The following is a 43,373-nucleotide window of genomic DNA, read 5'->3' as shown; positions in this document are numbered from 1 at the left end:
ATCCACGTACATTAAACGCACACAGAAGGATTACAGTTTAAGTTTAAAACTTCAAATCGTGAAAGAAGTTGAATGTGGAGCATCCACTATTACTAGTTGTCGTAAGAAATATGGTATTCAATCTCATGGTACTATTTTAAATTGGCTGAGAAAATATGGTAACTTTGATTGGGAAAACCAAAGACCTTATGCCATGGAAAAAACACCTGAACAACGTATTATGGAATTAGAAGCCCAGGTAAGGCTTCTTGAAAAGCAAAAGGCTTTTTTAGAAAAGCAGGCTTATATTGCAGATAAGAAGTCCATATTTTTTGATATGATGATTGATCTGGCTGAGAAAGAATATCACATTGATATTCGAAAAAACTCACCACCCGAACAATCGATTACTTCCGCAGTAAAGAAAAAGAAACTTTGATTTTTACTTGTGGATTGTTAGGGTTAAATAGACAAATCTATTATAGAAGTATCAAGCGTACGAAAGTTTGTAAAGATAAAGCTTCAGAGGTAGTAAAGCTGGTAGAGAATCTTCGTGTTAAGATGCCCCGGTTAGGAGGCAGGAAATTATATTTTATTTTACAGAGATCCTTAAGCTCCATTAAGGTAGGGAGAGATAAATTCTTTGCCATCTTAAAAGCTAATCATTTATTGATTGAACCTCGCAAAAGCTATCACATTACAACCAACTCTCATCATCGTTTTAGAAAGCATAAGAACCTGCTCCTTGACTATCAGATAACAAAGCCCAACCAGGTATGGGTTGCAGATATTACTTATATAGGGAACCGAAAAAATCCAAGCTATTTAAGTTTAATAACTGATGCGTATTCTAAGAAAATAATGGGACACTTTGTTGCAGACAATTTAAATACACAGAGTAGTATTATAGCTTTAAAAAGAGCTCTAAAGAAGTATAAAGGTATGAGAGAATCTTTAATCCATCATTCCGATCGTGGTTTACAATACTGCTCGAATGAGTATCAAAGACTTTTACAGAAACATCAATTAAAATGTAGTATGACACAAAACTCTGATCCTTATCAAAATGCAGTAGCAGAGAGAATAAATGGTATTTTAAAGCATGAGTTTGATATTGATAAACATGATATAAACAACAATTTAAGGAAAAAGATAGTAAATGAATCTATCGAAATCTACAATAATTTACGCCCACATTTTTCAAATCATTATCTAACTCCAAACCAAATGCATAAACAGTCACAAATTAAAATGAAAACCTATAAAAACAAAAACCAAAGCAATAGTAAAATTACTCTGGTTTAATTATTTATTTTTGTACTATAATCTGTATCAGATTTTCAGGACTAGTCAAACAATCTGAGCGCTTTCCTTGATGCTGTTCATCACAAAAATACTTTTAGTCTGCCCAATGCCTTCTATTTCCGATAGTTTGTTGACAAAAAACTCATGAAATTCATCCATATTAGGGGCTAGGATCTTCAGCATAAAATCAAAATCCCCACTGATATTGTAAAATTCTACCACTTCTTTCAGCTTTCCGACTTCCTCAATAAATTTCCCCGCAGTTTTTTTATTGTGAACATTTAAAGCGATCATACAGATCACCATCATCCCTTTATTGACCTTTTTGCGGTCTACCACAGCCGTATATTCTTTAATGATTCCCTGTTTTTCCATACGTTTGATACGCTCATGCGTAGGCGTAGGACTCAAATTGATCCTTGCCGAAATATCACGCACACTCATCTTCGCGTCTTTCTGAAGCAGACGGAGAATGGATAAGTCTTTTTCATCCGGAATATAATTTTCAGTTGCCATTTTGTTCTGTTTTTATACATTTTTTCTGATAGATCAGATGCTTTGTTCTTTTAAATGTTTTCAATATTCAATATTGTTCCAAATTTAAGGTTAAATTTTCAAATACGTTCTGTTAATTTTAATTTTGCAGGAAATTTGAAACATGGATACAAGGAAGAATGTAATATTAATTTTAGCATCGGTAGGGACATTTGTAGAGGCGTTGGATATTGCCATTATTAATTTAACCATTCCTTCCATTCAGCAGCAGTTTCAGATTGGGGCAGAGACGGTTCAGTGGCTGCAGACGCTTTATGTATTGTTCTTTGGAGGATTTCTGATTATTGGAGGAAAGCTTTCAGATCAGATCGGAAGAAAGAAAATGTTTCTCCTTGGAGCGCTGATTTTTATGCTGACTTCGTTAGGAGCAGGATTGTCTCAAAACTTTGAAGTGCTGGCTATATTCCGTGCTTTGCAGGGATTGGGAGCTGCGTTAGTGATGCCTTCTGCGTTGTCCATTGTGACCAATACCTTCAGAGGAGAACAGGAACGAAACCGTGCAATCGGAATTTTCAGTTCATTTGCAGCCATTGGTTCAGGAAGTGGTCTTTCAGTAGGAGGAATTATCAGTACTTACCTGAGCTGGCACTGGGTTTTCCTGATCAATGTTCCTATTCTTTTGATCACATTGGTGTTGTCGCACTATTATCTGCCGGCAGATGAGAAAAATGAAACCGCTCAGAAAACAGATATGGTTTCAGGAATATTAATGGTGCTTGGGCTTTTAAGTCTGACTTACGGAACACACGAATTGATTCATATTAAAGAACAGCCTTTCCTGATAACCGGTTCTTTGGTTTTGGCATTAGTACTGCTTGTTATGGTATACTACCGTTTAAAATCTGTTGCAGAACCTTTGGTAGATTTAAAACTATTTAAACACAGATCTTTAGTCGTTTCCAATGCAGTATTTTTTACCCTGGGAGCATTTTTTATCGGGTTTTTATTCCTGATTTCACTGATGCTTCAGAAAGATATGGGATATAGTGCTGCTTCTGCAGGGTTAATGCTTGTCCCGTTCAGTGTTTTGTCTGCCTTGACGGCTAAATTTATTCTGCCGCACATATCAAAACGTCTGAGTTCTTCTCAAATGGGTGTTTTAGGATGGTCATTTATGCTGGCCGGAGGATTATTGCTGCTGATTTCTGTTTATGCAGGACATCTGCTAACAATTGTTTTATTGGGAGCTGCATGCATCTCCGGAGTTGGAATGACGTTTTGTTTTACCGCACTTTCAGTGATGGGAATTCAGGATGTGGAACCAGCACATTACGGATTGGCATCAAGTTTGAGCTCTACGAGTTACTTTTTGGGAGCAGGGATTGGATTGTCATTCATGACGTTGATGAGTCAGATCTTTCCGTCAGAATTATCAGTGGGAAGCTTAAATCTGATTATTTTGATCAGCTACGCTTTATTAGCACTCGGAATGTTATTCTATTTTATATTGAAAAGCGTAAAAGTGAAGCAGGCAGAAGTAGCCGTTTCATAACAAGCGGCCTTAAAAATACACAAACTATATGAGGAAAGAATCGGTGCTTAGGTGCCGGTTCTTTTTTTTGATTTTTGCTATTCTGTTTCCCTTCATTACCTTTGCTGTTTACTATATATCATGAAAATACAGGTCATCAGCGATCTTCATCGAGAATTTGGAAGTACGGAATTATGTTTTGATCACGCAGATGTGGTGGTGCTGGCAGGCGATATCAATCTGGGAAACAAAGGGATTGAATGGATTAAAGAAACAATACCCAATAAACCTGTAATCTATGTTTTGGGTAATCATGAATACTATAAAGGTTCATATCCTAAAACACTTCATAAGATCAGAGAGGCAGCGCTGGACTCCAATGTCCACGTGCTGGAAAATTCATTTATAGACATTGATGGTATTCGTTTTCATGGGGCAACGCTGTGGACAGATTTTTCAATCTTTGGAAATCCTGTTCAGTACGGAATGCTTTGTCAGTCTAAAATGAACGATTATAAAATGATCAGAAGAGATCCTTCTTATTCAAAAATGAGGACTTTAGATACTTTTAAAATTCATCAGCTTTCAAAACAATGGTTAAACGAAAGTCTTGAAGACTCAAAAGGACTTAAAAATATAATCGTTACCCATCATGCACCCAGTATACAATCCGTTCCTGAACATTACAAAGAAGATCCTTTAACAGCGGCGTATGCTTCAGATCTGGAAGATTTAATCACAAAGCATCAACCGTTATACTGGATTCATGGGCATATTCATACGCCGTGCAGATATAAAATAGGAGAAACAGAAGTGATTTGTAATCCTCATGGCTATATTGATGAAAAATATAACGGATATGATAAGGAATTGCTGATTGTTGTTTAGCAAGCAATAAAAAGTAAAATTTGATGATGGGGCTTCTTGGCGCTTTTTCCTTTTTCCACTACCTTCGTGTTTAATTTTCTTTTCAATGCCTAAAAAATCCCAACCAAAACCTGATTTTGTTTCCCAGCTGGCCTTTGATGAAGTACTTCAGCAAGTGGAGTTTGATCTTAGAATCAAGGAATTTGTAGTGATGGAAATTGATAAGGCAAACTACATTATACAACCGAATATGCCTTATCGTTCCGATTATTTCTGCATTTTTATGGTGCAGAAAGGAGGTGTTACATTCAGGTTGGATGATAAGAGCTATAGCGTGACCAAAGGTGATATTATTTTTTGTCCCATGCTGGAAACGTTTTGGCTGGATGAAATTACAGAAGATTACAATGCTAAATATATTTTCTTTTCGCTGAGCTTTATATCCGATGCAGGCTTTAATTATAAATCAAATAATGTCCTTAAGAGCTTATCTTCCGATCCGGCCAATATCATCAGGAATGAACCGGACGTCTACAGGAAAGTGAATTTCCATCTCGATGAGCTGAAGGTTTTGAATGATAAAGAAAAAGAGAATTATTATTTCAAAGAAATGATATGGCATCACTTTTCACTGGTGGTTTACGAAATTGATAATTATTTCAAGAAAACGGAAAGACCTCATCCGGTTACCCACAGAGAAGATGAGTTGACGACCAGTTTCTTTAAACTTGTTCAGGATCATTTCAAAGAAGAGCACAACGTTCAGTTCTATGCCGATAAACTTTTTATCAGCCGTAAATACCTTACGAAGGTGATCAATAAAACGGTCTTTAAATCCCCGAGAGATATTATCCATCAGGTATTGGCTGTAGAAGCCAGACTTCTGCTGAAAAATCCCAACCTGAATGTCAGTGAGGTCGCATCAAAGCTGAGTTTTTCAGATCAGGCGTCTTTTAGTAAATTTTTTAAAAAACACGCGGGAAGGTCTCCATTGGAATATAAAAAAGATGATTTGTATTGATAATCACTAACTTGTATTTTTAAGACGTCTTTTTACCAAATTTCAACTATTATTTTGATTAATAATAGTAAATAGTGTTATTTATATTGTCTATGAATGATATTTCTCATGTTTTTCAAAATTAGGAGTCTTTTTGACAAAACAAGGAGTTTTTCGAATAATCCTATTGAATTTTTTTCGTTCGATTTTTGTGCGGAAAATTTAAAAGGACTATTGTTATGCAAAGATTTTTTATTCAAAAATCGACTCTACTTTTCCTCTCACTGATCGTATTGGCAGGGTGCAGGAAAAATAATCAAAACCAGGGCTATCAGCAGCAGGCGCCGGAATTACCTGTGGCCAAAGTAACACAGGGAGACGCTTCTGTTTCCAGAGAATATGCAGCATCTATCGAGGGAGTTTCCAATGTGGAAATAAGACCTCAGGTAACAGGATATTTAAGCAGAATTTTTGTAGATGAAGGTGACTTTGTGAGGGCAGGTCAGCCGTTGTTCAAAATTGAAGATCAGGTCTTCCGTGAACAGCTGAAAAGTGCTCAGGCATCTTTGATTACCGCTCAGGCGAATCTTTCCACTTCTAAAATTGATCTGGACAGAAAAAAAGAACTGTTCAGAAACAAAATGGTTTCGGAAATTCAGGTAAAAGAAGCGGAAGCAGCTTATAATGCAGCACGTGGAGCGGTAAGTCAGTCTACCTCAACCATTGAATCTGCAAAAATTAATCTTAATTTCTCTACCATTAAAGCTCCGGTAAGCGGATTTATCGGAAGGTTCAATTATCGTCTGGGAAGTTTGATGACTCCTAGTAATCAGGATCCGATTACTTTATTGTCAGACATTCATCAGGTGTATACCTACTTCAGTCTGAGCGAAAATGATTTTAATAATTTCCAGAAACAGTACACAGGAAGCAGTATTGATGAGGTGATCAAAAATACTCCGGCAGTTTCATTATTGCTTTCAGGAGGTGAAAAATATGCTGAGACCGGAAAGATTGATGCTGTGGAAGGTCAGTTTAATAAAACAACAGGATCAATCACTTTAAGAGCAAAATTCAACAATCCCAACAATCTTTTGAGAAGCGGAAACACCGGAAAAATTGTACTGGATCAGTTCTACAGCAATGTTGTTTTACTTCCGATTGCTTCTACCAGAACCATTCAGGATAAAGTTTTTGTATTTACCATTCAGGGTGGGAAAGCAGCTATGCTGCCTGTAGAAGTGAATGGAAAGGCCGGGGACAATTTCATTGTCGCCAAAGGACTTAAGGCTGGAGATGAATATATCACCAGCGGTTTTGACCGATTACAGCCGGGAACTCCTGTCGTGGCACAAAAGAAAAATGCTCAACAGAAAAAATCCTAAGAAGAAATCATGTTAAAGAAAATTATAAAAAGACCCGTACTGGCAACGGTTATCTCCGTATTGCTTGTTATTTTGGGGATCGTCGGGATGGTAAGCCTTCCGATTACAAAATTTCCGGACATTGCGCCACCTACCGTTATGGTAACAGCGGCCTATCCGGGAGCCAATGCTGAAACCATTGCAAGGTCCGTAGCACCACCATTGGAAAATGCCATCAATGGAGTGGAAAATATGGATTATATTACTTCCACAGCGAGTAATGACGGTACGTTGAGTATTACGGTTATTTTCAAATTGGGAACAGATCCCGATCAGGCAGCCATTAACGTTCAGAACAGAGTAGCGCAGGTGACCAATCAGCTTCCTGCAGAGGTAATTCAGGCTGGAATCACTACGGTGAAAAGACAGAACAGTATGATTGCCATGGTCTCTCTGACCAGTAAAGATGGTACGATGAGTGATCTTTTCCTTGAAAACTATGCGAAAATCAATATCGTTCCGGAACTGAAAAGGGTAAAAGGGGTAGGAGATGCCATGGTATACGGAAATAAAGATTATTCCATGCGTATCTGGCTGGATCCGAATAAACTGACCTCATACAATCTTACCCCTTCCGATGTTTCACGTGCCATTCAAACTCAAAACCTGGAAGCAGCACCCGGAAGATTAGGGGAAAGAAGTAAAGAGGTGATGGAATATGTGCTTCGCTACAAAGGAAAATTTACAGAGCCTGAGCAATATGAAAATATTACCATCAAAGCGTTGAATGATGGTTCTGTTTTAAAATTAAAAGATATTGCCAAAGTAGAATTCGGAGCGTACAGCTATACGGTTTCTTCGAATTATAACAAAAAAGCATCTGTAACGATGGCGATTTTCCAGATGGCAGGATCCAATGCCAATGAAGTACAGATTGCGCTTCAGGAAAGAATGAAGGAACTGGAAAAATCCTTCCCTGCAGGAATGGATTATGAAATTCCTTATGCTACAAAAGATGCCCTGGATCAATCCATAGAACAGGTGATTCATACCCTGATAGAGGCGTTTATTCTCGTTTTCATTGTGGTGTATATTTTCCTTCAGGATTTCCGTTCTACTTTAATTCCGGCGATTGCAGTTCCTGTATCGATTGTAGGAACATTCTTCTTTATGAAGATTTTCGGATTCTCTATCAATATTCTGACCTTGTTCGCATTAGTGTTGGCGATTGGTATCGTGGTGGATGATGCGATTGTAGTGGTAGAGGCGGTTCATGCTAAAATGGAACATAAAAAGCTCAATCCAAGAGCGGCTACGATGTCTGCCATGAGTGAGATCACAGGAGCTATTGTTTCGATTACGTTGATTATGTCTGCCGTATTCGTTCCGGTAGCTTTTATGAGTGGTTCTACGGGACTGTTCTACCAGCAGTTTGCACTTACACTGGCGATTGCGATTGTAATCTCAGCAATTAACGCATTGACGTTGAGTCCTGCTTTATGTGCTTTATTCTTAAAACAACACCATCCGGGAACGCATGAGAAAATGAATTTCAAAGACCGCTTCTTTGCAGGTTTCAATGCAAGCTTCAATAAACTGACTTTCCGTTATGGAAAAGCGGTATTATTCCTTTTAAAAAGAAAATGGGTGGCTTTGGTTATTATTGTAGCCTTCGGAGGATTGTTTGCATGGATGTCGATGACAACACCTAAAGGATTTATTCCGGATGAAGACCAGAGTTTCATTATTGTAACTGCCAATCTTGCTCCCGGAGCTTCAAAGGACAGAACCTCTAAAGTTGTTTCCGATACGGAAGATCTTTTAATGAAAAATCCGGCAGTAGATAAAGTGATTTCGGTAGATGGGCTGAACTTATTCAGTGGTTCCATGTCTTCATCGGCAGCTTCTATTTTCGTTAAATTAAAAAAAGGAGGCGAGAGAGGTGCTGTTAATAATATCAATGACATCATCGGACAAACCCAGGGAATGCTTTCACAGGACAAAAGAGCCAATTTCCTTGTGATCAATACGCCAACGGTAGACGGTTTCGGTAATACCAGTGGAATGGAGCTTGTGCTTCAGGACCGTACCAACGGAGAACTTCAGAATTTAGGAAATATCTCCTATGGAATGATGGGTGCTTTAATGCAGAGACCGGAAGTAGCAGTGGCATTTACCACGTTTGATGTTACCTATCCACAGTTTGAAGTGCTTGTAGATGAAGTGAAATCTGCTCAGTTGGGAGTAAATGTTTCTGATGTTTTAGGCGTATTGCAGGGATATTATGGAAGTATTCAGGCTTCTGATTTCAACAGATTCGGGAAATATTACAGAGTATTGGTTCAGTCTACACCGGAAACAAGACAGGATAAAGAATCCCTGAACGGAATTTTCGTTAAAAATAATCTAGGCCAGATGGTTCCTGTCAATACATTGGTAAGCCTGAAACAGGTAACAGGAGCTGAGGTAGTAGATCGTTTTAACTTATTTAATTCTTCCAATTTAACCGTGATGGCAGCTCCGGGATACAGTACCGGACAGGCTATGGCAGCTATTGAAGAAGTAAGCAAGCAGGTACTTCCTCCGGGATATACTTACGATTATAAAGGAATGAGCCGTGAAGAAGCAGGTTCAAGCTCGCAATCTGTCATGATCTTCGGATTATGTATTGTATTTGTATTCTTCCTTTTATCTGCGCAGTATGAAAGTTATATTCTTCCGCTTGCAGTATTGATTGCGATTCCGGTAGGACTTTCAGGAGTATTTGTAGGAATTACGTTTGCGGAACTTTCCAATAATATTTATGTACAGATTGCTTTGGTAATGCTGATCGGATTGCTGGCGAAAAATGGTATCCTGATCGTAGAATTTGCGATTCAGAGACGTAGAGCCGGGAAAAGCCTTATCGCATCTGCAGTAGAAGGAGCAAAAGCCCGTTTACGACCTATTTTAATGACTTCCCTTGCATTTATCACCGGGTTGATTCCATTGTTGTTCGTGGTAGGTCCTTCAGCGATGGGGAACCATTCCATCGGGTATTCAGCCATTTCAGGGATGCTTTTCGGAACCATCTTAGGGATTTTTGTAGTTCCTGTTCTTTTTGTGGTATTCCAGGCATTGCATGAAAGAATCAACGGAAGGGTAGTAACCGATGCAGATTGGGAATATTAATTCAAATGATTTTAAAAATGAAAATTAAAAATATAGCATATATCGCATTTATTTCGGGAACGGCAATCTCCTGTAAAGTTCAGAAATATGAACAGCCTGAAATAAAAATGCCGGAAGCTTTCAGAGCAGACAGTATTGTGGTGGATTCTCAGGAGAATATTGCTAAAATAAGCTACAAAGACTTCTTCAAAGATCCTGTTCTGGTAGGGTTAATTGATAAAGCAATGGTGCAGAATAATGATCTTCAGGTGGCTTTAAAGCAGATAGAATTTGCATCACTGGCATATAATCAGAGCAAATGGGGCAATATCCCGACGGTAAGTGCTTCTGCCAATGCCAATATCAACCGTCCTTCAGACAACAGTATGAACGGAATGATGGCCGGACAGTTTATGGGGAAAAGGTATATGGAAGATTATACAACTTCTCTGAGCTTTTCATGGGAAGCCGATATCTGGGGTAAAATCAAAGGCAGAAAAGAACAGGCTTTGGTAGAATACCTTAAAACACAGGAAGCGGCAAAAGCGGTAAAAACACAGGTTGTATCTGCGGTTGTACAAGGATATTATAATTTATTAATGCTGGATACTCAGCTGGAAATTACAAAATCCAACCTGGCGTATGCGGATAATACTTTGAAGTTTCTGACCAAACAGCAGGAACTTGGTTTGACAACAGCCTTGGCGGTACAGCAGCAGGAAATTGTAAAAGATCAGATTCTGAAATCGATTCCAGCGATTGAAAGCTCTGTGACAACCCAGGAAAATGCTTTGAGCCTGTTAACGGGTTCTATGCCGGGAAAAATTGAAAGAAGTGCAAGCCTGAACAACGTACAGTCTCCGGATCATTTTGCTGCAGGAGTTCCTTCTGAATTATTAAGCTACAGACCGGATATTAAAACGGCAGAATTTGAAGTCAGAAAAAGTGCAGCAGCCATTCATGTGGCAAAAATGAGCATGTATCCTTCATTGAATATTACCGCGCAGGGCGGAGTGAATGCCTTCCAGATCAGCAAATGGTTCAGCGTTCCCGGATCACTTTTCGGAATGGTGGCAGGAGCTGTCGCGCAACCAATTTTGAATGGAAAACAGTTGAAAACCCAATATGAACAGTCTAAAGTGTTGGCTGATCAGGCGGAAATCAACTTTAAGCAGTCTGTTTTAAAAGCGGTAGGCGAAGTTTCTGATGCATTGGTACAGATTCAAAAGCTGGAAGAACAGCAGAAGATTGCAGAAGGGCTGGTCGTGAAATCTGGTGAAGCAGTGAAGAAAGCGGATTTATTATTTAAATATAATTCAGCAACGTATGTAGAAGTGATTATCGCCCAAACGAATAAACTTCAGGCAGAACTGGAACTGGCTTCTCTGAAAACCCAGCGCTTGAATGCTATTACAGCACTGTACCGCTCTGTAGGAGGCGGATGGCAATAAAGTAAAATTGAATCTGTTTCGTCTCTAATGACGAAGCAGGTTTTTAATCCATTATCATTATGAAGACAAATATACAAGAGGGGATCATTCTTATTCCGGATTTCAGCGGATTTACCGAATTTGTGTTCAATACAAAATTGTACACAGGGGAGTATATTGTGAGACAATTATTGTCTACACTGATTGATGTGAACGATCAGTATTTTGAAATTTCCGAGATTGAGGGCGATGCTATTTTATTTTACCGTTATGATGAAAATCCGTCTTACCACAGTATTTCAAAAATGCTCTGGAAAATGAGAAGTGCTTTCAACAGGAAGATAGAGGAGTTGAGTAAGAATTTGAGCACCCAAATTGATCTGGCTCTTAAATTTATTGTTCATTACGGATCTTTTTCACAATACAATATTGGAAACTTCAGAAAATTATATGGAAAAACGATTGTGGAAGCCCATCAGCTTTTGAAAAACGGAGTAGCAGAACAGCCTTCCTATGCGCTTTTCAGTAATTCTTTTCTGGAAAGCAGCAAAAATAAAGAGTCAGATTTTAATCAAGACCTGCTTCGTTTGCCGGAACTAGGTGTTATCCATTATTTTGAAAATGTAAACTAGCATATATTTTTTAATATCATTCCTTGTAAATTTGCTATTGCTAGCGGCCCGGGTGAGATCCGGGCTTTTTTTTGTGGGCTATCTTTATATAAAACCGATTTATATAAAGTGGAAGTTAAATATGCATTATGGATTTAAACTTTTTTAAGTTAAATTTAAATTGTGCGTAAAATGCTTTTTTAAGAATATTTAATATGAAAGTGATTTATATTGTGTGTTTTTATTGAATAATGTGTAGTGTTTTTAAATTTATGTTTAAGTTTAGTGCTTATATAGTGTTGGTAATTAAGTATTTATTTTAATTTTTTTTCTTTTTTGATGTAACGAAATTGTGAATATAGTGGTCTTATAGAAAAACTATAATTTCACATGAAAACAATTTTATTTCCCATAGCAATATTAACCGGCTCGCTAGCAATGGCTCAGCAGACTCCGGCTCCCGCAGCCAGCGATACTGTGAAAGGAAATGCAAAAGAAATAGAAGCGGTTACTCTGGTTGCCAGAAAGCCGACGGTAGAATCTAAAGTAGACAGAACTGTATTTAATGTAGCCAACAGTGCAATTCTGGCAGGAAATACAACATGGGATGTTCTGAGAATGACGCCTCTGGTAAGTATAGATAACAATGATGAGGTAAAAGCCGAAGGACAATTGGTTACCGTATACATCAATGACAGGAAATCTGTTTTTACAGGGAAAGAATTAAAGGAATATCTTAAAACAATTCCGGCTGATAACCTGATGAAAATTGAAGTGATTACCAGCCCTTCTTCCCGTTATGAAACTTCAGGATCTGTGATCAATATCGTCCTTAAAAAAAGAGATGATGAAGGATTAAAAGGAAGCATCTCTCTCAACAACAGACAGAGCACCAAAAACTCACAATACACGAATTTTAACCTGAATTACCATAAGAAAAAATTTACCCAGACCTTTATAGGAGGCTATAATAGCGGAAATTATGTTCAGAAAACCCAAACCTGGGATAACCGTTATGAAAAGAACAAGCTTACCCGGTTCAACCTGGAAAACTTAATGAGAAATGAAAGTCCTTCACTTTCTTCCACTTCAGAATTTGAAATCAATGATAAAAATAATTTCGGACTTGTCCTGGAATACTCACAGGACAGGAATCTGCTTTCTGCAACATCTGATGGGATGACTTCAAAAGATGGAGATCCGGGAGAATCTTTCCGTCAAACTCAAAACAACTGGGGATTTGGCCGTAATCTGGGGTCTAATGCTTTCTATAAATACTATGATAAGGAAAAGAACAGAATTTTAGATATTAATCTGGGAACCAATTACTCCGGTGATAACAATGATAATCTGATTGATAAATTAATTGATAAACAGGGGGTTGAGAGGACTCAGCAGCTTGGGGTTATCAGCTCCAACCAGATGCGTAATTATTACCTGAAAGTAGATTATACACAGCCTTTTGGTAAAACAGGCGGTACTATGGAAGTGGGTGGAAAAACAGAACTGAACAATCATGTCATTTCCAACAGCCTTTATGGATTCAGTATGAATAATCCTACCCCGGAATTTGCCAATCTATCCAAAAATGACAGGTTTCATTATGAAGATCATCTGAGCTCTTTATATGCCAATTACAGCAAAACATTTTTCGGAAAACTGGAAACCAGAATCGGAATTCGCTATGAATATATTGATTATAAAGTAAGACAAGAGGTAGCAGGCACGGAGAGAAAAGATTCTTATGGCACTTTCCTTCCCAATTTATTGCTGAAATATAACTTTTCAGAGAAATTTGACTTAAGTCTTACGTATAACCGAAGCATCTGGAGACCCTGGTATTCTGAGTTTAATCCTTTCTTGATGCCGGAAATTAACGGAACGTATTCCCGTGGGAACCTTTACCTGAATCCCAATCCTAATGACCGGCTTTATATGAAATTAGGAATTCTGAAAAAATACTTTATCTCTGCAAGGTATATGCACACCAATCAGGATTACTGGACAACGTATGTTACGGAAAACGGAAGAACAGTGTCATTGCCAGGAAACTTTGATGGAAAGGTTGAAAAATATTACCTTTTTGCCAATACCAATCAAAACTTCCTGAAAAATAAACTGAATGTGAATGCCGGATTTGGATGGTACTACATTAATAATAAAGATTTCAACGAGAAGAATAAATTGGGAGCGAAGGACTATATCAGCTACTGGGGAGCTTCAGCGAATATATCCTATACTAATCTGTTTAATAAAAACATTAATATAAGCGCGTGGATGGAATTGGCCAATCAGAATAACGGTAACTCATACGCCAACAATACCAATGTTTTTCATAATATTTCAGTGACTAAAATATTCCCGAAAACCCAGATGGAGCTGAGTATGCAGCTGATGAATATCTTTAAAAGACCTTATGGCGATAACACCACTTACAGTGCGGACGGAACTTTCAGAGAGTACTCAAAATGGGACTGGTATGGTGTTTCCCTTACTTTCGTAAAACGTTTCGGAAACCAGAAGGTAAAAGAAAATACAAAAACCGACGTAGAGAAAAACGGCGGCGGCGGAAAATAATTCAGGATTTGTTAGATAAAATGAAGGCAGGTTTCCAATTTGATGTATCTTTTTTGTATATTTCAATGCCAATTTAAATATATAATCTTTTTTAACCTAAATTATTATCCAGCTAAACCAATCTCTTTTGTTACCTAAAAGCAAAAAAGAATTATATTTGCAAGTACTAATTCATACATGAGTCTGCACAAATTTTGATTTTGCCAGTTGTTATAAATTATTTCTAATTTATAATTATATAATTGGTTAGTTTTGAGTTGAAAAATTCAAAACTGAATGGTAGTATAAGCTATTTTTTACAGATTACTTTTACTATATTTTTACTATTTTTATTTCTATTTTTATTTCTATTTTAATTTTTATAATATACAAAGAAAATAAAGCAGACTCATTTTTGAATATTTTAATTTATGGAATTAAATTCTAACGATAAAAGATATATCCAAGCTACTTTTTTTAAAATGAAAAATAAAGCTGACTTATTATATCTAATAAACTTTTGTAAAAAAAAGATTTATGGAGAAGATGCTTATGATATATCTATGGTACAATTTAATTATCATATAGTTCCTTCCTATAATAATTACCGTTATATTACTTTTAAGGTTAAAAAAAAATCTGGAGGTGATAGAACTATTTTCTCTCCTAATAATGGTTTGAAAGTTATACAAAAGTGTCTAAATTTGATTTTTCAAATAATTTATAATTTACCATCAAAATCTACTACTGGGTTTGTACCTGGTCGCAGTATTGTAGATAATGCTAAAGTACACATAAATAGGAATTATGTTTTTAATGTTGATTTAAAAGATTTTTTTAATTCTATTGATCAGGCTAGAATTTGGGGAAGGCTTCAAATTCAACCGTTTTATTTTTCAAAAAAAGAAAAGAGATTAGAATTAGCAAATATAATAGCTTCTTTATGTTGTCATCCCATTGAAGTAGAGAGATTTGTTGATGGTTGTTGGATTAAACAAATTAAAAATGTTCTTCCTCAAGGTGCTCCAACTTCTCCAATAATTAGCAATATAGTCTGTGAAAGGTTGGATTTTTATCTTAATGCTGTAGCAAGAAGATTTAATTTAAAATATACCAGATATGTTGATGATATTACTTTTAGTTCAGATCATAATGTGTATCAGTCAGATGGTGAATTTAGGAAAGAATTGGTGAGGATAATAACAAAGGAAGGATTTTATTTTAATACAAATAAAACCCGATTACAGAAACGATATTTTAGGCAAGAAGTTACAGGAGTAATTGTAAATGAAAAAGTAAATGCCAACAAGCGCTTTACAAAAAGATTGAAAAAATGGATATATCTATGGGAAAACTACGGTTATAGAAAAGCTAGTTTATTTTTTATATCTGAATATAAAGATGATAAGATTAATCTCACTTCGATTCCTGCATTAGAAGATGTTATAAGAGGTAAGATTAACTATTTAAAAATGCTAAAAGGAGATAAAGACTCATTATATTTAACTTTAAAGTCAAGATTTGATAAATTGTTAAACGGACCTATCAATCACGAAAGTCAAATTATAAAAATAATTAAACCACCTATTCCGATAATTCATACTCCTAAAGAATTAGTTTCAATCCTAAAAAAATTTTCATCAAATAATACTGCATTAAAATATTCGACCCATACTTGGGATGGAGGAAAAGATAATGAAGTATTTGATAGTATTGATGATTTTTTAATTAAAGCAGAAATGGAGTATAAATTGATAAGTTATGAATTGAGTATATTGAGCAAATGGTTGCATGCTAAGATTTGGACTTTTTTATTTTCAACTGACTTTTCTAAAAAGGGATGGGGAATGTTTAATGTTAGGTTTGGTTGGAGTTCAATAGAGTTAAGAGACTTTTTAAATGCGAATCCATACAATAGACCTGAAAACTACATATTACCAGAAAAGTATCAACAAGGTATCAAAAGATATGGTAGAAACTTTATTATTAATAATTTTAAAAATGTCATAGATTTATTTAAGAATGAAATTGAAATTAGAGATGAAAATTCTATATTAGAAGATATAATTATATCATTGCACAAAACACATTTGAATGGTTTTAATATTGATAAACTTGAAAACTTAAGTAATAAAAATTTTTATACTGATGTAGACTATTTATACAAGGCCTTAGAGCTTGTATTTCATAACATTCAAAAAAGGCCGCAGTACCCAAAGGTTGGATATTATGGTTATGATTTTGAAGATTATTTTTGTTTAGAGATAATTCATTATGAATCAAATGCTAAAGGAAAATCTTTTAAAGATTCAAAATTCAAACTTAAAGAAGGTGATTTTGGTACAATATCAGTTTATTTAAGAAATTTATGTGATTGGAGTATAGAATCAGGTTTTTTAGAAGGTGATTATAGAATTAATTTTTTGGCTTCAGAAAGTATCATGCCATATGAAAAAATAGATTTTTCAGAAGGTTTTAAATATATATTTAAGTTTTATAAATAATGGATAAAGATATATTATTAATAGAAGATAGAGTCAATAGAAAGGAGCTGTATATTAAATTTGATCTTACTGAATATAAAGTTGTTGATTTTGTTACAGGTGATAAACTTACTAATATATTAGAGGATATTAATAAAAAGAATTTTTCCAAATTAGAAGGATATAAATGTCTTATTTTTCATGCTTCTGCTCTTTCAATAGTTCAAAAATCAGAAGTGAAAGACTTCTGTAAAAGGAATAAAAAGAGTTTGGTTTTTTTTTCAGGAGGAATTAGTACCTCTTATTATAATGATAATTTTTATCCCTTTTTAAATATAAATTCTAAAGATTTCTATTCTAATAATTTAAAAACATTTCTAGATAATTATATTGTTGACTTTGAAATTAATCTATTAATCTTACAATATGGTGATAGATGGTTGATAAACTTATTACTTAATTTAAGAAATAACTTAGTTAAAATTCAAGAAGAAAATAACACCGTTTTAGTTAGCGAACTTAAAATTAATAAATATACTTTTAAGCAAATTGATATAACTTGGCTAAATAATAACGGCAAATTTATAAATGAATCAGAAATGAAAGAATTGAAAAACAAGATTGATTTGTTAATATTTGAATCTATATAATCAGATGAATAAACTTCTAATTCATAGTCAGAATACAGCACTAAGTGATGAAAATTATTTTAATGTTTCGGAACAAATTCTTTTGTTTGAAAGTAATAATGAAATAGACGATGTTGATAGATATATCCATCACACATTATTTAGAGAAGAGGTAGTAAAGAAAATACTAAATGCAGATATAATTTTTATAAAGCTAGGTCTTAGTGATAATTATTTAGAATATTATGGCTTAAGAATAGCTTATCATATCAGGTTAACAAAGGTTTTGAAAGATAAATCTTTACTTCCAATCATTTTTATTGGTGAAGAATCAATTCAATTTATAGGACTTACGGCTGAGATGCCAGAAATTCTTTTTACAGGAGGAGTATATTTAATGAATGATACTAAAAAAGATTTCGAAAGAATGATTAAACGATTTGAATCAAACCAAATTAAGCCACTTAACAGTATTGAATCATTTATTGAAAAGATAAAGGTATTACCTCCTGCAAATTATTTGTCAAATCACTCTATAGATAATGAATGGAGTATTTTAAATTGGGCAAAAATGTTAAACTTATCTAACGACACTGGAATTATTAAGATAGCAGATAATATAGAAGTCATGCTATATTATAAATACTTAATGAAAAAGAATAAACTTGTGGGAACTTATAGCAGTGAAGGTGTGCAAACATATAGAATTTCAAAATTAGATAGTAAAATTTTATACATAGACGATGACTGGAATAAAGGTTGGAAAGTAATATTAACTGAAATTCTAAGAGGAGGTAATAGTTCTAATTTTCAAACTTTAGAATTGGAGTATAAAACTTTAGATTATACTTCAATCGAAAATAATTTTAAAAAGAAATTAGAAATATTTGATCCAGATATAGTTATTTTAGACTTAAGATTACATGATAAAGATTTTATTGAAAATTTAAATATTGAAGAATTTTCGGGTTTGAAATTCTTGAAATTTATTAAGAATAAAAATCCTGGAATTCAAGTCGCTATTTTTAGTTCAACGAATAAAATAAAAAACTTAATAGGATTACAAAATAAAGGTGCTGACAGTTTTTTATTTAAATCATCCACTGATAATAATTATGATAAGGTAATTTTAAACTTCAAGAATTCTATTGAATTTTTACAAGAAAAAGTATTTATAAAAAAAATGATTGAAATTTGTTATCATATTGACGAATTATTAAAAAAGGCAAATGAGAATGATTTTGAACAGTATGATTATGATGAATTTATACTTGACCTTCAAGCAAAAAATAAAATAAATATTTTTAATCTGTCTAAGATTAATTTAGAAATAAAGAATACTATTAATATTACCTTTCTGTGCTTTTTTAATTTTTTAGAAAGTTTTAAAAATTATTTTTTTAAAAAGAATACTTCTTTGGTAGGATATGATGAGTTAGCATTTATTTGTTATTCGGAAGATAAGAAAGGGCAAATTTTTAAAAACTCAATAATAGAATATTCTTGGACATCCTGTACAGCTTTTCTATATATAGAATATTTTGAATTATTAAGTATGAATGATTCTTTTATCCAGTCCTTGTTTCATTTAAATAGGAGAAGAAATGATTTTATTCATAAGAAAATAACGAACTTTTCAAAAGATGAACTTATAAAAATTGTGGATTTATCTGAATTGATCTGCACTAATTTAAAGAATTAATAATTACAACAAATACCTGGATAGACAGGTATTTGTTGTAATTATTAAAAGTTATTTAAGGTTAAACTTCACTTTAGTTTTAATAGCATCGGAAGAATTCCCGATCAGTGCTTCAAAGTCTCCCGGTTCAGCTACCCAATCGTGTTTTTGAGTATCAAAATAACTTAGAGCTGTTTTATCAATCGTGAAAGTCACTTCTTTTTGTTCTCCCGGATTCAGATATACTTTTTCAAAACCTTTCAGCTCTTTTGCTGGGCGTGGAACTGATGATTTTAAATCACTGATATAAAGCTGGGCCACTTCAGCACCTGCCTTTTTACCTGTATTTTTAACGGTTACTGTAAATGTAATTTTACCATCCTGTGAAATAGTAGTCTGGTCTGCTTTTGCTTTTCCGAATTCAAAAGTGGTATAACTCAATCCATGTCCAAAACTGAAAAGAGGTTTTATATTCTTCGTGTCATGCCAACGATACCCTACAAAAATGCCTTCATTGTAAGTAATATTGATAGGATTTTTCTGATCTTTTCCTTTTCCTGCAGCCAACTCATCCTTTTGTCCTGGATATTCTCCCAGCTGATGGGCGGAATTGTCTTCAAGTTTTACAGGGAAAGTAAACGGAAGCTTTCCTGATGGGTTGGCGTCTCCGGCTAAAATAGCAGCAATAGAATTTCCGGCTTCAGAACCCAGATACCAGGCTTGTACAACCGTTGGAACTTCTTTGATCCAAGGCATTGCTACAGCATTTCCGGAAACTAAAACAACGGCAAGGTTTTTATTCGCTTTAGCAAGAGCAGAAATCACGTGATCCTGATTGTATGGGAGTCCGTAGCTTTTCCTATCATTTCCTTCGCTGTCCTGGAAGTCTGCTTTATTCAGTCCGCCTACAAAAATGACATAATCTGATTTTTTAGCTAATTCTACAGCTTCGTTCAGTAGTTCTGCTTCAGAACGGGTATCTTTTAAATCCTGTCCGGATTTTACGCCATTGTATTCACCTCCGATATCGCCTACATAACCTCTTGCATACTGTACATCAGCTTGTTTTCCAAATCTGGTTTTGATTCCGTCCAGGGGAAGTGTTTCATATTTTACTTTTAATGAAGAAGAACCACCGCCAACAGTCATTATTTTGATGGCATTTTCTCCGATAACCGCTATTTTTTTAGCCTTATTAACATCAATAGGAAGAACATTTCCCTGATTTTTTAATAGAACAATTCCTTCTTCTCCGATTTCTTTAGCAACCGCTTTATGCTCTTCAGAAGCAATATTTCCGAAAGGCTTGTTGCGGTTCATCGTGGTTTTATAAGCAAGACGAAGTAATCTTGTTACTTTGTCATCCAGTTCTTTGGTGCCTACTTTTCCTGCTTTAATCAAATCAAGATAAGGCTTTGCCAGATAGTAATTGTCATAGGCATTTTTAGTACCTGCGGAAAGTCCGTTGGTCCATGATCCGAATTCAAGATCAAGTCCGTTATGGATAGCCTGTTCAGTATTGTTGACAGCTCCCCAGTCGGATACCACTACGCCTTTATAATTCCATTCTTTCTTTAAAATATCATTTAAAAGATATTGATTCTGGCTGGCATACTGGCCTTTGTACATATCATAAGCACCCATGATCGTCCATGAATCACCTTCTGTCACAGCTGCTTTGAAAGGAGGCAGATAAATCTCATACAACGCTCTGTCATCTACATTGACATTGCTGGTATGACGGAACATTTCCTGGTTATTCAGGGCAAAATGTTTTACAGAAGTGGCTACTCCGTTAGATTGTACTCCTTTAATATAAGGAACTACCATCTTTGAAGTCAGATAAGGATCTTCGCCCATGTATTCAAAATTTCTTCCGTTCAGTGGAGTTCTGTAAATATTAACTCCAGGCCCCAGAAGAATATCTTTTTTTCTGTAGCGGGCTTCTTCACCCAACGCTTTCCCATAGTTCCATGACATTTTTTTGTTCCAGGTTGCGGATAAAGCAGTCAGGGCAGGGTAGGCGATAATAGAGTCGTTGGTCCATCCGGCCTGATCCCATTCGTCCCACATTACCTCAGGACGAACCCCGTGAGGGCCATCTGTCGTCCAGAATTCAGGAATTCCTAACCTCGGAACACCCGGAGAACTGAATTTGGACTGTGCATGAAGCATGGCCACTTTTTCTTCCAGTGTCATTCTTGATAATGCATCCTGAATACGTTGTTCTACAGGTTTTGATTCATCTAAATAAGCGGGGATAGTACTACTTGTCTGAGCCATATAAGAAGCAGAAATAAAGGTGAGTAAACTTATAATGACGGTTTTCTTTAACATAATGCCTTTCTGTTTGATTAAAAACAAAAATAGACAAAATTTTTATTATCTCAAATTGAGAAAATAAAAAAATGGCAAATAAAAAACCGTCTACCCATTTGCAGACAGTTTATTATTAAATATTTTTAATTATTACGAGAAAAAATGAAGAGAAGTTGATGGGGAAACATATAAGTGAAAAGGCTAAAAGCGAAATTGCAAAATGATAAAAGACGAATGGAGCTACTCTCGTATACTTTCATTCAACACCTCGAATCTTACGCTCCTAACACAGTGTCTGACAATGCGGACGTATAGATATAGCGTGTAGTTTGTCCATTCCGAAGGAATCTCACTCAAACCCTCTTACTCTCCAATCCTCCAACTAGCATCCCGAAACTCGTATCCCGAATCCACTCTCAAACCCTCAAACTCTCCCACACTAAAACCCTCTCACTCATCAATCCCATCCTTTCACAGCACCTCCTTTGAAAATTTCTTTGGCTTTCTTTTCCACTTCTGGAGACTGATAGGCTTTTACAAAGTTTTTTACTTTCTGGCTGTTTTTATTATCAGGTCTGGCAACGACTACATTCACATAAGGTGAGTCTTTATCTTCCACGAGAATACCTTGTTTTTCCTGATCCAACCCTGCCTGTGCTGCAAAGTTATTATTGATAATACCCACAACAACATCTCTGTCTTCCAAAACTCTTGGGATCTGAGCCCCTTCAATTTCCATGATTTTCAGCTGTTTCGGGTTTTCTGTAATATCCGTTACTTTGGGCAGAAGTCCGACACCGTCTTTCAATTTCAAAAGACCACTTTTTTGCAGAAGAAGTAAAGAACGTCCTCCGTTGGTAGGATCATTGGGTATAACAATCGTATTGCCTTCCTGTAATTGGTTGATATTCGTAATCTTTTTGGAGTAGGCAACAATAGGATAAACAAATGTATTTCCTACAGGCACAAGGTTATATCCTCTCTGTTTTGATTGCTCTGTTAAATAAGGGATATGCTGAAAGGCATTGGCATCAATATCTCCGTTGGTCAATGCTTCATTGGGAACTACGTAGTCATTGAAAGGGATCAATTCCACTTCCAGATTGTATTTGTCTTTAGCTACTTTTTTGGCCACTTCGGCAATTTCTTGTTCCGGACCATATGTAATTCCTACGCGGATAAAGTTCGGGTCATCTTTTCTTCCCGAGCAGGCACTGAATAATAATATTCCTGCAGCCAATACACCAAAAATCTTTATTTTTTTCATTCTATTTTTTATTTAATTACTATTGAAGCAAAAGAGTAAAAAATGATCTTATCCATTCCCATATCCCGAAACTCGCACCCCGAATCTCAAACTCTCAAACACTCCCACTCTCAAACCCTCCAACTCAAAACTATCTGTGATCAAACTTTTTTGACAATCTGTCGCCCATAAACTGGATGATGAAAACCAAAAGAACAAGCAGAATCAAAACGGTGTTCATAATAACAATATCATATCCGATATATCCGTATTGGTAACCTACCTGTCCAAGTCCGCCAGCTCCTACAGCACCACCCATTGCAGAGTAACCTACTAAGGTAATCAAAGTGATAGTCGCATTATTGATTAATGAAGGAAGTGCTTCAGGAAGTAAAACTTTTCTGATAATCTGTAATGGAGAAGCGCCCAAAGCTCTGGCTGTTTCTATAAGACCATGAGGAACTTCAATAAGACTGTTCTCTACAAGTCTTGCAATAAAAGGGGCAGCTCCCACACTTAGAGGAACCAAAGCGGCATTCACTCCAATAGAAGTGCCTGCCAGAATTCTGGTGAAAGGAATCATCCATACAATCAGAATAATGAAAGGAATGGCACGGAAAATATTAACCAAAATAGATAATCCTCTATGGTAGGCTGCATTTTCCAGCAGTTGTCCTTTTCTGGTTAAAAATAACATGATTCCTACCGGAAGTCCAAGTACAAATCCAAAAAATCCGGATAAAAATGTCATGTAAACTGTTTCCCAGGTTCCTTTTGCCAAAAGGGCAATTACCGTATCACTAAGCATATCCTTTTACTGTATTTTGAATTTTATTTTGGTTGAAATAATAGATCGCCTGTTGGTTTTCTTCGGCTTCACCCTGAAGCTGCAAAAGTAGTTTACCAAAATTGGAATTTCCAAAATATTCTACATCTGCCTTTAACAATTTATAAGGGATTTTATATTGGCTGTATAGTGTTGAAAGAATCTGTTCAACACTGATATTTTCATTAAGTTCTATTTCGACCAGCGGAAATAAACCTTCTTTGGGTTCTTTCTGCAGTCTGCTGCTGAGTTCCTGTGGCAGGGTCATTTTGTCAGAATTGATGAACTGGCGGATGATCGGGTTTTCTTTATCCGAAATAATCTCGCTTAACGTTCCTTTTGTTAATAATTTTCCTTTATCGATCACGGCAACGTGGTTGCAGACCGATTTGATGACTTCCATTTCGTGGGTAATTAAAAGGATGGTAATTCCCAGTCTCTGATTGATATCTCTTAAAAGCTGCAGAATAGATTGCGTTGTTGCCGGATCCAGTGCGCTTGTTGCTTCATCACAAAGGAGAAGGTGAGGATCATTGGCCAGAGCCCTTGCAATGGCGACTCTCTGTTTCTGTCCTCCGGAAAGACTTTTGGGATAATCATTGGCTTTATCTTCAAGTCCTACAATCTTCAGGAGCTCGTTTACTTTTCTGTTGATTTCGTCCTTGCTGGTATGATCCAGTTCCAATGGAAGCGCTACATTATCAAAAACAGTTCTTGAAGAAAGAAGATTGAAATGCTGGAAGATCATTCCGATTTTTTTACGTTCCTCAGCCAGTTGTTTGGAGCTAAGTTTGGTGAAATCTTTTCCATTAATAATGATCTGTCCTTCATCCGGTCTTTCCAACAGATTAACGGTACGGATCAGAGTACTTTTTCCTGCACCTGAAAAACCGATAATTCCTACGATATCTCCTTTATCTATATTAAGACTCACCTTATCCAGTGCTTTGAAAGACTGTTTTTTCTGATGAAATGTTTTTGATATGTTTCTGATTTCTATCATTCTGATTTTATATACTTTTTAAATAGGCTGATATCTTCTGCCTGTTCTGTTTAAAAATCTCCTTACTCTTCTGATTTTGACCTTGGCCCTTTTTGAAAGTCTGAAATACTTGGTGACATTGGTTAGAAGTACTCCCAGCAATATGATGAACAAACCATACAGCTGACCTCCATTGATGCTTTGGTTGGCAACAATCCAGCCTGCAATCACTGTTACAATAGGGTTGATGTAGGTATGGGTGCTTACCAAAGCAGCGGGTTTTACGGACAGAAGCCAAATGTACGACAAATAAGCGACTATCGATCCAAAGAAGATCAAAAATAGAACCCCAAACCATGCCGATAACGGGACAGCAGAAACTGAAAAATCAGTCCATTCTTTTCTGAAAAAAGCGATGAGAAAAGAAGCTAATCCCGCTATGATAAGTTGTTGGGCAATATTCATAAAGGTAGATTGGGATGCCGGATTTTTCTTTGAATATAAAGAACCCAATACCCAGGCGATGGAGCTTAGTCCTAATACCACAAACGCAGTAATACGCAGGTTTCCATCTGCCAATGCATGAGCATTAGAATTTACGCTGCCTTTTAAAAACATAATCAATCCAGCAAAACCAATCACCAATCCTATCGGAATAAATTTATCCGAAAAATAATATTTCCAGTTCTTCTTATCGATAGCAATGAACCAGAATGGTCCTGTTGCAATAGAAATAGCCGCTTCAGAAGCGGTTACATATTGTTCTCCCCAGGCTACAAGCCCGGTTCCTCCTGTAAGAATAAGAATACCGGTTATGGCATTTTTCTTCCAGTTGATCAGAGAATTTGCTTTTTCTCCCTTAGAAAGAAGATAGCCTATCATCAGAATTCCGGCAACCAGAAATCTTAACCCCGAAAGAATGAATGGCGGAAAACCTTTTAAGCCAAATGAAATAGCTAAAAACGTAATTCCCCATATCACATAGATGTTTGTAAAAGCCAATGGAATTAACCATTTGTTTTTAGAATTGCTCATTTTTATTTTTTTAATGTTGTTGTGTTCAATGAAAAAAGGCTCTACCACGTGGTAAAGCCTTTGAAAATATATCTAAATAAAAGTAAGGTCAACCACAGTATTCTTGATGTATAGGCATACACATATCCTTCATCATATTTTTGATGGTATGTTTCTTCATTGAATTATATTTTAATTCTGCCTTCATTTTGTCTTATTTCCTGAATACGTTTGCAAATATATAATATAATTTTTATTAGTCCACTAAAAAAGTAGGCTTTTTAAATATTAAATTATCGTTAATGAATTAATTAGTTTTATTTCAGTGTTTTATGTATTTTTATTTTTTTCTTATTTAAAACTGTTTATCAATATTTTATGCTTTTAAATTCAAATGCTATAGAAATTGACTGGTAATTGGGGTTGTGGAAAACGTAAAATAAATTGGATTTTTTGAGAATTGTGTAAAGTTGGTTGTGGACTGTTTAAAAAATGATTTAAAATATGTTTCCGGAAACGGAGTTTTGCATTTATTAAACTAGTTAAATGCACAGGATTTCTGTTCACTGTAATTTAGCATCAAAATTAAAAGACATGGACAATAGAATTTTAGGTCTGCATCATATTACTGCTATTGCAGACAACGCGAAAAGAAATTTAGATTTTTATACCAAAGTTTTAGGCGTAAGACTGGTAAAGAAAACCGTAAATTTTGACGATCCGGGAACGTATCACTTCTATTTCGGAAATGAAAACGGAACTCCGGGAACCATTCTTACATTCTTTCCGTGGGAAGGAATAGGAAAAGGTACCAATGGAAGCGGAATGGCGACTCATATCGGATATTCTGTACCCAAAGGAAGCCTTGACTTCTGGAAAAATCATTTACAAAACCTTAATGTAACTACAGAAGAAGGCGAAATTTTTGGAGAAAAGATGATTTCTTTCAATGATCCGGATGGACTTCAGTTACAGCTGATAGAACCATTAGTTGAAGACAACAGAAAAGTATGGACAACAGATGATATTAAAGATGAAAATGCATTAAGAGGCTTTCATAATGTTACTTTAACCTTAAAAAAAGCAGACCCTACCATTAAAGTGCTGACCGATATTTTAGGGTATGATTTGCAGAAACAGGAGGGAGAAAGATACAGATTGGCAACTGATGCCATTGATACGGCTAATATTGTTGATATTATTGAAAATGATACCATTCCGGCAGGTAGAAATGCAGCGGGAACCAATCACCACATTGCATTCAGAGTAAAAGATGATAATGTGTTGATGGAATATCGTGAGAAAGCCTTATCCGCAGGACTAAGCATCACTCCAAAAATCAACAGAGATTATTTCTACTCACTGTATTTCCGTGAACCTGGGGGTGTTTTGTTTGAAATAGCAACCGATAATCCGGGATTCACTGTAGATGAGCCTTTGGAAGAGTTGGGAACCCACCTTAAACTTCCTGTTCAATACGAAGGAATGCGTGAGAAAATACAAGGAGTATTGCCGAACTTATCATAGATCATCGGTCATATTTTATAAAGATGCTAATTTTGAATAAAGATTTAAACATCCGGAATATAGACTTATTTTAGGTAATTGTAACAGGACGCTTAATCGGATCAACTTGTTGATTCCATTCTTAAGTCAACTTAAAATATGAAGGATTATTATTAAATCTTTGCGTTAAAAAACACGATTTAATACCAAAAAAATAAAAAATGGAAAGAACAGAAATAGTTTTAGAAGGAAGAAAAGGAGAGATTCAGCTTTTCTCAGATGATCATAAAGCAGGTAAAATGGATATATCAGTGATTGGAAAAAAACTGACTGTTTACCATACCGAAGTAAACCCGGAATATGAAGGAAAAGGGTTTGCCAAAATTTTACTGGAGAGACTGGTTTCCTACGCAAGAGAAAATGATTTGAAAATTCTGCCGCTATGTCCCTATGTTCACGCACAGTTCAAACGTCACCCGGAAGAATATAATGATGTGTGGTTGAAGGAAGAGCTGTAGGGAGTTTGAGAGTCGGGATGCGGGTTTTCGAGATTCGAGATTCGGGTTTTTGAGATTCGAGTTTGAGAGTCTGAAGGGAAGAGGGTTTGAGAATCTTGAGCTAAAAAACAGAAGATGAATAAAGTTATTCTCGAACTTATCAACTCGAACCCCGAAATCTCGAAATCTCGCATGTTATCATAATAACCAATTAACAATTTTATCACAATGAAACTTATCACAGGACTGCATCACGTAACGGCAATTACCGGCAATGCACAGGAAAATATAGACTTTTATACCGGAGTTTTGGGACTTCGTTTAGTCAAAAAAACGGTCAATTTTGATTATTCAGATGTTTATCATTTTTACTTCGGTGACGAATATGGAACACCGGGAACAATAATGACTACTTTTCCTTATGGTAAAGATCTGATCAATGGCAGACATGGTAAAGGAATGCTCAATACAACAGCTTTTTCAGTTTCTATCGATGCCCTGGATTATTGGATGAACCGTCTGGAACAATTCAATATTCCCTTCAAGCAGCCGCAGCAAAGGTTCTCTGATGAAGTTTTCATTTATCTTGAAGATTTTGACGGATTGGGATTGGAATTGGTTTTTAATGATAAAGACGAAAGAAAAGGATATTACAACGGCTATATTCCAAAAGATTATGCGATCAAAGGGATTCATCATGTAGAAATCTGGCAGGATGCTTATGAAAGAACAGTAGCACTTCTGACCACTCAGATGGATCATAAAGTGATCAAAGAAAGCCCTGACCGATTGAGATTGGGAACAGAAAATATGCCGGGGAAATATGTAGATTTGCTTTCTACCCCAAATGCCTTGAAAGGATTAGCAGGAAGAGGAACAGTTCACCACGTAGCTTTTGCCACTCCCGATGCAGAATCCCAGTTGGAAATGGTAAAACGATTAAATGCATACGGATTGGAGCATACAGAAGTGAAAGACAGAAAATATTTTACTTCCGTATATTTTAAAGAACCGGGAGGCGTTTTGTTTGAAATTGCTACTTCGGGCCCAGGGTTCGATGTAGATGAAGAAGCCGCATTTTTAGGAGAAGATCTGCAATTACCGCTACAGTTTGAAAAAAGAAGAGAACGTTTGAAAGAAGTTCTTCCTAAAATCGATTATCCAACAGAAAAATTCAGATAGAAATAATGAGTCATATTTTAAATATAAAAACAGCAGGAATACCCTTAAATCAGGCAGAAAAAGCTTTAATAATGATTCATGGACGCGGAGGAAGTGCTCAGGATATTCTGAGTTTGTCCCAGCATTTAAATGTAAAAGATTATGCACTGCTGGCTCCACAGGCTTTGAATCACACCTGGTATCCTTTTTCATTTATAGCTCCCGTAGAACAAAATGAACCGTGGTTATCATCTGCTATTGAAATGGTTGAAGAAACTGTAAAAGCAGCTGTTAATGCAGGAATTAAACCTGAAAACATTTACTTCTTCGGATTTTCCCAGGGAGCCTGTCTTACCCTTGAATTTTTAGCCCGAAACGCTCAGAAGTTCGGTGGAGCAGCAGCCATTATTGGTGGTGTGATTGGAGATAAAATCAACCGTGAAAATTATAATGGCGATTTTGCAGGAACTCCGGTTTTCCTGGGAACCAGCAATCCTGATTTTCATGTTCCGGTAGAAAGAGTATATGCTACAGCCAATATTTTAAGAGAAATGAATGCAGAGGTAACTGAAAAAGTATATGCCAATTTCGGACATTCTATTAACGAGGAAGAAATTGAAATTGCTAATTCAGTTATATTTAAATAAGTATTTTAACTTTGAATGTATTTATAATTTTTAATGATCTTTTAGGTGTTTAAGTGAAGTGGGGATTCATACGGAATGACAAAGTATGCGCATAATCTATCCATACAGATTGTCACTCCGTAGGAGTCTCAATAAATAAACATTCAATAGCGGCAGGCTTTAGCCCGCCTTTAAAAAAATAAATTTACCACTGGCTTTAGCCCAAACATAAATGATCAGAACCTGAAATCTAACTTCAAAAAACATGCACGAACAATTACTTTTAATATTAGGACTTTTATTACTCGTTATGCTGCTGGTCATGCTGGCACAGCGGATCAAAATAGCCTATCCTATCTTTCTGGTACTTGCCGGATTGGGGATCAGCCTTATTCCCGGAGTCCCTGTTTTAAAGCTGGATCCGGAGATTATATTTCTGATTTTCTTACCACCTCTTTTATACGAAGCAGCCTGGTACACTTCATGGAATGACTTCTGGAAATGGAAGCGTCCCATCAGTCTCTTGGCTTTCGGGTTGGTATTTCTGACTTCTTTAGTAGTTGCCTACACTTCACAAATGTTGATTCCGGGATTTACACTGGCATTAGGATTCTTATTGGGAGGAATTGTTTCGCCGCCGGATGCTGTAGCTGCCACAACAGTTTTAAAAGGATTAAAAGTTCCCAAACGTACGATTGCCATATTGGAAGGAGAAAGTTTGATTAATGATGCTTCTTCACTGATTGTTTTCAGATTTGCTTTGGCCGCTGTAATGACAGGTGCTTTCTCAATGCATGAAGCGACTGGACAGTTTTTTCTGGTAGCAGGTATGGGTGTTGTCGTAGGGATTGCAGGAGCTCATATTTTTTATGCTATTCACCGTTTTTTACCCACTACACCCGCTATTGATGCAGCACTTACGGTAATGACGCCATATATTTTATTTCTTTCTGCGGAACATTTTCATTTTTCTGGAGTGATGGCTGTCGTGAGCGGAGGGTTGTTTATGTCTTTCCGTGCTCATGAGATTTTCAAAACCGGAACTACCAGAATCAATATGACAGGAGTCTGGAACACCCTGATTTTTGTGATGAATGCTTTGGTTTTTGTATTGATTGGTCTTGAACTTCCGGATATAATCAATGGATTAGGGGACATTTCAGTAATGGAAGGTATTAAATATGGTTTGATTATAAGCCTGATCGTCATTGTGGTACGTCTTTTATGGATCTATCCAGTGGCTCATCTTCCAAGATGGTTTAGTGAAAAGGCCCGCCGTGATCCGAGTCCGGGATGGAAAAATCCTTTAATCATAGGTTGGGCAGGAATGAGAGGAGTGGTTTCCCTGGCAACAGCCTTGTCTATTCCGGTGATGATGAATTCACAAGCTGAGTTTCCGATGAGAAATCTGATTATTTTTATAACATTTGTGGTTATTTTTGTAACCTTGGTGTTTCAGGGACTTACCCTGCCTTTGATCATTAAATTAACCAAAATAGGAGAGATTGATCATATTTTGCCTTCTCACGAACAGCAGGCCGGAATTCAGATGAGACTGGATAAACTTGCCGTTCATAAACTTGATAATGAATACAATGAAGCGGTGAACAGCAATGGTCTGCTGGAGAACCTTAAAAAGGCGCTGGAAAGTGATATCAAACTTCACCAGAATCATCTCAATTCTATTGAAATGTGTACCAACAGACGAAATGATATGGCAGAATATCATAAAGTAATGCTGGATATATTTGCCTTACAGCGAAAAGAACTGTTTAAAATGAAACGTGAAAAACTTTTCAGTGATGATGAAATCCGAAAAGCAGAATCACAACTGGATTTAAACGAATTGAAAATTACAGGGAATAAGCATTTGTAGGAAGGTTCGGGATGCGTGATACGGGTTTGAGGGTAAGAGAGTTTGAGAGTGGGGTGTGAGGTTTCGACTTTCGGATACGAGTGGGTGAGTTTGAGGATGGGTGCGTTTGAAATTGTAAGAGTGTAAATTGCTACGGAATGGACAAACTAAGCACTTTATTTATCCACACACTATCTCATTCCGCAGGAATCCAAATCGTCATTTTACCCTTTACATAAACAATATAAACATTAAACTCTAAACCTTAAACCTTGAATTTTAAACTTTAAACACTGAACAACATGAAAACATTACATTTTTTAGTCATAGGAAAGAATCAGGAAATTCTGGATACTTTAAAAAGAATTATAGAAAACAATGAAGGCTGGACAGCAGAAATACAAAGTGATGAAAATTTCTGCTATGAATATGTAAAAGAAAATACGGTAGATATTGTTCTTTTAAGTTCCGGCTTAGAGGAGGATTTTGAGAAAGATATAAAAATATTCTGTGCCGGTTTGGATAAGGACGTTAAAGTAATCGATCATTACGGAGGAGGAAGTGGACTTTTAAAGAATGAAGTTTACAGTCTTTTTCCTAATTTGCAGGGATAAACCTGACATTATGTTCGAAAATATCATCAAAAATATTACGCGATTTATTTCAATCACTCCGGAAGAAGAAAAAACCTTTACAGATCTGCTTGTCTGCCAGTCGTTTCCAAAGAAAACGGTTTTGCTCAGAGAAGGAGAGATCTGCCAGTTTGAAGGGTATATTCACAAAGGATGTGTGAGAATGTATTGTTTGGATGATAATGGTTCTGAAGTAACATTACTGTTTGCCATTGAAGATTGGTGGATCAGTGATATTGCATCATTTCATGAACAGAAGCCTTCTAAGGTTTTTATTGAAACACTGGAAGACTCGGAAATCTATATGCTGAATCCCACAACAAAAGAAAAACTACTGCAGGAAGTTCCCAAATTTGAAAGAGTTTTCAGAATGCTGGTTCAGAGAAACCTGGCAACCCTGCAGAGCCGATTGGTCAATACGATTTCCAAAACCGCATCAGACAGGTATCTTGAGTTCATCAAAGTATATCCTTCAATCCCACAAAGAGTCGCACAATACTATATTGCTTCTTACCTTGGGGTTTCAAAAGAATTTGTAAGTACCATCAGAAAGCGTCTTGCTTCAAAGGAGAAATAGATCTTAGTTTTTTATACTTGCAGATTGCAGAGATTCGCATGGATTTATAGGTGTGAATATTCCTGTGAAATTATAGTCACCCATTTTATCGGAGATAAAATCCTTGCGCCTTAAAAATATTTAGCTTAAAAAACAACTTGCGTCTTTGCGTTTTCCAATTATTTTTTTGCTTATCATTCATATAGAGATTCCTACGTAATGACACAGTTGAAATAACGGTCTTACCCACACAGTTTGTTATTCCGTAGAAATCTAAATAGAGTTATTCTTTAAAATATTATATCAAATTAAATAGTTCCTAAGAGTAAAAAGACTTTTACACTTTCCAAAAAATAACAATCCATTATAGTTATACTGCCGGATACAAAAGTATCCGGCATTTTTTTTTGCTTCAAAGTCATTTATTAAACTAGTTAAATGTGCAGGGTTTCCGGTCTCTCTAAATTTGTCCTATCAAACAAGAACAAATAACAATCTGATATGGACAGAAAAGATTTTTTAAAGAAAGGATTATTGGGAACAGGAATGTTTGTAGCATCAGCTTCTTTGGTCAGCGCTATGAAAAATGATATCGATGAGATCGAACCATTAGAACCGATCGGATACAATCATCTTCCCAATACAGAATCAAAAATAAAAGAAAACTCAGTGATCCACAGAGCAGACTCAAGAGGGAAAGCGGATCACGGATGGCTGTTGAGCCAGCACACTTTCAGTTTTGCGAATTATTACAACCCTGAAAGAATGCACTTCGGAGTATTAAGAGTCCTGAATGATGATAAAGTGGAAGCAGGAAGAGGTTTTGGAACCCACCCTCACGACAATATGGAAATCATCAGTATTCCTTTGGAAGGTGATCTTGAACACAAAGACAGCATGGGAAATACAGCCGTGATCAGAAGCGGAGATATTCAGGTCATGAGTGCAGGAACCGGAATTATGCACAGCGAATTCAATAAAAACAGTGATCAACTGGTGAAATTCCTTCAAATCTGGATTTATCCGAAAAAAAGAAATGTGACGCCGAGATATGATCAGATTACATTAGATAAAACCAAAGGTCACAATCAATTTCAACAGATTCTTTCTCCCAATGCAGATGACGAAGGTGTATGGATTCATCAGGATGCATGGTTTCACCTGGGAACTTTTGATCAGAATAAAGAAACCCATTATCAAATCAGAAAAAAAGGAAACGGAATCTATGCTTTCATCCTTAAAGGAAGCGCAGAAATAGGTGGAGAGATCATAGAAGAACGTGATGGATTCGGAGTCTGGGATATTCAGGAAATTACGATCAAATCCCTTAAAGAAGGTACGAAAATCCTTTTGATGGAAGTACCGATGACACTATAAATAAAAAATTAAACAAAAAGAACAATTCTTAAATTTTAAATTATTATGAAAAAATTAATCCTATCATTTGCAGCTGGTTTATTATCATTAACAGCATCAGCTCAAAACCCTGGAAAATCATTATTAAATCCTACCAATCATGCCGTAGTGCTTATAGACCACGAAGGACAAATGGCTTTCGCCACCAAAAGCATCAGTATGGAAGAATTAAGAAATAATGTGGCACTGGTAGCGGGTGGATCAAAAATATTTAATGTGCCTACAGTGGTAACGACGGTGGCGGAAAAGTCATTCAGCGGACCTGTTTTCCCGGAAATTTCAGAAGTATATCCTCAAGCAACCAGTGGATATGTAGACAGAACCACTATGAATACATGGGAAGATGTTAATGCTCACAAAGCCATTACAGGAAAAAATAAAAAGAAACTGGTTTTTGCCGGATTATGGACAAGCGTATGTATCGTAGGCCCTGTATTATCAGCGATTGACGAAGGTTATGATGTTTACGTAGTAACCGATGCTTCAGGGGATATTTCTAAAGAAGCGCACGATCAGTCAATCACCCGTATGGTTCAGGCAGGAGCACATCCTATCACTTCTGTTCAGTATGTATTGGAATTGCAGAGAGATTGGGCAAGAAAAGAAACATACAAGCCGGTTAATGACCTGATGAAAAAACATGGTGGAGCTTACGGTATTGGAATTCAGTATGCTCAGGAAATGTTAAAACACTAATGGGGCTGTTTCGGCAGGCTGAAAGCCTGCCGAAACCTTCAAACTTAAATATTGAAATAATGAAACTACTGAATATACTTACACTTTCCACAGTTCTGGCAGCAGGAATTCTGAATGCTCAGAAAGCAGACATGATCATCACCAATGGAAAGATCACCACAATGGATGATAAAAATCCGGAAGCACAGGCTGTTGCCATCAAAGACCACAAAATCTTACAGGTGGGAACCAACGCTCAGATTTTAAAATTAAAAAATGGTAATACAAAAGTCATTGATGCCAAAGGAAATAGGGTGATTCCCGGATTGTTTGACAGCCATTTGCATGTGATTCGCGGAGGAAGGTTCTATAATACTGAACTTCGTTGGGATGGCGTGAAATCTTTAAAAAGAGCTTTGGAAATGTTGAAAGAACAAGCTCAGAGAACACCGAAAGGACAATGGGTAAGAGTAATCGGAGGATGGAATGAATATCAGTTTGAAGAAAAAAGACTTCCCACGCTGGCTGAAATTAATGAAGCTACAGGAAATGTGCCCACTTTTGTGATGTATCTCTATGGAAAAGCCTGGCTGAACAAAGCCGGATTAAAAGAACTGAATATCAATGGAGATACTCCCAATCCTGCACAAGGCTTAATTGAAAAAGACAATAACGGAGATCCTACAGGATTACTGGTGGCAGAGCCTAATGCATTTATTCTTTATTCAACATTGGCGAAACTGCCGGAGCTGAAAGAAGAAGAAAAAGTAAATTCTACCCTTCAATACATGACGGAACTGAACAGATTAGGAGTGACTGCCGTAATGGATGCAGGTGGAGGATTCCAGAATTTCCCGGACGACTACGGAACAACAGATCAGCTGAACAAACAGGGGAAAATTACCGTTCGACTTCCTTACTACTTATTTGCCCAGAAAAAAGGATCTGAACTAGCCGATTATACCAAATGGATTGGAATGGTAGAAATTGATGACCATGGTCACAATGATTTTAATGAAATCGATTATCATGTCAACGGAGGAGGAGAAAACCTCGTATCAGACGGAGCCGATTTTGAAAACTTTCTTTTCCCAAGACCGGAACTTCCGGCTACGATGGAAAAAAACATGAAAGACGTAGTAAGTCTTCTGGTAAAAAATAAATGGCCTTTCAGAATTCATGCAACCTATAATGAAAGTATCACCAGATTTTTAAATGTCATTGAAGAAGTCAACAAAGAAACTCCTTTGAACGGATTAGTATGGTTTATCGACCACGCAGAAACCGTTACCGAAGATAATATGAAAAGAATCAAAGCGTTGGGCGGAGGAATTGCAGTACAGCACAGAATGGCGTATCAGGGAGAAAGTTTCATCCACAGATATGGTAAAAAACCGGCTTTGGCATCTCCTCCGGTGAAAAAAATGCTCGAAATGGGAATTCCAGTGGGATTGGGAACAGACGGAACAAGAGTGGCAAGTTATAACCCATGGGTTGCTTTATACTGGATCACCACAGGAAAAACAATAGGAGGAACTCAGGTGATGGGTAAAGAAAATACGCTGGACAGAAAAACAGCTTTATCACTTTCTACTTACGGAGGATACGAACTCATTAAAGACTATCAGAAAGGAAAAATACAGAAAGGATACTTTGCAGATCTTACCATTTTGGATAAAGATTATTTTATGGTCAATGATGAAGACATCAAAAATATCACTTCAAAACTGACGATCGTAGACGGAAAAGTAGTGTACGGAGATGAAACCTACAAAACAGCAGCTCCAGCACCACTTCCAGTTATTCCAGACTGGTCACCGGTAAAATATTACGGAGGCTATCAGACAAAATAATTTTTTAAATCACAAAAGTCACGAAAGCTTCTAATCACTCAAGTATCAACCAACATTCCAACTGAAGGGGTGAAAATTCCCCTCCCTTGGAGGGGTGGCGAAAATTCAAAGAATTTTTGACGGGGTGGTTCTATACACAAAGAAATTACCACTATAAATACCCCCAATCATCCGTGTCAATCCGTGTAATCTGCGGTTAAAAAAACAAAAATCACCTTAAAAATTCATTCCAATCATGAAAAAGTTAATCCATATCATCACCAATACCAATCCGGGAAGAAAATTAACAGATGTTGCCCTTCTAGCTTTCAGAATCTTACTTTCCGTAGAATTAATCGTAGCACACGGATTAAAAAAAATAGGAGTAGGCGTTTCAGAAGCAGAACAGGTACCTAATCCATTGCATCTTCCTGAAGCTTTCAACAGCCTTTTTGCTGATGCTGCCAATCTGGTATTTCCGGTATTTGTAATCTTTGGTTTTTTCACAAGAATTGCTGTGTTGCCGATCTTAGCGGTGACGCTTACAGGATACTTTATTCTCCATTGGAACGATGCTTTATTGGTGAAAGACACTCCCTTTATGTACAGTTTATGTTATCTGTTTTTACTGTTTATGGGAGCGGGAAGATATTCACTGGATCATTATTTAACAAAGAAATCATTATGAAAAAACTGATTGCCATTGTACTGTTGCTGCAGATTTTTATTCCCATTCAGCTTTCTGCTCAGTTCAAGCTGATGAGGTTTGATGAAGATTATGCTTCCTATAAAGACTCTGCAAAAACTTTTTACAACTCCATAAAATATATACCGCTTGCAGAAAAAAGCAACAATTATCTTTCATTGGGGGGAGAGGCAAGACTGGAATTTGTAGACTTTAATAATGAAGATTGGGGAAGAATGGACATTGGAAGTAATCCTTTTCTGATTCAGAGATACAGTGTACATGCAGATCTGCATCTGGGTTCAAGAGTAAGAATTTTCGGGCAGGTGAGAAGTGCATGGGAAAACGGAAGAAAGAACGGTCCGAGACCTATTGATGAAGATCATTTGAATATCCAGAATCTCTTTATTGATGTTGATATTCTGAAAAATGATAAAGAAAAGTTGACCGTACGTGCCGGAAGACAGGAACTTGATTATGGAAGCGGAAGACTGATCTCAGTAAGAGAAGGTCCGAATTTAAGACTCTATTTTGATGGATTAAAATTCATGTACAAAAAAGGAAATTTCAGATCTGATGCCTTTATGATGGCTGCCAGTGAAATCAACCCGGGAGCTTTTGATAACAAGTCTTCAAAATCAATCAACCTTTGGGGAAGTTACAACACATGGATTATTCCCAGAAGCGGAAATCTGGAGCTCTATTATCTGGGAATTCATAGAAAAGATGTACGCTTTGAAGACGGACTTTCCGATGAGAACAGACATACTTTCGGGGGAAGATTCTGGAAATATGGAGGAGGTTTTATTTACAATTTTGAAGCCGCCTATCAGTTCGGGAATTTTAATAAAGGAAATATCAGCGCGTGGACGGCTTCTGCAGATATCGGATATATGTTTGAAAATGTAAAAGGAAAACCGACCATCAACCTTAGAAACGACTATATTTCAGGAGACAGCAATAAAGGAGACGGAACATTGGGAACATTCAACCCGCTGTACCCGAAAGGTGGGTATTTTGGATTTAATCCTCAGATCGGTCCGGTTAATTTAATTGATATTCATCCCTATGCAACCATTGATTTAGGTAAAAAAATAACCGTACAGGCAGACGTAGTTTTCAACTGGAGATATTCTATCCAGGACGGAATTTACAGACCCAGTGGAACATTGAACCTGGCGTCTTCCAACTCAAAAAAGAGATACATCGGAACCGCATTTTTAGGAAGTTTCAATTATAAGATCAATCCATTTTTAACCTTTAACACCGGAATACAATATTTCAATACCGGAGCCTTCATCAACGATGTAATCGACAACCACAAAGACGGACTTTTCATCAACTCCAGAATTGTATTTAAATTTTAAAAAAACACAGGGAATTTGAAAATATGAAAATGAGATCATCTGAAAATAAATTGAACAATTACCCCAGATCAATGCACCATTCCATTACAGAAACTACCTTTGAAAAACAAATAAAAATAGCCGGAGCGAAGCGACTCGCGCCTTAACAACATAAACCTTAAAAAAACTTTGCGCCCTTGCGTTATTCCAACAAACAAAAATTAAAACCCGCAACAAAAATAACCCGCAACTCGCATCCCGAACCCCGCAACAAACAACAAAAAATAAATCACATGAAAAATACACTAAAACAATCACTGGTAATTGCAGCTTTAGCATTATCTACCTTAAACTTTGCACAAACTACAACCACTGCTCCTGCAAAAACAACAGCCATCGGAACTTCCAAAACCTGGGGAACCGTAGACGGAATTTCCATGATAGGATTGGTACAGGGCCCATCGTCTGCCGACGCCCAGCTTCAGGTAGCCTGTGTTTTCGAATATACAGAAGGTGATATTTTCAGTCCTCAGGCATTACCCGCTAAATTGAACGGATTGGTTCACCTGGATGAGGCTTTAAAAGGAGAATTGACCAACCTTAGAAAAACAGGACAATTTCAGGGACATTCCTTGGAAACTATTTTAATTACACCGCCTGCAGGATCGATGTCCGCCAAGAAATTATTATTGATCGGTTTAGGTGACCGTAATAAATTCACCCCTGATTTAATGACTTCCGTAGGCGAAGTAGCAGCCCGTGAAGCCATGAGATTAGGTGTTACCAATTTTGCATTCGCCAGCGATTTGAAAGATGCCGGAATAGATTCTCCAACTGCTTTGGTAGCGGGAAATGTAGTAAGAGGAATCATACATGCCAACCGTTCTGAAAATTACCTGAAAGAACACAAATTATCTACCACAAAAAAAATAGAAAAAGTATACCTTCTGGCTGGTCCTGCCTTCTTTGAAACCGCAGGTGGAGGAATTTCCGATGCCATTTCAGAAGTAAAAAAGAAATAATGAACTAGTTTCATTACATTGTTGATCCGGCCCTCTTTTTTTAGAGGGCTTTTTGTATAAAAATGATTACGATTATATATCTAAAAAGCAATTTGTTAAACGCAAAGTTGAATATATATTCCCTTAAATTTTAAGAGAGCAAAGATAGAATCAATGAAATTGATTCCTTCCAAGCTTATGGATTATCCTTCTGCTTCATCAGCGACTTTAGCCGCATTTCTTTGCTCCCTCAAATAAATAATAGAATCAAATAACCTTTGGGTGAAAATATATTGTAAAACTTTACTCCTTTTATAGGACAAAACGTAATTTACTATTTCTCAACGCTAAGTCCTCAACATTTAACTAAATTTGAAAAGTCAAAAAAAATCCCGATTTTTGCACTCCTTCAATAAACCCGAGTTCATGAAATTATGTATTGCCGAGAAACCCAGTGTCGCCAGAGATATCGCCAAAGTATTGGGCGCTACCACGCCTAAACAAGGCTATATGGAAGGAAACGGCTATTGCGTAACATGGACGTTCGGACACCTTTGTACCCTGAAAGAACCGCACGACTACGGTCCACAGTTCAAATCCTGGAATCTCTTTTCACTGCCGATTATTCCCAACAGCTTTGGAATCAAGCTGATCCCTAATAAAGGCGTGGAAAATCAGTTTAAAGTCATTGAAAAATTAGTTGAAGAATGTGATGAGGTCATTAACTGTGGGGATGCCGGGCAGGAGGGAGAACTCATTCAGCGTTGGGTATTGCAGAAAGCAAAGTGCAACAAACCGATTCAGCGTTTATGGATTTCTTCACTAACGGAAGATGCGATTAAAGAAGGATTTGCGAACTTAAAGCCAGCAGAAGATTACAAAAACCTTTATCTGGCCGGAAATGCCAGAGCGATAGGAGATTGGTTGTTGGGAATCAATGCTACGAGGCTTTTTACCAAGAAATTTGGAGGAAATAAAGCGGTTCTTTCCATTGGAAGAGTGCAGACTCCTACATTGGCGATGCTGGTGCAGCGTCAGAAAGAAATCGATGCTTTTACCACGGAAGAATATTGGGAACTGAAAACCAAATACCGTGATGTCCTTTTCAGTGCAGCCATAGATCGTTTAAAGACGTTGGAACGTGCAGAAAAAGGATTGGAATATCTTAAGGTCAATCCTTTTGAGATCGTTTCTTTCGAAATTAAAGAAGGAAAAGAAAAAAATCCACGACTTTTCGATTTGACCGGACTTCAGGTAGAAGCCAATAAAAAATACGGTTATTCTGCGGAAAATACGTTGAATTACGTGCAAAGTCTGTATGAAAAGAAGCACGTAACCTATCCGCGTGTTGATACCACCTACTTATCAGACAGTTTATATCCGAAAATTGCAGGAATCCTTCAGAAAATGTATCCGTATCAGGATCTGATTGCTCCGTTACTCGAAGCTCCGATTCCAAAATCAAAGGCTGTTTTCGATGATACAAAAGTAACGGATCACCATGCCATCATTCCTACGGAAATTCCACCTTCTCAGAATCTGAGCAGGGAAGAAAAACTGATTTATGATCTGATTGCAAAGCGTTTTATTGCGGTATTCTATCCGGAATGTAAAATTTCCAATACTTTGGTGGAAGGTAAAGTAGGAACCATTCCTTTCAAAACCAGCGGAAGACAGGTTCTTGAAGCAGGATGGAGAGCTGTTTACGCCAAAGAACCGAAAGAGGAAACCACCGATAAGGAAAAAGAAAAAGAGGAAGAACAAACCATCCCTGAATTTACTGTAGGAGAAACCGGACCCCACGATCCGATGATTCACCAGGGAAAAACGACTCCTCCAAAACCTTACACTGAAGCAACACTGCTGAGAGCGATGGAAACTGCCGGAAAACAGGTAGAAGATGAAGAATTGCGTGAAATGCTGAAGAACAACGGGATCGGAAGACCATCCACCCGTGCCAACATTATCGAAACCCTTTTCAAAAGAAAATACATCGAGAAGAAAAGAAAAAATCTGATCGCTACGCAAACCGGAATCCAGCTGATCGATACCATCGAAGATGAGCTGTTAAAAAGCCCGGAATTGACCGGAGAATGGGAATCCAAACTTCGTAAAATTGAAAAAGGAGAGTATGAAGCTAATCTTTTCAAAGAAGAACTGATTCAGATGGTGACAGAACTCACTGAAAAAGTGGTGTACGGAAAAGGGAAAGTAATTACCCTCCAGGAAGAAGAAAAGGAAGAAGTGAAGGAGAAGAAAAAAAGAGAACCCGCACAGAAAAAAGAATTGCAGTCCTGGGAAGAAACGAAATGCCCAAAATGTAAAGAACACAATCTGATCAAAGGGAAAACCGCTGTAGGCTGCTCCGATTTCAAAAATTGTGGCTTTAAAATTACGTTCGAAATTTTCGGTAAAAAATTATCAGATAAACAACTTTTAGATTTGGTATTAAAAGGAAAAACTTCAAAATTAAAAGGCTTCTCCACCCACCCGGAAGCGATCAAAGAAGGTATTTTGACTTTAAGTGATGATTTCCAGGTACAATTTAGCTAATCAATAGCATATTTAATCCACATCGTCAATTACCATTCGAAAAAAACAAGTTAATTAGAATTATTAAGTGGAGAATACGGGATTCGAACCCATAGCCTTTTGACTGCCAGTCAAACGCGATATTTTTTTGTATATGCTACTTTTATTGGGAATGACAAAGTGTACGGATAAACTACGTGTTATATTTGTCATTCTGAAAGAATCCAGCTTTGCACTTTTCCAGCAATCATGTAACAATAATCCATTTTATCGGAGATAAAATCTTAGCGCCTTAAAAACATTTAGTTTGGAAAGAACTTGCGCCTTTGCGTTTTCCAACCCATCTATGCAAAGATTCCTACCTTTAGATTTGTCTATGAAATAAATGAGTAGATTTATAAAAGAGCAAAGCATTTAGTTACACTATAGATTCCTTAGAATATGATTCACATTCCGATAAAGAACTAAATGCTTTTTCATCAAAAGACTTAAATAGAAATTCGGGATTTAAAGCCCATTATAAGGTGTTAAGAATCAGATGAATTGCTCTTCCATTTATAAATTAAACCAAAAGTATGGAAAAAATTGTAATAGGTATTGATATTAGTGCCAAGACACTGGATATCTGTATTAAAAAGTGTGGTTCTTATTCTTTTTATGTTATTGCCAATGAAGCTAAGGCAATCAAAGTATTCTTCAAAATTTTTCAAAAACCAAAATCTGAGACTATAGTTTCCATGGAAAATACAGGAAGATATAATTGGGAATTATATCAGGTTCTGGAGTATTTTAATTTTAAAGTTTTTGTACTTAACCCCTTACACTTAAAGAAAAGCATAGGCTTAATAAGGGGTAAAAATGATAAAATTGATGCTAAAAGGATCTGTGAGTTCACAGAGAAACATGAAAAAGAGCTCATAGAATGGAAACCATGCTCTGATAACATAAAGAAAATTAAAGTGCTGTTTTCTGAGCGAAATTCTAAGATAAAGCTAAGAGCTTCTTTATTAAAACAAAGACATCTGTATTCACAACTTGAAAGTATAGGATATGATTCTAAATTTTTAAGAATGAATAAAAAGGAGATTGAAGTTTTAGAAAAGCATATAGATTTTTTAGAAAATGAAATAGAACAACTCATTGATAATGACTCAGATTTATACTCCAAGAAGCGATGTATACAAAGTATTCCAGGAGTAGGAAAAGTATTAAGCTGGATGATTATTGCCAAAACAGAAGGGTTTACAAAGATTAATAGCCCCAGAAAATTAGCTTGTTATGCAGGTGTGGTCCCCTTTGGCTATCAATCCGGAACATCAATAAAATTTAAACCTAAACTTTCTTATTATGCGGATAAATCATTGAAAACAGTACTCCATATGGCTGCAATGAGAGCTGTGAGACTAGAAAATGATTTAAAAATATATTATCACAGAAAAATAAGTGATGGTAAAAACAAAATGGCAGTTTTAAACGCTGTGAGAAACAAAATTATTCATAGAATTTTTGCAATGATCAGAACAGGGAAACTTTATGAAAAAAACTATAATAATTCTTTGTTTTTGTCATAGAAATCGGAATGACA

General features: G+C 36.4%; 34 protein-coding genes. 28 read left to right on the top strand and 6 right to left on the bottom strand.

The features are described from left to right. Window positions 1-418, top strand: a 418-nt coding sequence (locus tag DDF69_RS22360; RefSeq protein WP_410494286.1) for a transposase, incomplete at its 5' end; no start/stop codon positions are given. Next, entirely contained in the window at window positions 415-1,284 is an 870-nt protein-coding gene (locus DDF69_RS21090; protein ID WP_228411904.1) for an IS3 family transposase, read from the top strand. The genes DDF69_RS22360 and DDF69_RS21090, both read left to right, overlap by 4 nt. Before the next feature lie 45 nt (window positions 1,285-1,329). Here the strand turns inward: DDF69_RS21090 and DDF69_RS21085 are convergent, their stop codons facing one another. Further along, on the bottom strand, window positions 1,330-1,800 hold the full coding sequence (locus DDF69_RS21085; RefSeq protein WP_034696927.1) for an Lrp/AsnC family transcriptional regulator: 471 nt from the start codon (window positions 1,798-1,800) through the stop codon (window positions 1,330-1,332). 142 nt (window positions 1,801-1,942) lie between these two features. Here DDF69_RS21085 and DDF69_RS21080 point away from each other — a divergent pair, with 142 nt between their 5' ends. The 11 genes from DDF69_RS21080 to DDF69_RS21030 all read left to right on the top strand — a co-directional run bounded on the left by DDF69_RS21080 (window position 1,943) and on the right by DDF69_RS21030 (window position 19,102). Further along, window positions 1,943-3,331, top strand: coding sequence for an MFS transporter (locus tag DDF69_RS21080; protein ID WP_114822519.1), 1,389 nt, complete (start codon window positions 1,943-1,945; stop codon window positions 3,329-3,331). 120 nt (window positions 3,332-3,451) lie between these two features. Continuing rightward, window positions 3,452-4,198: a metallophosphoesterase gene (locus DDF69_RS21075; protein WP_114822518.1), complete on the top strand. Its 747-nt coding sequence runs from the start codon at window positions 3,452-3,454 to the stop codon at window positions 4,196-4,198. Window positions 4,199-4,283: 85 nt separating this feature from the next. After that, window positions 4,284-5,198 (top strand): helix-turn-helix domain-containing protein, encoded by a 915-nt coding sequence (locus DDF69_RS21070; RefSeq protein WP_114822517.1) that lies wholly within the window; start codon window positions 4,284-4,286, stop codon window positions 5,196-5,198. Between the two features lie 218 nt (window positions 5,199-5,416). Then, window positions 5,417-6,562, top strand: coding sequence for an efflux RND transporter periplasmic adaptor subunit (locus DDF69_RS21065; protein ID WP_114822516.1), 1,146 nt, complete (start codon window positions 5,417-5,419; stop codon window positions 6,560-6,562). A 9-nt stretch (window positions 6,563-6,571) separates the two neighbouring features. Continuing rightward, a complete protein-coding gene (locus DDF69_RS21060; RefSeq protein WP_114822515.1) occupies window positions 6,572-9,712 on the top strand; it encodes an efflux RND transporter permease subunit in 3,141 nt (1,046 codons plus the stop codon). 17 nt (window positions 9,713-9,729) lie between these two features. Beyond that, complete coding sequence (locus tag DDF69_RS21055) at window positions 9,730-11,142, top strand: efflux transporter outer membrane subunit (RefSeq protein ID WP_228412070.1); 1,413 nt, start codon at window positions 9,730-9,732, stop codon at window positions 11,140-11,142. Window positions 11,143-11,201: 59 nt separating this feature from the next. Further along, entirely contained in the window at window positions 11,202-11,753 is a 552-nt protein-coding gene (locus DDF69_RS21050) for a DUF2652 domain-containing protein (RefSeq protein ID WP_114822513.1), read from the top strand. Window positions 11,754-12,122: 369 nt separating this feature from the next. Then, a complete protein-coding gene (locus DDF69_RS21045; RefSeq protein ID WP_114822512.1) occupies window positions 12,123-14,309 on the top strand; it encodes an outer membrane beta-barrel protein in 2,187 nt (728 codons plus the stop codon). A gap of 410 nt (window positions 14,310-14,719) precedes the next feature. Beyond that, on the top strand, window positions 14,720-16,792 hold the full coding sequence (locus tag DDF69_RS21040) for a reverse transcriptase family protein (protein ID WP_114822511.1): 2,073 nt from the start codon (window positions 14,720-14,722) through the stop codon (window positions 16,790-16,792). Then, entirely contained in the window at window positions 16,792-17,421 is a 630-nt protein-coding gene (locus tag DDF69_RS21035) for a hypothetical protein (RefSeq protein ID WP_114822510.1), read from the top strand. Before DDF69_RS21040 ends, DDF69_RS21035 begins: the two co-directional genes overlap by 1 nt. A gap of 4 nt (window positions 17,422-17,425) precedes the next feature. After that, the gene (locus DDF69_RS21030) at window positions 17,426-19,102 is read left to right on the top strand and encodes a response regulator (RefSeq protein ID WP_114822509.1); all 1,677 of its coding nucleotides are present in this window, start codon (window positions 17,426-17,428) and stop codon (window positions 19,100-19,102) included. Between the two features lie 51 nt (window positions 19,103-19,153). On the opposite strand, the gene DDF69_RS21025 is transcribed toward DDF69_RS21030, so the two are convergent. The 5 genes from DDF69_RS21025 to DDF69_RS21005 all read right to left on the bottom strand — a co-directional run bounded on the left by DDF69_RS21025 (window position 19,154) and on the right by DDF69_RS21005 (window position 25,489). Beyond that, the gene (locus tag DDF69_RS21025) at window positions 19,154-21,418 is read right to left on the bottom strand and encodes a glycoside hydrolase family 3 C-terminal domain-containing protein (protein ID WP_114822508.1); all 2,265 of its coding nucleotides are present in this window, start codon (window positions 21,416-21,418) and stop codon (window positions 19,154-19,156) included. A gap of 439 nt (window positions 21,419-21,857) precedes the next feature. Next, entirely contained in the window at window positions 21,858-22,667 is an 810-nt protein-coding gene (gene metQ / locus DDF69_RS21020; RefSeq protein WP_114822507.1) for a methionine ABC transporter substrate-binding lipoprotein MetQ, read from the bottom strand. A 130-nt stretch (window positions 22,668-22,797) separates the two neighbouring features. Beyond that, window positions 22,798-23,454, bottom strand: a complete 657-nt coding sequence (gene metI / locus DDF69_RS21015) for a methionine ABC transporter permease MetI (protein ID WP_114822506.1) — start codon at window positions 23,452-23,454, stop codon at window positions 22,798-22,800. Then, window positions 23,447-24,475, bottom strand: a complete 1,029-nt coding sequence (locus DDF69_RS21010) for a methionine ABC transporter ATP-binding protein (protein WP_114822505.1) — start codon at window positions 24,473-24,475, stop codon at window positions 23,447-23,449. Before DDF69_RS21010 ends, metI begins: the two co-directional genes overlap by 8 nt. 18 nt (window positions 24,476-24,493) lie before the next feature. Next, window positions 24,494-25,489, bottom strand: coding sequence for an EamA family transporter (locus DDF69_RS21005; RefSeq protein ID WP_162800980.1), 996 nt, complete (start codon window positions 25,487-25,489; stop codon window positions 24,494-24,496). Between the two features lie 573 nt (window positions 25,490-26,062). On the opposite strand from DDF69_RS21005, the gene DDF69_RS21000 reads away from it, so the two are divergent. The 15 genes from DDF69_RS21000 (at window position 26,063) to DDF69_RS20930 (ending at window position 43,359) form a co-directional block, all read left to right on the top strand. Continuing rightward, a complete protein-coding gene (locus tag DDF69_RS21000) occupies window positions 26,063-26,995 on the top strand; it encodes a ring-cleaving dioxygenase (RefSeq protein WP_114822521.1) in 933 nt (310 codons plus the stop codon). 200 nt (window positions 26,996-27,195) lie between these two features. Beyond that, entirely contained in the window at window positions 27,196-27,492 is a 297-nt protein-coding gene (locus DDF69_RS20995; protein WP_047433770.1) for a GNAT family N-acetyltransferase, read from the top strand. Between the two features lie 207 nt (window positions 27,493-27,699). Continuing rightward, the gene (locus tag DDF69_RS20990; RefSeq protein WP_114822503.1) at window positions 27,700-28,653 is read left to right on the top strand and encodes a VOC family protein; all 954 of its coding nucleotides are present in this window, start codon (window positions 27,700-27,702) and stop codon (window positions 28,651-28,653) included. A gap of 5 nt (window positions 28,654-28,658) precedes the next feature. Then, window positions 28,659-29,279: an alpha/beta hydrolase gene (locus tag DDF69_RS20985; protein ID WP_114822502.1), complete on the top strand. Its 621-nt coding sequence runs from the start codon at window positions 28,659-28,661 to the stop codon at window positions 29,277-29,279. Window positions 29,280-29,523: 244 nt separating this feature from the next. After that, window positions 29,524-31,134: a Na+/H+ antiporter gene (locus DDF69_RS20980; protein ID WP_114822501.1), complete on the top strand. Its 1,611-nt coding sequence runs from the start codon at window positions 29,524-29,526 to the stop codon at window positions 31,132-31,134. A gap of 281 nt (window positions 31,135-31,415) precedes the next feature. Then, a complete protein-coding gene (locus DDF69_RS20975) occupies window positions 31,416-31,727 on the top strand; it encodes a hypothetical protein (protein ID WP_114822500.1) in 312 nt (103 codons plus the stop codon). A gap of 10 nt (window positions 31,728-31,737) precedes the next feature. Next, the gene (locus tag DDF69_RS20970) at window positions 31,738-32,322 is read left to right on the top strand and encodes a Crp/Fnr family transcriptional regulator (protein ID WP_114822499.1); all 585 of its coding nucleotides are present in this window, start codon (window positions 31,738-31,740) and stop codon (window positions 32,320-32,322) included. Between the two features lie 480 nt (window positions 32,323-32,802). Continuing rightward, complete coding sequence (locus DDF69_RS20965) at window positions 32,803-33,678, top strand: pirin family protein (protein WP_114822498.1); 876 nt, start codon at window positions 32,803-32,805, stop codon at window positions 33,676-33,678. 45 nt (window positions 33,679-33,723) lie between these two features. Continuing rightward, window positions 33,724-34,413 carry a hydrolase gene (locus tag DDF69_RS20960; protein WP_110010611.1) on the top strand — a complete coding sequence of 230 codons (690 nt, stop codon included), beginning with the start codon at window positions 33,724-33,726 and terminating at the stop codon, window positions 34,411-34,413. A gap of 59 nt (window positions 34,414-34,472) precedes the next feature. Next, a complete protein-coding gene (locus DDF69_RS20955) occupies window positions 34,473-36,245 on the top strand; it encodes an amidohydrolase (protein ID WP_114822520.1) in 1,773 nt (590 codons plus the stop codon). A gap of 235 nt (window positions 36,246-36,480) precedes the next feature. Further along, window positions 36,481-36,912, top strand: a complete 432-nt coding sequence (locus tag DDF69_RS20950; protein WP_114822497.1) for a DoxX family protein — start codon at window positions 36,481-36,483, stop codon at window positions 36,910-36,912. Next, on the top strand, window positions 36,909-38,276 hold the full coding sequence (locus DDF69_RS20945; RefSeq protein ID WP_114822496.1) for an alginate export family protein: 1,368 nt from the start codon (window positions 36,909-36,911) through the stop codon (window positions 38,274-38,276). Before DDF69_RS20950 ends, DDF69_RS20945 begins: the two co-directional genes overlap by 4 nt. A 272-nt stretch (window positions 38,277-38,548) precedes the next feature. Continuing rightward, entirely contained in the window at window positions 38,549-39,277 is a 729-nt protein-coding gene (locus DDF69_RS20940) for a M17 family peptidase N-terminal domain-containing protein (RefSeq protein WP_114822495.1), read from the top strand. 405 nt (window positions 39,278-39,682) lie between these two features. After that, window positions 39,683-41,809, top strand: a complete 2,127-nt coding sequence (locus tag DDF69_RS20935) for a type IA DNA topoisomerase (protein ID WP_114822494.1) — start codon at window positions 39,683-39,685, stop codon at window positions 41,807-41,809. 554 nt (window positions 41,810-42,363) lie between these two features. Further along, the gene (locus tag DDF69_RS20930) at window positions 42,364-43,359 is read left to right on the top strand and encodes an IS110 family transposase (protein ID WP_114821245.1); all 996 of its coding nucleotides are present in this window, start codon (window positions 42,364-42,366) and stop codon (window positions 43,357-43,359) included. Window positions 43,360-43,373: the final 14 nt, after the last annotated feature.

This window comes from Chryseobacterium sp. KLBC 52 (assembly GCF_003347605.1).
Lineage (GTDB): Bacteria > Bacteroidota > Bacteroidia > Flavobacteriales > Weeksellaceae > Chryseobacterium.
This window is presented reverse-complemented; position numbering and strand designations above follow the sequence as displayed.

Coding starts and splice junctions, on each gene's coding strand:
- DDF69_RS21055 (WP_228412070.1), top strand. CDS start 9,730: ATGAAAATTAAAAATATAGCATATATCGCATTTATTTCGGGAACGGCA.
- DDF69_RS21025 (WP_114822508.1), bottom strand. CDS start 21,418: ATGTTAAAGAAAACCGTCATTATAAGTTTACTCACCTTTATTTCTGCT.
- DDF69_RS20940 (WP_114822495.1), top strand. CDS start 38,549: ATGAAAAATACACTAAAACAATCACTGGTAATTGCAGCTTTAGCATTA.
- DDF69_RS21030 (WP_114822509.1), top strand. CDS start 17,426: ATGAATAAACTTCTAATTCATAGTCAGAATACAGCACTAAGTGATGAA.
- DDF69_RS20965 (WP_114822498.1), top strand. CDS start 32,803: ATGGACAGAAAAGATTTTTTAAAGAAAGGATTATTGGGAACAGGAATG.
- DDF69_RS20935 (WP_114822494.1), top strand. CDS start 39,683: ATGAAATTATGTATTGCCGAGAAACCCAGTGTCGCCAGAGATATCGCC.
- DDF69_RS20975 (WP_114822500.1), top strand. CDS start 31,416: ATGAAAACATTACATTTTTTAGTCATAGGAAAGAATCAGGAAATTCTG.
- DDF69_RS21040 (WP_114822511.1), top strand. CDS start 14,720: ATGGAATTAAATTCTAACGATAAAAGATATATCCAAGCTACTTTTTTT.
- DDF69_RS21000 (WP_114822521.1), top strand. CDS start 26,063: ATGGACAATAGAATTTTAGGTCTGCATCATATTACTGCTATTGCAGAC.
- DDF69_RS21060 (WP_114822515.1), top strand. CDS start 6,572: ATGTTAAAGAAAATTATAAAAAGACCCGTACTGGCAACGGTTATCTCC.
- DDF69_RS21010 (WP_114822505.1), bottom strand. CDS start 24,475: ATGATAGAAATCAGAAACATATCAAAAACATTTCATCAGAAAAAACAG.
- DDF69_RS21065 (WP_114822516.1), top strand. CDS start 5,417: ATGCAAAGATTTTTTATTCAAAAATCGACTCTACTTTTCCTCTCACTG.
- DDF69_RS20930 (WP_114821245.1), top strand. CDS start 42,364: ATGGAAAAAATTGTAATAGGTATTGATATTAGTGCCAAGACACTGGAT.
- metI (WP_114822506.1), bottom strand. CDS start 23,454: ATGCTTAGTGATACGGTAATTGCCCTTTTGGCAAAAGGAACCTGGGAA.
- DDF69_RS20985 (WP_114822502.1), top strand. CDS start 28,659: ATGAGTCATATTTTAAATATAAAAACAGCAGGAATACCCTTAAATCAG.
- DDF69_RS21075 (WP_114822518.1), top strand. CDS start 3,452: ATGAAAATACAGGTCATCAGCGATCTTCATCGAGAATTTGGAAGTACG.
- DDF69_RS20955 (WP_114822520.1), top strand. CDS start 34,473: ATGAAACTACTGAATATACTTACACTTTCCACAGTTCTGGCAGCAGGA.
- DDF69_RS20950 (WP_114822497.1), top strand. CDS start 36,481: ATGAAAAAGTTAATCCATATCATCACCAATACCAATCCGGGAAGAAAA.
- DDF69_RS20970 (WP_114822499.1), top strand. CDS start 31,738: ATGTTCGAAAATATCATCAAAAATATTACGCGATTTATTTCAATCACT.
- DDF69_RS21035 (WP_114822510.1), top strand. CDS start 16,792: ATGGATAAAGATATATTATTAATAGAAGATAGAGTCAATAGAAAGGAG.
- DDF69_RS21045 (WP_114822512.1), top strand. CDS start 12,123: ATGAAAACAATTTTATTTCCCATAGCAATATTAACCGGCTCGCTAGCA.
- DDF69_RS21070 (WP_114822517.1), top strand. CDS start 4,284: ATGCCTAAAAAATCCCAACCAAAACCTGATTTTGTTTCCCAGCTGGCC.
- DDF69_RS20990 (WP_114822503.1), top strand. CDS start 27,700: ATGAAACTTATCACAGGACTGCATCACGTAACGGCAATTACCGGCAAT.
- metQ (WP_114822507.1), bottom strand. CDS start 22,667: ATGAAAAAAATAAAGATTTTTGGTGTATTGGCTGCAGGAATATTATTA.
- DDF69_RS20995 (WP_047433770.1), top strand. CDS start 27,196: ATGGAAAGAACAGAAATAGTTTTAGAAGGAAGAAAAGGAGAGATTCAG.
- DDF69_RS20945 (WP_114822496.1), top strand. CDS start 36,909: ATGAAAAAACTGATTGCCATTGTACTGTTGCTGCAGATTTTTATTCCC.
- DDF69_RS21050 (WP_114822513.1), top strand. CDS start 11,202: ATGAAGACAAATATACAAGAGGGGATCATTCTTATTCCGGATTTCAGC.
- DDF69_RS20980 (WP_114822501.1), top strand. CDS start 29,524: ATGCACGAACAATTACTTTTAATATTAGGACTTTTATTACTCGTTATG.
- DDF69_RS21085 (WP_034696927.1), bottom strand. CDS start 1,800: ATGGCAACTGAAAATTATATTCCGGATGAAAAAGACTTATCCATTCTC.
- DDF69_RS20960 (WP_110010611.1), top strand. CDS start 33,724: ATGAAAAAATTAATCCTATCATTTGCAGCTGGTTTATTATCATTAACA.
- DDF69_RS21080 (WP_114822519.1), top strand. CDS start 1,943: ATGGATACAAGGAAGAATGTAATATTAATTTTAGCATCGGTAGGGACA.
- DDF69_RS21005 (WP_162800980.1), bottom strand. CDS start 25,489: ATGAGCAATTCTAAAAACAAATGGTTAATTCCATTGGCTTTTACAAAC.